Consider the following 57671-nt stretch of genomic DNA (forward strand, 5'->3'; position numbering starts at 1 on the left):
ATAATCCGCATCCTGCATGGATTGCAGATTGGTAATACCATCTAAATCGGAGCCTGGTATTGGAGGCATGTTTGCGGTTGCCCCTGTAGAAATTATCAACTTATCATAAGGTTGAGTACCCTTTTCACCTGTTACCAGATCCGTAAATTCAACTTGTTTATTTTTCCTATCGATCTTAGTTATTTCGGTATTCACCTTTGCCACGATACCTTTCGCATTCCAATAGAATTTTGGGTCCCGAACTACTCCTGTGGGCGTACATAAAAGCTTATTGCGATCATCGAAAAAACCACCAACAAAATAAGGGAACCCGCATGATGCCATTGAGAGATCCGGACCTTTTTGAAACATGGTTATTTCGGCAAACTCATCCATACGTCGGGCTTTTGCCGCCGCTTTCGGCCCTGCTGCGGAACCTCCTATTACAATTATCTTTTTACTCATTATTTCAACCTATTATTATTTTTACTTTAATCTTAATCGGTATTCCTTATCGTGTATTTACAGCATCAATACCATACCTGTTTTTAGTTGGGAAATGGAAAACTCTTTGGAAAAGGAACATAATGCCGGGAGTTCGGTACAATGGGAAGGGAAGATCGTCTCAATATCCAACTCCTTAAAACATTGAATCGCCTTTCGGGTCTGTTCATTATCATGCTTAAGATGAAAACCTCCGATTACCGTTTTTACCTTTTTGATTCCCGTGACCTTAATGGCATAATTCACAATGTTACAAATGCCGGCATGCGAACATCCCGTTACCACATGTAAAATACCATCCTCAATAATCGCCAAAGCCGAATCATCTGGCACAAAATCCGGCTCTCCTTTCTCGTTAATATGTTGGGTGGTTTTGGCCTCAAAATCGGTTAAACGAGGTATTTCCCCAAGAAATATGATATGTTCATTGATCTTATGTGGTTTTTTTGAAGTAATGACCTTAAACCTTTTTGACACTTCTTCCTTTGAAAATCCCAATCCGATCCTGGAATGGTCCTTTTTTCGGTATCGTTTCATAAAGGAATCTGGATGGGTTATCAATGTCTTGCCACTGATGAACCGGAGTCCGTCACCATGGTCCCAGTGCCCATGACTAAGTACGATCGTATTTACAACCTCAACTATATCTATACCCAGACGTTTACCATTTTCCAAATAAACATCGCTACTCCCTGTATCGAATAAAATGGTTTCCCCTTTTACCTCGATCAGATAAGATAGTCCGTGTTCTGCGAGAAAACCAGGTCCTGCAACATTCTCTGTTAATACGGTGAGTTTCATATTTACTATAAATTATATGGTCCTTTTACGGTATCCTTCTTCAATTTCTTTATTCAGCGGTCTTTAGATAATGTAGAAAATGGTTCATTCTTTCTTGTTTGGTAGTTAAATAATCCACATTGAATTTATTTTGTCTTATTTCCAATGGAATACGTTTTTTTACCTCGATACCAGCCAATTCCATTCCCAAAATCTTATCGGGATTATTGGTCATGAGCCTTACTTTCCGGATGTGCAATGCATCTAAAATTTGGGAGGCTATATTGTAATTTCTTTCATCGGCCCGAAACCCCAAATGCAAATTGGCATCAACCGTATCATAACCTTCTTCCTGTAGTTTATAGGCTTTTATTTTATTCATTAAACCAATTCCCCTACCTTCTTGTTGCAGATAAACCAAAAGCCCCTTACCCTCTTGTTCTATTAACTCCATGGCTTTTATTAACTGTTCGCCGCAATCACATCGCAACGAACCGAACAAATCTCCTGTAGCACAGGCTGAATGTATTCGGGTAAGTACTTCATCTTCAGGGCTGAAATCGCCTTTCACCAATGCAATATGCTCCAGCTTAGTTTCATTTTCCTGAAAAGGAATGATTTCGAAATCACCATATTTGGTAGGGAGACTCACCCTTTCACCTTGTTCTATATTCTTATCAACCTTCATTCGCTAACTAATTCTTCAAACTTCGGGTATCACCTATTCAGGCGATTACCGATTATTACTTATTATTATCAGGATGATTTTTTTAAAGGACTGCAACATCCTGATCTTCTTTGACCTTATTCCACATCCGATGTATTTGACCTGATATTATGGAAGCCGGGTTGTATTCAATAATGGTTTTACCCACGGTCATTGACTTTACCATTTCAACATCGAAAGGGATTTTAGCCAACAATGCAATATTCTTTGAGATAAGATATTGTTCAATTTTTTGGGTCATGGTCATATTGATATCAAATTTGTTGATTACCGCATATGTATGAATATTGAAGATCTTAATTAAATCTACCAAACGCTGAGCATCGTTCAGTCCAGACAATGTGGGCTCAATAATCACGATTACCGCATTACTGCCAGAAATGGAAGATATTGTTGCACAACCTATTCCCGGAGGCCCATCATTTATTATATATTCCGATTGGGTATTCTGTGCAATCTCCATCGCCTTTTTTCGTATCTGACTTACAAGTTTTCCGGAATTCTCTTCCCCTGGACCCATTTCCGCATGAACAAAATCACCAAACCGGGAGGTTGACACGAACCACTTATTGTTCTTACCCTTTACCGAACTTATGGCATTTTCAGGGCAAGTACGCTCACATAACCGGCATCCTTCACAATGATAGGGATCAATAACCAGATCACCTTCCTCATTATAGTCAATAGCATCAAAATGGCAATGATCAATGCAAATGCCACAGCTTGTACATTCCAATGTATTTATCGATGCTTTGAACCCACTACTAAAAGGATGAACTTCCTGTATTTCTGGTTGAAAAATCAAATGGAGGTCGGCTGCGTCCACATCATTATCACAAAAGACAGTTTTCTCGGCAACGGAAGCTATGGCAGCTGTAATCGAAGTCTTCCCTGTTCCCCCTTTACCACTTAAAATGGTGATTTCCTTCATGGTGCATCATTTTCAAATTCAACGTATCGAGTATTTCCGTATAGCTTTGGTGTATCATTTCGGGGATTTCCCCTGTTATCTCCCCTTCCGCATAAAGACTTGCATATTCCTTGCTAAAAGGTATTTCTCCCAACAATTCAATATGTTCATTTACCAAGTATTCATAAATATCATTATCTCCCAAACCAACCTTATTGATCACCACACCGAACTCCAATCCGATTTCCCGTACCAAGGCCACCATTAATTTTAGATCGTGCAGACCGAACAATGTGGGCTCGGCCACTAAAATCAAATAATCGGAATCATGAATGGTTTCGACCACAGGACAACTGGTGCCAGGTGGGGCATCATAAATAATAATATCGTTTTGATCCGAAATCTTTTTCTTTAACTCACGAATCAACTTGGTCTGCATGGTAGAACCTATTTCCAATTTACCCTCTGCCAACCCATTGTTTTCCTTCGTTTTATAATAATGTATCGCACCTATGGGTTTATAATGCTTTATAATGGCATCATCTTCACAGGCCACGGAACAGGCCCCGCATGAATGACATAATGTAGGGTTGATTTCAGCAAACGAAACAGATGGTAAAACCACAATGGCATTGAACTCACAATACTCTACGCACTTTCTGCAAAAAGTACATTTTTCACTATCTATCTCAGGGACTTTTTGCGATACTTCCTGAACATCGATGACCTCAGCATCGCAAAAGAAGATGATGTCATTGGGTTCTTCCACATCACAATCTACCAGTTGTACCCTTGTTCCCTGACGCTCATTCAATCTTTTAAACAGATTTACCGAAACTGTCGTTTTACCGGTACCTCCTTTACCACTTGCTATGGCGATTTTATAGGACATATTGATGTTTTTTGTACAGCTTTAACCATCCTTGACCTAAAGGTTGAGGTTCGTTTCATTCGAATTCAATGGCCAGTGCAACCTTCTTCATGTTCATGATCACAATAATTGGCTGTTAAGCTCAAAGAATCGCTCATGAAACCTTGTATTAGATCAAAAGATGAAACCTGTGGGGCACCAACAAAAGCATTTACACCCCTTTGATTGAATAGGTTCAAGGCCATTTGCCCCATTCCACCTGTAATTACATCGGTAACACCTTCTTCAGAAAGCCATTTGGGCAAGACCCCAGGTTCGTGCGGTGGAGGAACAATTCTGTCTTGGGCAATTATTTGGCCATTTTCCTCTGTAAAGACCATAAAGAATCTGCAGTGCCCAAAATGGGCATCCAACATCCCTGTTTCATCAACTGGTATCGCTATTTTTTTCATTTTTTACGTATTAATCCCTGAATTGTTTTCGGGGGTTGATTTATAGATTTATTTTTTTTGTGATGGATGCACCACATTGTTCAATTTCCAATATTCTTAACTGGATTCATCCTTCGTTATCAATGGGTTTTTCGTGTTGCGAACCACATCGTCTCCCCATTCCTTTTCTTCTTCCCAGCCCCCTTCCGGAACCTCTTAAACCATTTTCGGAATTGCATTTTCCCAATCCCCTGCCCGAGCGAGGACCTTGTCCTTCTGGGCCTTTTCTATTTAATCCAGGCATGATTATTATTTTACGTTTTGAGTTTTTCAATGATTTCCTGCACGGTAACATCATTATCCTGGACAATGACCATTTGTACATTGAATTTATCCAAGAGATCTTTGGCCTTGGGACCAAAATCACCGGAAATGACCTTTTGGACGTTCATGGCAACAATTCTTTCAGCTGCCTTTGTTCCTGCACCATTATTTGCATTCGTATTTGTGTTCTTTACAAAAATCGACTCCTTCGTTTCTTCATCGAAAACACAAAACCAAGCGGCCCTACCGAAACGTTTATCAAATTGAGCTGAATTATTCTCACCTGATGATGTTATTACCGTTTTCATAATCTTTTACTAAGTGTTTAATAGTTCTATTCGTTCAGATTTGCACAAAGGACATTCATGCTCCTCTATGGTTTTGGGTATGGTAAACCTTGTTTGGCAATCTTCACACACATACCAATGCTTTTCCAATAAAGCATCTCCATAAACGGTTTTTATTTCAATGGTCTCTACGAACGCCTTTGCAATTTTTCTTCGTGCCGTTTCATATATCCTCGCAAACGTAGGTCTAGAAATACCCATTAGCTTAGATGCCTCCAAATGATTCATTAAATCATAATCCGCAAGCTTAATGGCCTCATATTCTTCATACAACAATTCTATGGAGTCAGTGGGTTCCACATTCGTTCCATAAGGTCTGTACCCTTTGAAATTTGGTGGCGCTACTACTTTGCGTAATGTTTTTGGTCTTGACATATGGTCAAATGAAATATTGATTAAATATATTGACACAACAAAAGTAATGAGAATATTCTCATAATAAAATAAAATGTAATTTATTTTTAACCCAACAGACCATAAAACTTTGTCATTTACAATTTACGATTGACCAAATGGGGGTATAAGTATTCTGGGGAATAAAATATTGGGGGTTGACCAAAATGGCTATTTGATTGAAGCCTAATAAAATTGGGGTTAGCCTTATTTACGTATAAAAGAACATGTATGCACCGGAAAAGGGCTCCACTTTGACGCAACTATTATTTACTGAACAACCTTTTGCCCCAATTACCTATTGGGCTTTTAAAATTAAGGATACAACCTACTTTTTATAAGGCTTCAATTCCTCAAAAAAGAAATCATCATTAGGTACATCAAAATCAAAACCGAGCACCTCCAAATTATTGTCGGTCCTTAATTTAATGGTTCCAAAACTGAACCAAGCTTGTGGGTGTTCCCAATGTATTTCCCACACATCATAATGCCAATGCGTGAGTGATGCGGATAACAATGGGTGGTTTTCAAAAATCAATTTAAATACTCCATTTACCTCTTGGATAGTTATCTTACCACATAGGTCAGAAGTATATTCCCCTGCCATTTTTTCAGGTATTATGGAAGGTTTGGTACCAAGAACCCTTTTCGCCTTGCGATCCGCAATACGGGTATCGGAGGCTGCATAATTATTGGTCCTTTTCAGCAAGTCGGTAGACCAATCCTTACCGTTTTCAATTCCTAAAAAGGTATCCAAGGCATAATAGGATGCCGCCATAATAGGACTTTTTACTCCGTTGGTCAACACGACCACACCCAGATTCTCATCAGGAATCAAATTGATGGCAGTGATAAATCCGTCATATCCACCGGTATGGCCAACACGCATTCTACCATGGTAATCACTGAGTCCCCAACCTAGTCCGTAAGCACTAAAATGCCTATCAAAATCATTCTGTTTCGTATGGTCTACCTTAAAATTATTATGGGGTGTCCACACCATATTCCGCGTATCCTTGGTCAAAAGGGTATCACTGTTATGAATACCATTGTTCAAATTGAAAATCATCCATTTGGAAATATCCTCAACACTTGAAACAAGTCCGCCCGTTGCACCGACATATTCCCAATCTACCCACGGGATCACATAGTTTTCATCATTCTTTCGTGCATGTGGTTGGGCATAATTGCCCATATTGTCCAAATCTTTCAATGAATAGATACTACGATCCATACCCAACGGTCCTAAAATGCGTTCTTTTACATTTTGTCCCCAACTTTTACCGGTAATGGTCTTGATGATTTCACCTGCGGTAATGTACATAAGGTTAGAATACCCATAACCCGACCTAAATTCATAAGCCTGGGGCACGTATTGAATCCTCTCTATGATTTCTTTTGCCGTAAGGTTTGATTTATACCATATATTATCCCCACTAAATGTGCCCAAACCTACTCGATGACTTAAAATATCACTAATCGTCATATGTTCGGCCACCCATTCATCATACATAGCGAAATATGGCAAATACTTTTTCACCTTATCGTTCCAATCCAATTTACCTTCCTGAACCAACATGCCCATAATGGCCGAAGTAAATGCTTTGGAATTTGAAGCGATGGCGTACAAGGTCCGGGCATTGGGCTTTCCTTTTTTCCCTTTTTCCAATACACCATAATTTCCCGTAAAAACCAGTTCACCATCCTTAACGACACCTATTGATGCACCCGGAACATCCCAATCTTTTACCATTTTAGCAAAATAGTTGTCCAACGCCTTTAGATCCACTTTCTTTTCAACTTGGGCATGAATACTTCCCGAAATGAACAGGGAAAAAACAAAGAGATATATTAACTTATTCATAGTTTAAAATTAAAGTATTGCCCAATCAAGGCAAGCAAACAGTTTACTTGATTATGTGAATATTTTAGAAAGTTTTAAAGTTAACTTATTAGAATGAAACCGGAAACAGTACAATAAAATGTATAAATAGAATTGACTTATAGCGTTTCTAATCCGCATAGTTTTTACAAATACCTAGATAATCAATTATGATGACCTGAGTAACCAAGGTTACACATAATACTTAGGCATGGAAGTACTTTTACACTTATAAAACAAATACAAATGGAAACACTAGAAGTAACATCAGTAAAAACAGAAGATTATAACATCTCTATTTCAAAAGAACTAAATGCATTTTTATCCGATGTACAAATTTACAATATGAACCTAAGGGGATTGCATTGGAACATAAAAGGAAGAAACTTCTTCTTATTGCACGAAAAGTATGAGGAATTGTACAACGAGGCCGATGAAATGGTCGATGAAATCGCGGAACGCATCTTAGCCATTGGCTCCAGTCCCTTACATACATTTGAGGACTATTTAGCCAATAAAAACCTTGAAGTTGCTAAACAGGTCTCTAAGGGTGAAGAGGGTGTTGCCCTTGTTTTAGGGAATTTAAAGCACTTATTGCGCAAAGAGCGTGAGATTTTGGAAAAAGCAGGTGAAAATTCGGATGAAGCAACTGCCAACTTGGTGAGCGATTTCATATCTAACCAAGAAAAACACATTTGGATGCTCGAGTCATTCTTAAGCTAGGAAAGCGAACATTTTTCATAAAAAAAAGCAAGAACGGAACGCTCTTGCTTTTTTTATTGTTTGCCAGTTGATCCTTGAAAAAAGGGGCTTAATTCATTCTTCCTCTTCATAAACAATTTTCACGATTATCATTCTAAGCCCCCATATTCAAAACCGTTCTTCCTTTTAATTTTCCTGCAAGCATTAGGTCTATCTTTTCATTCAATTCATTTAACGTTATTTCAGTACAGGTATCCGCCAATGTTTCGGGTTTCCAATCCTTGGCCAGTTTTTTCCATACCTGTTCCCTATAGGCCATCGGATAATCCTGTGAATCTATCCCTATTAAGGTTACCCCTCTTAAAATAAAAGGGAATACCGTCAATTCCAATTTCGGTGATGCAACATTACCACAGGAAGTTACCACTCCCATTGGTTGGGTCGCTTTGATGATATTCTCTAGAATAACCCCACCAACTGTATCTATACCACCTGCAAATAATGGCTTTAATAATGGTTTCTTATCAAAATTTTCAATTTCACTACGCAATAGTATTTCTTTTGCCCCTAATTTATAGAGGTATTCACTTTCTGTTTCCTTTCCGGTTATCGCTACCACAGTATATCCCAATTTACTTAAGATGGATACACTTAAGGCACCAACCCCACCTGTAGCCCCTGAAACAACGATTTTACCATCTTCTGGTTTAACCAATTGCGAAAGTCTTAGAATCGACATTCCGGCCGTTAATCCTGCAGTACCAATGATCATTGCTTCTTTCATATCAAGGGTTTCCGGCAATTTAACCACCCACTCTTTAGGCACTCTAATGTATTCACCAAAGCCACCATCGGTATTCATACCCAAATCATAACTGGTAACGATGACCTTATCATCCGGACTAAAAGTATCGGAATTGGAATCGACCACCACACCTACCGCATCAATACCCGGTGTATGCGGATAATTTCTCGTTACCCCTTTATTACCACTGGCCGACAAGGCATCTTTATAATTAAGGGCAGAATAATGAACTTTAACCAATACATCCCCTTCCGGTAAATCACCTATTGTTCTTGTTTTTATATCGCGCATATAAACTCCATCTTTTTCTTCAACTACAAATGCTTTGAACATAGTGTTATGTAACTTCATCTTCATTATATTTAAAAACTCTTATATTTGGCAAATATCAATATAAAAGCATTAATTATCAATAACTTACAAATTATACCCTTACGAACATTTAGTTCCGAATTAAACCTTTTCAGCACATTAGAGACTAAAAAAAAATGAAAAAAAGTTATTGTCCGATCGATACGTTTATAAATGTGGTCAAGGGAAAACGAAAAGCCACTATAATACTACACCTTTTCCAAGGCGATAAGAGGTATAATGAATTGGCTAAATTATTGCCCGATATTAGCGAACGTATGCTTACTAAACAGCTCAAGGAATTGGAAGAGGATGGCATAATAGATCGTAAAGCATATCCTGAAGTTCCACCAAGGGTAGAATATAGCCTAACCGATCTTGGGAAAGAAATACACCCTTATCTAAAGGGAATGTTCAGGGGCGGAATCCTTTTTGAAAAAAGGATAGATGAGTCTTTGTAACGGTTTTACCTGTTCTTTTTTGAACGATTCAAAATTAATGGATAATGTATATCAACGAAAACGTTGAAATAAAAACCCATAGACATATCGCCAAAAGCATGGGTTTTATTCCCGTAGACCTTAAATCTTTAATTGAAATCGTTGAGCCTACCAAAAACAAGGTCAGGACCAATAACCTTTTGGAACAAAGTACAATCATATTTGTTGCCGATGTGGGCAAAATATGGTAACTATTAATAGCTATCGCCAGTATAAATAGGATAATGAAATATGGAATTTTAATCTTCTCTCCTTTGGTCTTAAATATAAACATTGAGAAAATAGATAAAGGAACGATCCATAATGTCCTTGACAATTTTACCGTTGTGGCTATGCTTAAGGCTTCCTCACCATACTCCAATGCAGCACCAACGACCGAGCTGGTATCATGTATGGCAACGGCACACCACAATCCAAACTGTTCTTGGGTCAAATGCAGTAAATGACCGATAGAAGGAAAAACAAAAAGGGCTATCGAATTCAATAAGAAAACCACGCCCAAAGCTATACTTATCGATTTACCGTTTGCCCTTATCACAGGTGATATAGCCGCTATGGCACTACCACCACAAATAGATGTACCCGAGGTAATTAAGTGCCCCAACTTCAAATCTATCTTCAATGCTCTAGACAAAAGTAATCCTAAACTTATGGTAAGGAGAATGGAGAAAAACGTTAAGCTGAAACCCGCCTTACCAGCAGCCAACGTTTCTTTGATGAACATACCGAAACCCAGACCTACAACAGCAATTTTCAAAAAATATTGAATGGCCTTATGGCTGTATGCCTTAAACGGGTTATTGAAAACAAGCGTATATGCGAATCCGAGCAATAGAGCTGTCGGACTATTGATTACCCCAAAAACCGCAGTAATGGCGATAATAATGTAAATTATTTTTGATGTAATGTCTTTCATATCGTAAAAACCAACGATACAAAAGTAAGTTCTTCAAATAACTATTCTGCAAGTTAAATTAGCATATAACATAACTAAAAGTTATAGTTATCGAATATATACTTTTCAAAAAAGTCCATATGGCTCGACTGAAACCCTGTTCGGGAAACAAAATAGAACCACCGTTCAATGGCCAAATCCTTAACATCGATGATTTTAAGTTTGTTGTTCATTAATTCCTCAGTAATAGCATGGATAGATACAAAGGCATAATTATCAGAATGAAGCAGGTAATTCTTGATGGCTTCGGTACTGTTCAACGTAACTACGGTATTCAGCTTACCAATAATATGTTTCTTCAAATATTCGTGCAATATTTCTTTGGTGCCCGAACCCATTTCCCGCTCAATAATGGGTACTTGTTTTAGAACGTTTATATCAATTGTATCCTTTTTGCCCGTAATGTTCTTTGCATTGGTCACCAGTACAATTTCGTCTTTCACGAATTTTTTAAAATGCAATTTTGGATTTGTATTCTTGCCTTCCGTAATCCCGAAATTCAATTCTTGGTTCAATATCAGTGCTTCAATTTCTTCTGAATTTCCACTCGTGATCTTAAAATGTGTTTTCGGGAATTGGGTCCTGAACTTTGCAATTACCTTGGGAATAATATAATTGGCCAAGGTTGTACTAACCCCCAAGTTTATCATATCCGGAAATTCCTCATTTTTATGTAGAAACTGATTTTCCATTTGGGAATATATTTCCAGAATTTTATTGACGTAAATCAGAAAAGCCTTACCGTCATTGGTCAACTCAATAGAATTTCTTTTCCTAATAAATAAAGTCACATGATACTCTTCCTCTAGATTCCGAATAGACTTGGATACCGCTGGTTGGGAAATGAACAACTGTTCGGCCGCCTTGGTAAAGCTCAAATGGTTGGCAACGACCTTAAATATGTGTAACTTGGTTTTCATTGGCTTTTTTACAAAATTACATGAAAAAGAACCTTAATCAACAAGGCAACAATGCGGTTGACCCTAATGTTTCACCTCCTAAAACCCTAGAATTCGGTATAAAAGCCACTCACTCATTTGACCAACACTATGAATCCTTTTTCACCAATCTATATGCTCGTCTATAAATTGAACAAGACTTTCTGACATATCTTCCTGCTCCGATATACTCGGGTGCCCAGGAGTACCTTTGTACGGAACAAAATGGGTGTACATTCTGGAATCATTCAATCTGGAAACAGCCTGCTCTATATATGAAGGCCATTTAGAGCCTTCCTGAGTGGCATCCATATTACCAAGCATACAAATAATATGTGCTTTGGGGTACTTATTTCTAATCGATTTTACAAACTGTGAATATGTATTTATGATATAGTCTTCAGTAGGAGGTTGTGTGCCGAATTTAGCAATGAACTGCTCAAAATCAGGTTTTTCAACCAACCAGGAATCGTTCTGAAATAAATTGACCACAACAATATCGGGTGTATATAGTGAGAAATCCCATTTACTATCTGCATTTTCTGGATCTAGCCTATCATAAAGTTCCGGCATCGTCATAGGAAACCAACTGACCGTAATCCCAATTCCACTTTTACAGATACATCGATAATCGGCCTTGAAATGTTTTGCCGTTAAACGGGCATAACTGCGGTAATTGTTCGTGTACGTACTATCGGGACTGTCCGCTCCCGAAAAATCCTCTACTGCATAACCTGCAGTAATGGAATTGCCATAAAACTCCATTCTGCGATTATAGGATTCGGGTTTGGGCAGTATGTTCGCATGCCCAGCTATCTTAAAACCATGGAATATTGTTTTTCCCCTATCCCATTCCGTTCTTTTAAAAAGTTCAATGCTATGATTCCCTTTTGATAAACCAGATGCCAAAAGATAGGTCTTTTTAATCGTATCGGGACGTAAAATAAAAGGCTCCTCATTATCAACGATCACGTTAAAATAATTATCACCTTTTTCATCTTCCAATACTGTGGATATAGCTTTGCCCTCAAAATTCATTTTTATCGAGGTCCCCGACCAATACAACCCTACCGCCTTACTTTTTAAGGTATCGATCCTCCCGGAATAACCCAATTTAGGACTTGAATAATCAACGTATAAACTATTTTTTGTTGTTGAACATGCGGCTATCACCAGTAGTCCCAATACTATGAAAAAACTTCTTTTACCTGCTAGCATCCTATTGTAAATTGGAAAGTAATTTTTATGATCAATCCTTAAAACCGGTTACGATCTTAATTACATAGCAAGTTACTCCAAAGAAGCCAAATGGTCAATTGCTTTTTGTAATAATGTTTTCAATTTTGTAGGCTTTGTAACGTTCAGCTGAATGGTCTTACAATCATTAAAGTGCATAAAGCATTCCAACTCCTTACTAAAGGACTCAACGAAAGCATCTATCTTCGTTAGTGATGGTTCCAGAAAAACCGAATGAACTTGTAAAATGGAAGTCTTCCTATCTGCCTTACAATCCATACGGGCGACCAATGTACCGTTCCATAATATCGGAAGTACAAAATACCCGAATTGCCGTTTTGCCTTAGGCACATAACATTCGAGCAAATAATCGAACCCGAACAGCTCTCTTGTACGTTTGCGTTGTATAAGAAGATTATCGAATGGAGATAGTATTTTAAGTTTACCACGCCCCAATGAATTATTCAACAACTCTAATGATTCCGGTAAAACATAATACAAAACCCCGTTGACCTCAACCTGTTTCAACTCGCCACTGAATAACATTTCCTTCAGGGCAACAACTACTTGTTTTTTGGTGTTCTTAAGCAAATAAGTTATCTCAGAAGCCAGCCCCAAACCGTTTGCCCTGAGATATTTTGCGATTAAATACCTCATGTATTCCCCTTCATTGGGCATGGTTGTGTCTACATGCCCGGGCAATACCCGCTCGGTAAGATCATAAACCTTATGAAAATTTTTGCGGGACGAAACCATAAGCTCCCCTTGCATGTACAAATTTTCCAAAGCCTGTTTGGTAGTTTTTGTTTCCCAAGCCCCCAATTTCTTGCCTTTATGCCCAAAATCCTTGGCCATTAACGGCCCTTCCGATTCTATCCTTCGAAGTACCGACTTCATCAATTGCTTATCACGCGAATACCAATGGCTTTCCTTTCCAATAGCTATAACCTGTTTTCGTGGCAAACTAAATCGATAATCCTTCATCGGTAAATATGCTGCTGCGTGGGACCAATATTCAAATATTCGTCTTTTACCCATCAAGGTTTCAAGGTGGGTCTTTTTATATCGAGGGTTACGACTGTACAGTGTATGGTGGTGCGCTCGTTGAACGGCTGATATCGTGTCGATCTGTATATACCCAAGATGCTCAATGGTATGCAAAGTTGCATCCAGGGCACTCCCTTTATGTTTTATTGGCGGAACCCTTTGGGACAATAAAACCAATTTTTGTGCTTGCTGAATCGTTAGTGCTTCCAAACTCTTTGTCATTAATACTTCTTGTATTGGCAAGATAATAATTGTTTCTGCTACCCACTACGATTCCAGATGTTTAAACACTGTTCTAATCCAAGTCAAAAAAACATTGCCCCCCAGGTACAAGCTCAACGGTAGTCTCGTTTTTTTTGTTTTTCTTTATAGAGCCATTACCTTTTTCCAGACTGTAGTGTTGACAGAGATTCCCTCTTTCAAATTCCTTAATCGGGTCATTGCACTCCGTTCTCCGGGGTAATACGTTTTATCCCCTGTATTCATAAGTTCAACATCATGGGTATATGCTATGATTTCTTCAAGGAGTTTTTCCTGTATGTCCCTATCACCAAAAACCGCTGGGTAAATACATAGGAACACTTGGGAAATTCCTGTTTCAAATTCCCTTGTTCCAATTTTACACGTAGAGTCACCGGCTGATAATAAAGTGGCCAACATATCCAAAATCATTGAAAGTGCGGAACCTTTCCAGTAGCCAATGGGCAATCCTCTTTCTTTTATCAAAATCTTTTCAGGATCATTGGAAAGTTCATTATTGGCATCCCAACCTCCAGGAAAAGGCAATTTTTCACCCCTTAACCTATACTCGTTGATCTTTCCGAATGCAAATTGGGAAATTGACATATCCAAAATCACATGCCCCTGTTCCCGTGGTATTGATATCACAAGGGGATTATTGCCTATACGGCTGTCTTTACCTCCCCAAGGTGGCATGTTCGGTTGCGTATTCGTAAAAAGGATTGAAATGCAATCGGCATCTGCCGCCTGTTTTCCGTATGTACCACCCCTCATCCAGTGATTCGTGTTGCGTAATGCCACCAATCCCATCCCGTGTGATTTTGCCAGCTCTATTGCCCTATTCGTACACTTTGTTGCATTGATAATGCCTGCACCAAAATTGCCGTCCCATCTTTCCAAACTTCCAAAAGTTGCCACTTTTTCCGCTTCGGCCTCAATTTTAACCAACCCTTTTTCGACATATTCAATAAAAAGGGGCAACCGGTTGATACCATGGGAATTTACACCGACCAAAGTACTCTCTGTGAAGACCTTGGCCAATAATTCTGCTTTCCCTTCCGCAAATTTATATTTTACAAACAGTTTGTAAAACACATCTTGCATTTGTTCAGGCTTAATTCGCATGGCTTCCTCGGTCATCCTTAAATAGTTTACAACGTATTGGTATAAAAATAGTTTGTCAATTGATCAAATGAATCAAATCGTAAATTATAATCCATCGTGTCCCCAAAGCCATAGCTTACAAAACCAAAGGGAATATCCAATAATTCACATTGCTTTCTGTCCGAATCGGTATCACCGATATATACCGGTGATTGTAAATGATATTTATCGATCAGATATTTTATATTTTCATGCTTTGGCCTATAATTCATACCATGGGCCATGGTATCGGTAAAATATGCTCCGATATGGGCCCAATCCATAAAGTATTGGATTGTAAATTCCGGGCAATTACTCACTATGAACAGTTTGTACTTTTCCGCCAATTTTGATAAACCCTCTTTTACACCTTCATACAATACACCACCGTCAGTTTCAATACGTTTATATTGTAACTCGATTATTTCCCTGTAGACTGTTTTTCTTTCAACGGCCGTGAATTCTGGAAGGATCAACGCTAAAAAAGGTTCTTCTTCCATCCCCATATATTTGAACAAATCCTTTTTTGTAACACTTCGTTTAATCCCATGGGCCTTGAAAAAATCATTGAATCCTTGGGCATAAGCATTTACCCCATCCCATAATGTACCATCCATATCGAACAGCAAAGCATCAGGTTTCAAAATTGTTACCTGTTTATCCATTCCTTTTATTCATTACGAACACCCAACTAAGATTACGCACTGCGTATAATATCGGTACGTCTTTTATCCACTTTTCAAATAAAGTCGTAATACAAAGTACGCACAGTGCTTCGAATAAACAATATATCAGCAACAATTTTATCCGCTATTGTGGCCCGTGCAATTTTCATGTCATAGGTTGGGATTACTAATGCCCAATCAAACGATTCCTTTTCCTTATTTAACACGAAAATCAGTTTATATATCCTCTTTTATGATGTTTAGGAGAAAGAAGAGAACGCTAACTAATCAGGAGCATTAAAAAATAAAAGCCCCTTAAAAAGAGGCTTTATACGAAACGATGATCAATTCATCAGTTATTTTGACCGGTGTGTTATTTAAACAAAGCTAATTCCATGTTTTCCACAAATTTCAGATACCTTTTCAAAGTCCGGAGGACCGGCAGGTAGTTTTGCCAATTCGGCAAACATAAACTCTATTCCCGAAGGGAAAGCGGAAGTAATCATCTTGGCCTTTTCAGTCCCCACAACTTTCCAAGAGTGCGATAAGTTCCTAGGTGCATAAGCAATATCCCCTTCATTTAAAATAGTGGTTTCCCCATTTACCATAATCTCGACCTGCCCTTTGACAACCCTGAATATCTCATCTTCATTGGTGTGGATATGCAGGGGAATACCAACCCCTGGTTCTACATCAGAGACCCATTCAACAATTTGGTTCCCCGTTTCAGCGCCTATTAGCTTATGGGATTGTATATCCCCGATCACATTGAATGTTTCGCCTTCACCATCCTTAACGATCTTAGGACCAATATTCCCTGAAAGTTCGCTATTCCCGCCAGTATCTTGGCATTGTACCATAATAGGAAACAAAGTAAGTCCCAAACCTAATCCCGAAGTCTTTATAAAATTTTTCCTGTCCATAATACTATTAGTTTATGGCAAATTAGAATTTAGCCCTTTGGCAAGCAATGTGAAAACCACGGTAAAACAGTGGATTTTAGGAACTCTTACAACTTTCTCAATACCGAAGGTGTAATTCCGGTGTGTGATTTGAAAAAGTAACTAAAATAATCCGGGGAAGAAAAACCCAATTCAAAGCTGATTTCCTTTATACTTTTATCGGAAAACTTTAACTCGTGTCTTGATCTCATAAGCAACTGTTCAACGATAACATGCTTTGAACTTACCGACAAAATCTCTTTGACACATTCATTCAAGTATTTCGGTGAAATATTAAGAAGGCGGGCATAATGGCCAACATCATGGTATTCCAATACAAGTTTGTCTACCAAGTTCTTGAACTTATAGACAATATTCGTTTTGGCATTTGTATCAGTGATCACCGTTTTTATATTGCATTGCCCATCGCAATAAATAAAAAAAGTATTCAGTAGGGAAAGAAGGGCGTCTTCCCTGTGGTTCAATTGGGAACCCAAGAGTTCATCGATCATTTCCAGTATCGATTGTGTTCTTTTTTCTATACCTGGACTTAATTTGAACAAGGGAATTTCACCTGAGTTGAACAACCTTACCGTATTAATATGTAAGTTGTTCAACAAGGGATCATTAAGGATTTCCTTTGATAGGTATAAAATATATCCCGCTGCCGACACTCCATCCTTTTTTACGATTTTCATAGAATATTTAGGATCAATAAAGAAAATTGAATTTGAGACATTCTTATATATTCTCTTATCTATTTCCAATATTTTGACCTTTTCCTTGATCCAACAAACGGCATAATGTTCGCCCATTGGTTTCAAGGTTGTCCCTTTCAATATTTGTGATATGTTGATAGAATCAGCTTTCATTTTTTAGCATTTGCCCTGTATAATTTGTGACACAAAACGAAATCACTCTTAAGAACCAGAACAGGAAACTGCTTAAAGTTAATGATTTATGGATTACAAATCCGAACAACCTCCCAGATTACCATCATTCGGTAATGAAAGGCAACTACCTATCTGACCAAACCGCCAATACATTACCAGAAGGGTCCTTGAAATGAAATCTACGTCCGCCGGGAAAAGAAAAAACATCCTGTGTTATCTCGCCCCCAAGCTCTACGATCTTACTTTTTATGCTTTCTAAATCATGATGGTACAAAACAACCAATGCCCCGTTTATTATTTCATTTTCAGTTTTTTCAAATCCACCTTCAAGACCACTATCAGAAAAAGCGATATAAGTTTCCCCGTAATCTACAAATGTCCATTCAAACGAATCTTTATAAAACCTCTTTATTTCCTGTAGGTCCTTAGCTTTGAATTCAATATAATTTATTTGATTGTCCTTGGCTTCCATGTTCACAGATTTTATGTAATTCTTTTTACCAATTTGATTAAAAAACAGCTTTGACATGCAGATGCACATAAAACTATTTATAAATACCCTTAGTTCAATAAATTTTGTGATTATTTATATTTCAACGCCATTCCAGATAAGACTTTTGTATAAAAACACATGTTTCATGGGTTATTTTTGTATTTTTAAAAATTGGTTAACCAATTTAATTTTTATTCTAAAAGATAAGGATAGTCGTGCCTATTCTTATTTTGACTATAAGTGTAGTGCACAGTAAAATTCTTAACAAAATGAGTATAAAAGGTACATTAGATCTTGATCGGACCAAACAAAGTAGAAAAGATACGATCCAATATATAAATCTGCAATTATCGGCGCTTGGCCAACCGATTTACCAGGATGATGAGAACGCGGAAGAAAAGTTCTGCAATCCGAAATTCCAAGAATTGACGAACGGATTGATCCAGAATTTCCGCGAAAAATCAAGATTATTATCAACCCATCTTTCTCCTGCCGATTCCAGGATACAACAATTCTTGAATGAATATTTAAAAGAAGAATTGAAAGGCGACTTTATAAATTTACCAAACGATACATTGGTCTTGAACCAAAAAGGCCATGCCAGGGAAGTTAGCCTTCCGCCGAACGGTAATACCTTCATTAGTGACGATATTTCTTCTTACCGTATAAAACAAGGTATTTTAAACAATCCTATTCACGATAAGAGGACCACAAAAGGTACCTTTCATATCGTAGAAGGTTCATTACCTGTTCCCTTGGATAAAAAAGAAGTACCGAAAATAGCCTTCAAACATTTTTTGAAGGCTGCCTTTAACCCGTCTGACAAATTAAAGGTATTACCCTTTACCGCAAACCAGGAAGAACAGGCCAAAATAATGGTATCTTTCTTAATGCGCCCCATGGTCTGCCCTGAGGTCAAGGGCGTTATTTCCAAAAAGAGTTTAGAGGTTCGTTTTTTTGCCCCAGGAAGCCTAGTAAGTAATTTGGATTTTGTGGAATCCATTTTCGGAAATGCAGGCGACCCTTATTTGGCAGAAAACGATGCCGCCTTGGATACAGAACATTGGACGGGACATACAGGCTGCATCATTCTTGCGCCACAGCTTAAAACGTTGACCAAAAAAGAAGTTGGCCTACCCCATTTCGATGATGCCACGGAGCGACAAAGAAATGACGGCATGTGTTGGAAAAATGAAAAAGAATTATACAATGAAGGTAGTGCCTTCAAAATAACATGCAGGGATGACAAAGGGGTAGTCGTAACCCTTATCGCAGACAATTATTTCGGTTATTCAAAAAAAGAAATAAAAACACAGATCAGTTATTCCGCTAATTTATTCGGTCTGGTCGAAGAAGAACACTCCGGTGGGGCAATTGCCTACCCGAGGGGTGTTATGGGCGATATAGTTGATGGTAGTGCCTTTTCCGCAAAATTCGGGAATAGGTTCACATTCGAAGATGTAAAAGAACTGCTGGGAGATAGGATAGAAATACAACCATCAAATTATGCCATAGATAAAAAGTACCCCAATTTGGTCTATATTCCTGAGGATGCATACATTAATACGAATACCAATAGTATTACATGGACCTATGACAACGAACCCCAAAAACTCATATTATCCCCACTTAAAACCTACATACACCCTACAGGCAATAAGTTTAAATTGGAAAAACATAAAGCGATTTCGTTATGGCGAATCGTGAACACCTCTCCCGAGGGTGTTTTTTGCCACAAACCTTGTACGGTTTCCGGTGGAGGAAAATCAGAGATATCAAAATCCATGTTGAACGCCATCACCTATAATTCGTTCAACGTAATAGATATAGATGAAGACTTTAAAAAGGCCGATGAAATCATTGAGTACAATTACTCAACACGTTGGAAAAATTACGACCCCTCCCTACCCCCTTCCCGTTCTTTTTTAGATAAGGGAAGAACTTTAGGGTCGGCCGTTAAATTACTGACACCATCGGATAAGAACAATGACGCGTACAATGAATTTATTTCGAATATTCCAGTACATATCAGATCATTGGTACTTTTCGTAAAAAGGTTATACAGACAGGATCACGGGGAGTTGAACTGGAAAGACTGCATGTCCGTTCAAATCATAAACGGCCAAAAAGGAACGGAATTATGGTATTTCGACAATCCTGTGGTAGGTAGTTACGTTCGTATAGGATTTAACCAAGAAGGAAGCTGGATGTTGAATAAACTACGATCTGACTTCTCCGCTTCGACAAAAATCCAAATGGAGGATGATATTTCGGCATCGATTACGATACCAAGAAATCAGCTTAAAAATTTAAATCCGTTATACCCCAACAAAAGTTTAAAGGTAGTGGCCAATTGTGAGTCCCATTTATTCCAAAGACCTGATGAAGCTATTGTTCGTGGATATGATGAAGGCGCGGAACGCGACTTGGTTTCTAACAATGTATTTTTGACCAATTACGAATTATTGACCAAAAAGGATGCGTTCGCGATTTATGAGGATACCATCAATTTTGATAAGTATACCCAACCGGTAAAAGACCTGATCTTAAGTGTGATCTCGAGTCCCAATGATGAAGAATACTTTGCTTTACCCTCACATACTAGGATCGTAGATGGTGAACCTACCAAAAACCCACGTTATTTAGAGCGTAATCTATTCATTAATGAGACCGAAGCAAGTTACCTTGGGGAAATAGGCGTTCGTTTATATAGAAAAGTAAAATCAGAAGACCCCGTAATCGATGTAGTAAATGCGGTATTGCCGGGAAGAAGGAACAATCCCGTGGATAAAAAAGCGGGCATACGGCCATTAGCCGTATATAACCCGATACATTATCAGGAAACACCGGAATTGTTCATGGATTTCATCTGTAGCCTTACCGGTAAATCCCCTTCTACTACTGGTGCAGGTTCCGAAGGTGCATTGACCAAAGGTCCTTTTAATATGTTGACCCCGACAACGGACTTGAACAATGCCCTGCTGTCCCATATTTTAACCGAATCCAATGCATTCAGTACGGCTGCGGGCTATGTTGGTGCCGATAATAAGGTAGACCATGATATTAGCCTTCTGATCCCTGAAATCTGGGCACGCATGGAATCTAAGGATAGAGACCCAAAAGCTTTGATAGCCAATGGTTCGTTGGAAAAAATCGATGATTTTGAGTATAATGGCAAAAAAATATTGGCCAGTAGATTGGGTTACCGTATTACGAGTACCTTCTCTTTACGTTGTTTAAACCGTTTGTTCGATGAACCAAATGCCGTATTCAACGAAAAGATGTTGAAACCCGAATTACAGGGCATGGAAGATTATGTCGATGGTATCAACAACATCGTAGAAGCACAACAAAAAGTGGCCCTACGCTATTTTGAGGACGGCAGTATCGATGCTGCGATTCCGCCTTTGAAAATACTATTGCATATGATGGCCTATGGCCATTATGAAGGAAAGGAAATGAGCGACCCTGAATTACGGGGATATTTTGAAAGGGAATATGTCATAAACAGTGATTGGTACAAAGAAAGGTTGAAATTGAAACAACAGAAGGATATTCAATTCTATACCAAACAAAAAAACTACCTTGACGAATTTATCACTGATCCGAACAATGGATTATTGGTAGATAAAATGGACTTGAAAACCCGTTTAATGAATGTAGAAAATTCGCTTAAGGATGTTAGTTCCCCTGCCTATATTGATAGTTTGGAAGGCACTATTGGCGCCGACCCTTTATGTAGGAAATAGGTCTTTGACCATCAAGACCAATGTATAAAAATACCACCTCAAGATTTTCATGTTTTGAGGTGGTTTTTTTAGCTTTAACCCTGAATAATAAATTGTTAGAAGGGTGATCTCATTATTTTTAAAAATCTTATAAAAATTGATTTTAAGAATGTTAATTAAAAAAATCAGTTGTCTGTGGAGCAAGACCAAAAAATACATTCGACTTACCTTCGAACTTATGTAAATCCATAAGCAATTCGAATCCGTACTTTGTTTTTTCAAAAATGAATTTTCGAAAATTGTCAGTTTCTCTTATTAGTTCTTAATATGCTTTACAACGGTAGGGTTCGCATGTTTGATTATTGATTCGAAGAATAGATATTATAGTTTGACTTGGGGAAATTTCAAGAAGGGATGGAATGTTCACCGCAAGAAAAAATACCCGAAGTTCACCCAAAAACGTTCGCAAAGTGTGGTAAACGAACCCACTTTGTCCGCATTTACAAAACTGGTCTTGACAGCCTTATTCGATAAAACAAGCTAAAGGAATACTTAAATCAGGTTTAGCTAATGATTGGCATTTTGGCTTTGCATTATGCCTATTTGTTTTTTAGCACAGTTTTTTTAAATTGATTTTATTTCGAAAACATATAACAAACCTATGCTATAGATAACGTTGAATTATTCCAAAAGTTAAAGAAAAAGCATTCCCATTAAACAACTTAACTCAATTAAGATAAATTTTTCAAAGCCTCGATAATTTCATCGGGCTCTGAACGAGTCCTATAGTCAACATTGACATAGCGCCATGTAACCAAACCGTCCTGTCCTAATATAAAAGTTGCGGGTATAGGCAAAACATTACCGTTACCATTATTTATTTTATCCAAATCAAGCTTACGATCTACTCGCATATGTTCGGCCAAAAACTCTGGCACCTCCCATGCAACACCATATTGCATGGCAACTTTTGCATCTTGGTCAGACAAGACAATAAAGTCCATCTTACTAATCTCATCCTTTGTCAAAGACCCATCCGGTACTTGAGGACTAATAGCAACCAATGTAGCACCTAAAGCATGGATTTCATCTAATCTAGCTTGTAAGGCCCTAAGTTGTAAGTTACAGTATGGGCACCAATTACCTCTGTAAAAAGTAATGACAACTGGACCTTTCTTTAATAAAAAATCTAATGAAATTGATTTCCCTTCAGGATTAGGCAACTCAAAATCAGGAGCTTTCTGTCCTATTTTGATGGCATCTTTACCTTGTTCAAAAGCTTTTTCTTGTTTAATAATATCATCAACACCCCTCATGAACTCTGGATTAGCTTGTCGTCCTGATTCAATTTTAGCCTCTGTCAGTTCTTTTAATTTCTTCATTTAATTATTATAGTTGTAAATACGTTATTCAGTTATAATGCTTTGTCCTCTACCACAACAAAAATCCAACCTTTTTTTGTTTACCTGTAACTTATCCATATGACAATAAATCAATCCCTTATATCCGCGATGGGATTACAAAGGTTTATTGACAATACTTTTACATCTCACAAAAAACTCTGAATGGCAAGATCATAACTCTGTAGGCCAAACCCTAAAATAACCCCCTTGGCCGCCGGTGAAATATAGGATACATGACGAAATTCCTCTCGCCCGAAGGTATTGGAAATATGCACCTCGATCACCGGGGTGGTAACGCCCCGAATGGCATCACCAATACCTATCGAGGTATGTGTATAGGCCCCTGCATTCAAAATAATACCATCATATGAAAAACCTACTTCCTGGATCTTGTTAATAAGCTCCCCCTCGATATTAGATTGGTAATAACCCAATTCCACCGATTTAAACTTGGCCTGCAACTGCCCAAAATACTCCTCAAAAGTGGTACTCCCGTATACTTCAGGTTCCCTTTTACCCAAAAGATTCAGATTGGGCCCATTAATGATCATTATTTTCATTGTAAATTCTTTTTGCCTCGATACTACTACGGCACGTGTAACAGCACCCCCAGCACACCACTCGAAGTCCGTTCGTGGTTTTACAGCATAAATGTATCGATTTATATGTAATAAAAAAAGGGGAGCCATCTAGCTTCCCCTTCCTCTATTTAATTTTATTCGGTTATAACTTTTTTTATCTACTGCGTTTTGATTTGAACGTATAAAGTACCCCAAGGTTCAAAGTGTTCCAAATGGGGCCATCCAATTCTACCGTGGAATATGAAAAATTGACCTCGGTACTGGGGCCCATAAGATACCCGATAATGGGTCTATAAAACAATCCTCCATCATTACCGTCATTGATACCTACGGCATACCCACCTTCAACCCCAAAGGAGAATGAATTTGAGGTCCATATGCGAACCGCGGCGGCCAATGGTAAAAATTGTACATCGGGAAAATCGGCCTCAATAGCCTCTGAACTGAAACTTTCGGCGAAACCATTGATAAATCCCGTAGAAATTCCAACATCTATCGTTTCGTTCACGGCATACATATAACCGACATCCAACCCGAGGGTCAGGGTTACGGCATCATTAAAGTCGTTGATGGGCAAGCCCCCGTGGAATCCTAGTTTAAAGCCTTCTTGGGCGAAAATTCCGCTCCCCAATAAAAGGAACATCAGGGCAATTAGGTTTTTCTGCATTGGTCTGGTTTTTTTTGGTTTTGGTTTTTTCTACCTACCAAAACGCTTTCAATTGCCTTTTGTTGCAGCTAACCACGGAAAATTCAACTAGAACAATAGACTTAGTAAACGGAACCGAAATTAATTGTTTACAAAGTAATAGGACAGACATAAAAAAACGACCCGTTCCGGGGTCGTTATAATGCAATAATCAGTGCTTCTTTAGATGTAATAGCAAGCAGTATTAGACTTTCGTTAAAGATTCAAGCAGCTTATGCTGACTATTTTGGGGGTAAGGCTAAATATAACAATGATATACTAACTGAACAATTTGGAAAAGAAGGTATAGTATACGCAGAAGGGGATTACTATTCTTGGACAGGAACACCTAGTGGACCAACAACAATGACCATAACATTGTCATATAAAATAATGGACTGGGACACTACTTTTATAAAGAATGGGCGTGATTGGCAACAGTCAGGTTCTTATGTTCAGTATGTAGTTTCAGCTATTACAGTTATGGGAGCTGTTCCAATAGGAGTTGGAATTAATAGATTTAGTGCTGCAATTGGAATAGCTGGCGCCGGAATGGAATCGTATGGTTCGGGTAATTATTGTATAGTAGCAAAATCAAGTATAAGTTTTGGAGCAAGCCTTTTTGTTAATAAATTAGGTGATACAAATAAACATATGAGTGAATGGCAAGCTGCAGTTAATGGCGATATGTGGGGTTATATGACAGGAACTACATTATCAAGAATTGATTAACTTTAATTATTAAGTATAAAAAAAACCATAATAAAGCTAATATTTTTAAAATTGTCCCATATGCTAGGTTTAGTAATTGTCTCCTTTTCAATGTTTTCTTTAGTAATTGTCCATTTAATAGTGAGGCATATTAGAGGTTATGGAGTGTATGGCAAATATTATGAAGAGAATCACGCTAAGATTCCGGCATGGATTGGGAATTTTGGTATAATCATGTTATTCTTATTTACATGTTTTTTATTGATTTTTGAGGAATCTGCGAGAGAGGAACTGGTTGAATCTTTAAAAAAGATCTTCGAATGAAAAATAGCTAAAAATAAAAATCCAATTAACATCAATAATACACTTTATGCAAAAAATAATCATTATTAGGTTTATGAAAAAATCTAAATCTGCCTTAACCATGCTGTTCGTTGTATGCTCGATTTCAGTTTTATTTTCACAAAAAAGAAACTCAAATCAAAATTTAGTAAATAAAGGTTTTCAATTAGTAGCTCTTGCGGGCTACGGACAACGTTTGGCCAAAATCCCTGACGGTTTCGATAGCGATGTCAATGATTATCCAAAATCGCTGCGCAAGGGGTTTACCTTAAATGCAGAAGGCAACTATTATTTTAACGATACTTGCGAAACGGGTTTAAAATATAGCTTTTTCAGTTCCAATAAGGATTTTTCAAGCTCAGGATTTGGACCTTTTATTCGGGATGAAATTCAAATTCATAATGTTGCCCTCAAGTACTTCTACGCAGGGTTATATAATCTCAGAACATAAAGGCCACGCCCACTTGCAATGCAGACCCCTTAATATCGAGCACCCCTCCTGCCGGGCCATTATATCTATCGGTAAGTTCAAAGGAATAACGCGCCTGGATCGTAAAATTTTCGGTAACATCGAAACCGGCACCCACGCCTAAATCTACCCCGACAGTACGTAGCACATCATCAACATCGCCATTGGTGCCCAAAAGTTCCTCGGCATCGCGAATGGTATTTTTAATATCGTCGAGATTAGAAGAAAAATTCAATTGCGGACCTGCTTGTATATGAAATTTGGGAGCTACATAATATTTGGCCATGATGGGCAAATAGACAAAAGAAAGGTCTTCGGACTTACCATAAGTCAATTCTGGCTGTACATGGAATTTATCAGTAGCTGCGATATCCAATAGCGCCCCAACATAAAAACCGGTATTGTTGATGTTCCCGTATTTTTCTACCCCGACAAGGTTCAACAAAGAATTGCCGGTCTTAAAATCAACATTGGTATTCAAAAGTCCACCCGTAACCCCGAATCGAATCGGTTCTTGGGCCTGGGTCGTAGAAAAGGCCAAAAAAGCAATAAACGAAAGAAAGAGTAATTTTTTCATAATATAGTGTTTAGTTCATAAAACATGAATAGTGTACACTATGGTATGCAAATACGATGCCTAAAATAATATAGGGTAAAAAAAAAGCGAAAACATTATATGTTTTCGCTTTTAAAATGGATGAAAATTTTATTTATAAACTGAAAAGTACGCCTAAGTTGATTGTAGACCAAGTACCACCATCTGCACTTATTCCTGTGTAAGAGGCATTGATTTCCACCCCTTCACTAACCGCATAGCCAACGGTAGGTCTGTAATAAAAACCACCATCGTTACCATCGTTGATACCTAAGGCATACCCTAAATCGGTACCGATAGACAACTCTTCGCTAGCTTTGTACCTGGCGACTCCTGCCAATGGCAAAAATTGCACATCATCGATTTCAAACGTAAATCCGCCTTCTTCAATTTCCTTACCAAAAGAATTGGTAAAACCGGTTGCGACCCCTAAATCGAAATCACCTGCAGTTTCGAACATGTATTGGACATCCAAACCAATACTGAAACCTGAAACATCGCCGGCATCACCAGTAGGCAAACCTAAATTGGCCCCTAGTCTAAAACCATCTTGGGCATTCATTGAAAATCCGATTAGCGCAAAGGCCAATACTGCTACTACTTTTTTCATAATTGATTGTTTTAATTTATGGAGCAAACTTATATCGACTTTAAATGCTCGACTAATATTCGTTGTGTAATAATCCAAATATGTTGTGTAATATTGTTTTTCTGCTTTTAAGATTATTTGATCTTATAATTAAAACATTTGCAGCATGAAATGGAAACAGGCTTTGGAAGATTATGAACACTACCTTAAGTTAGAGCGTGGTTTATCCGAAAATTCCATTAAAAACTATATTCTGGATGTAACCAAATTAATCGGATTTATTGAGTCAAACGAACTCAATTTAAACCCTTTACAAATAAATAAAGAAACCGTTCAACGTTTTGTCTATGAAATAGCCACAAGTGTGAACCCACGTTCCCAGGCCCGAATTATCTCCGGTTTAAAAAGTTTTTTCAACTATTTGAATTTTGAGGATTACCGTACCGACAACCCTATGGATCTGCTCGAATCGCCTAAAATCGGAAGAAAACTGCCAGACACGCTTTCTATAGATGAAATTAATGATATCATCGCTGCCGTAGATCTTTCAAAACCCGAAGGAGAACGTAACCGGGCCATGCTTGAGACCTTGTACGGTTGTGGACTTCGGGTTTCCGAACTCATAAACCTACGCATATCGGACCTTTTTTTCGAGGAGGATTTTATAAAGGTTACCGGGAAAGGGGACAAACAGCGCTTTGTGCCCATTAGCGATTTTAATAAAAAATACATCAATATTTATAGGAAAGAAGTACGGGTACACCAGAACATTCAAAAAGGATTCGAAGATATCCTTTTCTTGAACCGAAGAGGTAAGCAACTTACACGTGCCATGGTATTTACGATCATTAAACAATTGGCTACCAAAATAGATTTGGGTAAAAATATAAGTCCGCACACCTTTCGGCATTCCTTTGCCACACATTTATTGAAAAATGGGGCCGACCTACGGGCCATTCAACAGATGTTGGGCCATGAAAGTATTACAACGACCGAGGTTTATGTACATTTGGACCGGTCCCACTTAACCGAAGTCATGGATAAGTACCATCCGAGAAAATAGTTCGGTATTGTCAATTGGTCTTATTTTAGAATTTGTCCCTTGCATCTTGACTTAATTCTTACCTCTTGATTGGTATGATTTCATTATATTTAAACATCGTTTACCAACTCAAACGATAATGTAAAAAACCAAGCCCCACTATTAAGAAAAACCAATAAAAAACAATAGTTTATTATGATTTCCGTATTCAAAAAACCAATCTCCCTAGTTGCTTTATACTTATTTACTTTAACGGCTTTGACCGCCCAGAAAAAAAGCGGGGATGTTTTAACACAATTGGACCAAAAGAGTGAAGCTTATGGCGAAATAGCCCAAACCATTTGGGATTTGGCAGAAATGGGTTACCAAGAGGAAAAAAGTAGTGCCCTATTACAAAAAACGCTGAGTGATAGTGGTTTTACCATACAAAAGGGCGTAGCAGGTATTCCTACGGCTTTTATTGCGGAATACGGCAGCGGTTCACCCATTATAGCCATTATGGGCGAGTATGATGCCTTACCGGGACTATCACAAGAACGACTAGCTGAGAAAAAATCGGCCGGGAAAGCAGCAGGCCATGCTTGTGGCCATCATTTGTTCGGTACGGCCTCAACAGCAGCAGCTATTGCCGTAAAGGACTGGATGACCGCAACGGGAACAACAGGCACCATTCGTTTTTATGGTACTCCGGCCGAGGAAGGTGGTTCTGGAAAAGTGTATATGGTTCGCGAAGGACTTTTCAATGATGTTGATGTAGCGTTACATTGGCACCCCAGTTCACAGAACGCGGCCAGTGCTGGCGCTGCACTTGCTAATAAATCGGCCAAATTTCGTTTCTATGGTGTTTCTGCCCATGCCGCCGCATCCCCTGAAAAAGGTCGCTCTGCCTTAGATGGAGTTGAAGCCATGAATTATATGGTGAACATGATGCGCGAACATGTTCCGGAAAAAGCAAGAATACATTATGTAATAACCCAAGGTGGTAAGGCGCCCAATGTGGTTCCTGATTTTGCCGAGGTCTATTATTATGCCCGTCATAATAACAGGGATGTGGTCATAGATATTTTTGACCGTATGGTAAAAGCGGCCGAAGGTGCCGCATTGGGAACAGGAACAACGATGGACTATGAGATGATCGGTGGTACGCACGAATTGCTACCCAACCTTACCCTACAAAAATTGATGCACGACAAACTTTCTATGGTCGGTGGTATGGAATATACTCCGGAAGAAAAGGAATTTGCCGATAAGATCGCAAAAACTTTGGGTTATAAAGAAGCTAATTTGGCCATGGCCAAAGACATACAACCTTATAAAACGGAAGCCAAGGCATTTGGTTCTACCGATGTTGGGGACGTTAGTTTTACCGTACCCACGGTGGGTATGGGTTCCGCAACCTGGGTACCGGGAACTCCTGCGCATAGTTGGCAAGCCGTTGCTGCAGGAGGCACAAGTATTGGCAACAAGGGCATGATGATAGCTGCAAAAACCATTACTTTAACGGCAATTGACCTTTTAAAAAACCCAAAAATCGTAGAAGCTGCCAAAAAAGAATTCCTTGAACGAAGAGGGCCAGACTTTAAATATATTCCGTTATTGGGAGACAGGGCCCCTGCCTTGGATTATAGGAAGTAATTTTGGCTATTGGCTAATGGCTAATGGCTAATGGCTAATGGCTAATGGCTAATGGCTAATGGCTAATGGCTATTAAAAATATTTTTTTTATTCCAAGTGTAACATTATCACAAAAACTACTACTTATTAGGTAACAACTACCAACCAAGCGTGAACAAAAAACTGGAGCATCAATTTGTGACCGAACTTGAGAACAATCAGAACATTGTTCATAAGGTCTGTACATTGTACACCAATGACAAGCATTCGCACAATGACCTGTTCCAAGAAATAACGATACAGCTATGGAAGGCCTATCCAAAATTCAGGGGAGAATCGAAATTCAGTACATGGATGTACAGGGTTGCCCTGAACACGGCCATAACGCTATACCGAAAATCAAAAAAAAGAATACGTACACAGGATTATGACTCGGTCATTTACAAAATAACGGCCAATGAATATGATCCACGTGAAGAAGAGCAACTAAAGCTCATGTATGCCGCGGTAAAACAACTGGGTGATATTGAAAAAGCTTTAGTTTTCCTTTATCTGGAAGATAAGGATTATCGGGAAATTGCCGAAACACTGGGAATTTCCGAAGTAAATGCAAGAGTGAAGATGAACCGGATAAAAAAGAAATTAAGAACCATATTGAATCCTTGACGATATATGATTGACGAACTAGATTTATTAAAAAAAGATTGGCAGAAAAGGGACGAACACCTTCCTAAATTGTCATTTGATCAAATACATAATATGATTTGGAAGAAATCTTCCTCAATCGTTCGTTGGATTTTGATCATCAGTATATTGGAATTTACACTACCCCATTTACTATACCTGATACCATCGTTCAACAAGAATATGGAGATTTACGATAAATTGGGATTGCACAATTGGATCATTGGGATTACCATATTTTCCTATGGCGTGGCTTTTTATTTCCTTTTTCAATTCTATAGAAGGTACAAGGAAATATGCGTGTTGGACAGTGCCAAAAGTTTAATGAAAAAGATTATACGAACACGAAGAACCGTAAAACACTACATCATCTACTCTTTGTCCATGATAATGGTTATCGTTATTCTTATGATTATCGGGGTTTATTTAAATGACGACATATTTTCAACCTTCAGTGGGTTAAAGGATAAGGCCCAAAATGTGTCCATTGAAAAAATTAAAATAAGCCTCATGATCGGAATGGGCATTATGGGAATCGTTCTAACAGCAGTGATGGGCGGAATCTACTTTTTACTCTACGGGTTGTTATTACGCAAGCTCAAAAGAAATTATAACGAACTGAAACAATTGGAAGTTTAGATTTTCTTACTATTTCGAAACCTACGGAGTTCATTTTCCTCTTCCAAGGCCAATAGGTCTTTTTGGGAAATCACTTTTAAGAATGAAGGATGTTGCTCTATGGCGTATTCCAGCTTTTCAATAATCGCATCGAACGATTCGTTTTCATAATCAATATCCAACGGTTCTTTGATAACCATATTCTGAAGAATACCTTTTTTCTTTACCCGAAGTCCTTTTTTATCAAAAGATCGCCTAAAACCATCAATGACAACAGGCACAACTACCGGTTTGTATTTTTTAATGATATGGGCCGTACCTTTTCGAAGCGGTTTCCAAGGTGTAGTGGTGCCTTGGGGAAAGGTAATTACCCAGCCATCGTTCAAAGCCTTACCTATATTTGAGATATCGCTCATCTTAACCTGGCGTTTCACATCTTTTCCTTCGGAACGCCAAGTACGCTCAACACTGATCGATCCCGCATAGGCGAAAATCTTGGTCAAAAGACTTTTCTTCATGGTCTCGGCAGCGGCCACATAATAAACGTTCAGTTTAGGATTCCACAGATAGCCAACATTTTTAAGGGTGTCTTCACGACCACTTAAACTCGCATTGAATACATGGAACATGGCAACCACATCGGCAAAATAGGTTTGATGGTTACTTACAAAAAGTACATTTTTATCCGGTAGATTTCGGATAATTTCAGAGCCCTCAATCTCTAAAGTATTAAAGCCCTTATAACGTTGGTGGGTGAATACACCCAAAATACGGATTAGCCATCTTTTTATAAAAAGAATATGGCCAAAAGGATTTTTTTTGAATATACCCATAACTACAAAACTACAAAATAAGCATTATAAAACCTGCCTCAAAAGCTCCTTGATTTCGTTCAGCATCATTGCTGTTGCCCCCCAAACGGTGTAACCATTTAATTTAAAGGCGGGTACATCCATGTTTTTTGCATAAGATGTCGATAATTTTTGGGTGAATACCTTGGAATCATCCATAAAATCGATCAAAGGCACCTCTACCAATGCTTCTACCTCGGACTCCTGCAGGATAAAGGGACAGGGATTCGACATGAGTCCCATAAACGGTTTTACCTCAAAATTACTGGGCGGAATATAGATTTCACTCAATGATTTAATTATCGATACCTTTTCGGGAGGCACGCCTACTTCCTCATATGTTTCCCGCAATGCGGTATGCAAAATATCAGTATCCTCTTTTTCGGACTTCCCCCCGGGGAATCCTATTTGGTTTGAATGTACACCCTCATAGGTCTTACGAAGGATCAACAGTAAATGGGTAAGACTTCGCTGATCCGGGTAGAACAAGGCCAATACAGCGGCTTTTCTTGCATTTTGTTTTTTAATTTCACCGGCTTCCAACTCCTTTAATCGAATTGAAGGGGCCATTTTATAGTGGGAAGCGCTACCCGGTAAGGGCAGATTTTTTATTTTTGAACTACGTAAGGCAAAATCATCAAAATTCATGATATCCAAAAAATTCTATTCCACTACAATATTACTACTTATATTTTTGGTTGCCTGTAAGGAAGAACCTAAACCTACCACTGAAAAAGTAACAATTGTAACACAGGATTCCGTAGCACCAAAAGAAGAAATACAAAAAGAGGAAGAACCTTTTAAACTCACGGAAGAGAATGCCATTGACTTCTTTTATAATTACAATAAGACATTGAAAGATGATAAGGTGAAAATAACCACTAGTTTGGGAAGTTTCACCGTTCAATTCTATGACAATGTTCCTTACCATAAGGCCAACTTTATTTACTTGACCAAAAAAGGTTATTTCAACAATACCCAGTTTCACCGGGTGGTCAAGAATTTCATTATTCAAGGTGGTAACTCGGACGATAAAGCCACGGCCGATAAACGAGGTGCTATCGGTAGGTACTTATTACCTCCGGATGCAAAAAAAGGATACAAACATCATCGTGGAACTATTTCCATGCCCAGTAGTGAAGTTGATAACCCACATATGTTGGCCTCTCCTTATGAATTCTTTATCGTGGTCACCAAACCGGGATCCTATCATTTAGATGGAGAATATACTCCGTTCGGGAAAGTTATCGAGGGTATGGATGTCGTTGACAAGATAAATGTGCAACGCGTGGGTAAAGGCGATTGGCCATTTCAGAACATTTATATTACCAAGGCGGAAGTCGTTAAGTAGGCTTTTGGCTCTTGGCTTTTGGCTCTTGGCTTTTGGCTTTTGGCTTTTGGCTTTTGGCTTTTGGCTTTTAAGAAATAACAAAAACTAGTACTTCCTCTTTGGTTTTTAGAATTTGTTTCTTCACAATTTATTGTTCACTGCCTACTGCCTACTGATTACTGTCTACTTCTTCACCTTATAAATATTCGGCAAGGCAATATGGAACTTTACGGCCAATAGACGAAAAACGATTACTATCAAAATAGCAACGATATAGGAATAAGCCGAATTAATGGGCGTCATGGCCAATAAAAAATAGGACACTCCCCCTAAAATACAGGCAGTAGCGTAAATCTCCTTTTGGAATATTACGGGGATCTCATTACAAAGGATATCCCGGATCACCCCACCGAACGATGCGGTTATAGTACCAAGTACAATACATATAGGAGGAGCCAATTCCGCTTCAAGCCCCTTTTCTATGCCTACCATAGTAAAAAGCCCTATCCCGATGGTATCGAACAAAAAAAGTGTTTTCCTGAGATATTTCAATTGATTTACGAACAATATCGCTAAAATAACTGCCCCTAATATCGTAAAGAGATAAACGGGATTCAGCATCCAGAAAACCGGTTTATTCCCTATCAACACATCACGTAGGGTTCCTCCTCCGGTTGCCGTTACAAAGGCAATGATAAGTACCCCGAACAAATCGAGTTTCTTTTCCATGGCAACCAATACGCCGGAAATTGCGAAAGCTGCCGCTCCTAATATATCAATAATCAAATAAAGCATCGAAAAATTATTTGGTGCGCAAAAGTATATAATTGCACTGAACTATTTTAAAAAAATTTCAGGTGTGAAAACGATAACTTTTTGAAGGAAAAACAAGGATTGATCAATTGCTCTTTTAACCCCTAAAGTCGCTGTGTATAATAACTATAATCCTTAATCACCTTGTCCACAAAATCAAATGGTTTTTCATCCGTGGTTATATGGGTGACTTTTTTGATCTGCTCACTTAAAGACAAGATAATCTGGTGATTGCCATTACGACGAGCCTGTTCGTACAAATCCTTAATGGTCTGCATTTCCCGGTCCTTGAAAACGGTTACCTGTGCGTACTTGGGTGTATAATCTTCTGGCAGTTCCCTTAACAAGGTATCCTTAATCCCAACGCGTATTTTCTCGCTTATTACGGTTGTGCCGGCAGCGATATCACCAATACGCTGGCCCTTTCCACGTATTAAAATCGTTAAGACCGCCAATCCGCCGGAAGTAAGTGCCACATCAATGATACGAAGTATCCAACGAATGAAATAACTTGAAAAACCAGGTTTGGACCCATCCAACTTTACCACACGAATCTTCATTAAACCCTTACCGATGGTCTTTCCGTCCATAAAGGTTTCCATCAATACATAGTATAAAAATGCCGGCAACCCCAAAAGCATATAAATGGCCCACATATCCTCGAGATCAATATCCATCGAAATCAATAACCAAATCATTAAGATGGTATACGCCAAGATTACAAAACTATCGATGAGGTAGGCCAACATACGATCACCTAAGTGAGCGGTATTTTGACTGATGCTTATATTTTGGGCAGTTTCTATTTGAAATTGTTCCATATTTTAGTTTCTTTGGGTAAAACCCGGTATAAATGCGCGAGGCCGCCTTTGTTAAGCAAAATAAAGATAAATGGGTAACTTTTGAAAATGCCCTTTCGAACAAAACGAAGATAGCACCCGATGTATTGTCCGATCTATATATTGAAATTACCGATCACCTGAGTTACGCCAAAACTTTTTATGCAGGAAGTAATACGGAGTTTTATCTAAACACCTTGGCATCACAGGCCCACCAAAAAATCTATAAAACCAAAAAAGAGCCTAAAAACCGAATTGTGGAATTTTGGAAGACCGAATTCCCTACCCTGTTCTATTACCACCAAAGAGAACTTCTGATCGCTTTCCTTGTCTTTACCTTCTTTTGTTTGGTCGGAGCTTTTTCCGCCGCCAATGAGGGCGATTTTGTACGTTCGATCCTCGGGGACAGTTATGTGAACATGACCCTCAATAATATTGACAAGGGCGACCCCATGGCCGTATACAAACAAATGGGGGAATTCAATATGTTCATGGGTATTACCATAAACAATATCAAAGTGGCCTTAATGGCATTTGTCTATGGCATTATGTTGGGCATAGGAACATTATGGATCATGATGCAAAACGGGATAATGCTGGGTAGTTTTCAATATTTCTTTTATGAAAAAGGATTGCTTTGGGAATCTGCCCGTACCATTTGGATTCACGGAACCATTGAAATCTCGGTCATCATCATTGCCGGTTGTGCCGGATTGGTACTCGCCAACGGTATGCTTTTCCCTGGTACGTACACCCGATTGGAATCGTTTAAAAGAGGAGTGAAGAACGGACTTAAAATAATGCTCAGTACCATTCCCTTTTTTATCATCGCAGGATTTCTGGAAGGTTTCGTGACCCGCCATACCGAAATGCCCGATTGGTTGGCCATTATTATTATTACGGCTTCCTTAGCACTAATTTTATTTTATTACGTTATATACCCATATCAATTACATTCAAAACCAAACCAAAAATGAACCAATACATCCAATTTAAAAAACAACGTGAATTAGGAGAAATTTTATCCGATACCTTTGCTTTTCTTCGTACAGAGTTCAAGCCTTTTATGACAACTTATTTCAAGATTGTCGCACCTTATTTGATCATACTTTTGATAGCCTTGGGTTTTTATCTCTATTCGTTTTCATCCATATTGGATTTTAACTCCACAAGTTCCAATGAATTATTTAGTGGAATTAGCATGATGGTAAGTGCTCTCGTTTTTATCGTCGCCATGATTTTGGTATATGCCGTTTCCCAATCCACGGTATTGCACTATATAAAATCCTATACCGAACTTCAGGGACAAACTGACTTTGACAAAATAAAAAAAGAGGTATATGATACCCTCTGGAGCTTTATTGGCCTAGGAATTATAGTGGTATTATCGATAATGGTCGGGTTCATATTCTGCTTTATACCCGGAATTTATCTGGCCGTTCCACTTTCACTTTCATTCAGCATCATGATTTTCATGAACAAAAGTGTGGGAGAATCGTACAACTATGGTTTTACCCTAGTAAAGGATGAATGGTGGATCACCTTTGCTACACTTTTCATAATTGGTATTATTGTCGGTATCGCAGGATATGCCTTTAATTTACCTGCGGTTATTTATCAATATGCAAGTATGGGGATATTTTCGGGTGAAATGGACGCTACCTCCCTATCCGGCAATTTTGTGGATCCGGTTTATCTTATCCTCAATATGATAGGTACATTGGCGCAGATGCTTTTGAATATTATTTCTATAGTCGCTGGGGCATTTATCTTTTTCAATCTGAACGAGAAGAAAAACTTTACCGGCACTTTTGAACGTATTCAAAACCTAGGGAAAACCACGGAAGAATAATTAAAAGGGGCAACCCGACACTATGATCTTTAAAAGGCTTTTCCTTTCATTACTTGCCATTCTAACGATATGCTCGCTCTACGCCCAGCAAGATTCGACCATGGTAAGGTACGATACGGAAAAGCTACAGGTACAACAAATTACCGATGAAGACCTTCAGACGTACAAGGACAATCCTGATTTTAATTATGAAGTCGTTGAGGCCGACCTAACCTGGTGGAACAATTTCACCTCATGGATCGGCAATCTTTTACTCCGTTTTTTCGAATGGTTGTTCGGGGCTGAAAAAGCGGTTGGTTTTTTCTCTATATTCCTGCGGTTATTACCCTATATTTTAATAGGCATCCTTCTTTTCCTTCTGATAAAATTCTTCCTGAACGTAAATGCCAGGTCCTTATTCTATTCAAAAAACAATGAGGCCACCGTTGCTCTATCCGAAGAAGAACATATCATCAAAAACGAGGACATTGACCAACTGATACAGAAGGCCTTGGAAGTGAAAAATTACCGCTTGGCCATTCGCTATTACTATTTACTCATTCTTAGACAGATGAGCGATAAGGAACTGATAGCCTGGGAGCCCCAAAAAACCAATGACGACTATATCAGTGAACTGAAGAAGAAAGAGTTACAACAACCCTTCGGCCATATCACATGGCTGTACGACTATATCTGGTATGGCGATTTTCCTATAGATGGGGAGCAATACCTAAAGGCCGAGAATAAGTTCGTCTCGCTTAGAAAAACCTTGGATGCAAATGGGTAAGAAAGGAGCATCATATATAATCATCGCATTGGTCACTTTAGCCGTTCTCATGCTATTTCAATATAGCAAACCTAAAGAAATCAATTGGTACCCTTCCTATGTATCCCAACATAAGATACCATATGGTACCTACGTCCTGAATGATATTATGGAAAACCTTTATAAGAACGATCTAAAACACATCAGCAGGCCGCCCTTCGAAATGCTTCAATCCTCAGATACCCTTCAAGGCACTTATTTCTTTGTGAACAATGATGTTTCTTTCGGAGAGGCCGAACTGAACGGTTTGTTGGATTGGACCTCTGAAGGCAATACCCTTTTTATAGCATCCAACAACTTTGACGAACAATTAAAGGACACTTTGAATTTAAGTACCTCTGGATTGTATCCCGACTTGGATGATAATCGGGAACAAAGGCATAAATTATTGAATCCCTACCTAAAGAACCATACGACCTACACCTTTGAAAAGGATAATAGTGCAAGGTATTTCAGTCAATTGGACACCTTACGAACCACGGTACTGGCCGCAGTGGATTATGTTTTGGACAATGAATCGGAAAAGTCCAAACATTTCAATGTAATCAAACAAGATTTCGGTAAAGGGGAAATAATACTCAGTGCGTTCCCGAAGGCATTTACGAACTATTTCATCCTAAAGAACGAGAATAAAGATTATACGGCAGGAGTCCTTTCTTATATCGACGGAAATAGACCTGTTTATATCGATGAGCATCATAAATCGGGAAAATCATTCTACACTTCCCCCATGTACATATTCCTAAACAACAAAGCTCTAAAATGGGCCTATTACATTGTGTTGATAGGGGTCGTCATCTATATTATTTTTGAAGGAAAACGCAAACAAAGGGCCATTCCCGTGTTAGAACCTTTAAAAAACCAGACTTTGGCGTTTACACGTACCATTGCCGATATGTATTATGAAAAAGGGGAACGGCTACCGATTATTCAACATAAGATCGCATATTTCTTGGAGTATATTCGCTCCCGTTTTTATTTGAATATCATTAAACAAGACGATGTGTTCTTTCGCAACCTTGCCGCCCGAAGTAACCATACCTTTGATGAAGTGAAAGACCTGTTTACCTTTATGCAAAAACTTAAGATACGCTCGGAGATCAACAATGCCGAACTCATAAAATTGAATGAACGAATTGAACAATTTAAATCGAAAGCCGATGGAAAATAACGAACAACCTACCAACGACCTTAATTTTGACAATAGGATTCCACTCGAGGATCTTAAAAAAGCAGTCAATGATATCAAAACCGAACTGGCAAAGGTCATCATTGGGCAAGAAAATTTTATAGAGCTGTTGATCGTTTCCCTTTTGGTTGATGGGCATGTACTTATTGAAGGAGTTCCCGGTATAGCAAAAACAATTACGGCCAAACTTTTTGCCAAAACCCTGAAAACCGATTTTAGCCGTATACAGTTTACCCCGGATTTAATGCCCAGTGATATATTAGGAACTTCGATCTTCAATGTAAAATCATCGGAGTTCGAGTTCAAAAAAGGTCCTATTTTTTCTAACATCATCCTAATCGATGAGATCAACCGTGCCCCGGCCAAGACCCAGGCTGCTATGTTCGAAACCATGGAAGAACGCCAAGTAACCATGGATGGCACCACCTATGGTATGGAAACCCCTTTTATGGTGCTGGCCACCCAAAACCCCATTGAACAAGAAGGCACCTATGCCCTACCCGAAGCCCAATTAGATCGGTTTATTTTTAAGATAAAGGTAGATTACCCTTCGGTAGAAGAAGAAATAAAGATCATACAAACCCATCATGAACGCAAAGGACAAAAACCACAAGAACAGATATCCGGTATATTGACCCCTGAGCAATTGGACGATTTTAAATCGAAGATCCAAGATGTTGTGGTTGAGGAAAAAATCATTAAATATATTGCTGACATCATAACCAAGACCAGAAATCATCCTCATTTATATTTAGGGGGATCCCCCAGGGCCTCCATCGCAACTTTAAATGCTGCCAAGGCCTTCGCCGCCATTCAAGGTAGGGATTTTGTAATACCTGAAGATATTAAAAAAGCCCTCGTCCCCGTATTGAACCATAGGGTAATCCTGACCCCTGAACGCGAAATGGAAGGTATGACCACCGATAGCGTGGTGAACATGATCATGGAGTCTGTAGAAATTCCTAGATAATTCTATGCAGTTCCTTAAATCGTTCTACATTCACAATACCTTTTTTAGGTATATCGCAGTTCTGGCAGCTTGCTTTATGCTTAGTTTTTGGATACACGCCCTCTATCCTATTGCCTGGGTATTCACATGGGTGTTAATAGGACTGTTCTTATTCGACATATATCTGCTTTTCACAAATGCCAAAGGGGTGGATGCCAAACGTCGGTTACCCCAAAAATTATCGAACAGCGATTTAAATCCTGTAAGCGTCATATTTCAATCGTTCTACCCATTTAAAGCCTACATCTCATTGATAGATGAATTGCCACAGCAATTCCAGAAACGCGACTTTGAACATAAAACCTTTTTGTTGAAAAACGAAAAAAAAGAATTTGAGTACACCGTAAGACCGGTTGATCGTGGTGAGTATGTTTTTGGCAACCTCAACGTTTACGTTTCTTCCCCCCTGAAAATCGTCAAAAGACGTTTTGTTTTTCAAAAAGACCAAATGGTACCCGTTTACCCAAGCATTATTCAAATGCAGCAGTACGACTTTTTGGCCATCAGCAATAACTTAACCCAGTTTGGACTCAAAAAAATTAGACGTATTGGGCATACCCAGGAATTTGAGCAAATCAAGGAATATGTTGCGGGTGATGACCTAAGAACCGTGAATTGGAAAGCAACGGCAAAGCAAAACCAATTAATGGTAAACCAATACCAAGATGAAAAATCACAACCCATATACTCGATTATTGACACGGGCAGGGTCATGAAAATGCCGTTTAACGGACTTAAATTATTGGATTATGCGATAAATTCAACCTTGGCCTTTTCGAATGTTGCCCTTAAACGAAATGACAAAACGGGTATGATCACCTTTTCAAAAAATGTTGAAACTTTTGTACCTGCCGTTCAAAAAATAACGCATCTGAATACCATTCTAGAAAAACTGTACAATGTTTCCACTGCATTTACTGACTCTGACTATGGAATGCTTTATGCCCATGTGAAACGAAAGGTAACACATAGAAGTTTATTGCTTTTATACACCAATTTTGAACATATATCCGCCCTAAAAAGACAACTTCCGTTCTTATTGGCAATAGCCAAGAAACATGTACTGGTGGTCATCTTTTTTGAAAACACAGAATTGGAAGCGTTAATTGATACCCATGCTGAAGACCTACAGACCATATACCATAAAACCATTGCCGAAAAATTCTCGCTGGAAAAAAGATTGATGCAAAAAGAATTACAGCAGTATGGAATTCAGACTATTCTAACCAAACCGGAGCAATTGACCATCAATACCATAAACAAGTACCTTGAAATCAAGGCTCGCGGATTACTCTAATAGACTATTCACGGAAGTTGAAGAATACGCTCTGCTTGCAGTGCAGAGGTAATATCATGGGATTCGGAAAGGGTGATATCAAAAAAATCCAGGTTCATGTTTCCCTTGGGTTTGTATGATTCCGCATAACAATTACAAGGTCTGTATTTACGTCTTTTCTTACTCTTTTTCAGAAAAAGATCCAACACCACGGCCGAAGCGACCCCTCCAAGTACGGTATATACAATATCATTATTGTCCCACCCACCATAATCTGCATAATCCATAGATTCTTTAACCACCCCTGCCGCTAGACTGCTTCCCACGGCACCTGCCCACATCCAATAAGGATTTCCATCGAACATATGATGAGCCGTATAGCCGCCAACAGACCCAATAACGAATCCCGCACCAAAATGTTTCGGTTTGTCTTCACTAATCGTTAGCTGGGCATTCATGGCCGTACTAAAACCGATGCACACTAAGATAAAAAGATACTTTTTCATAAGATAGTATTCAATCCGATAATGAATAAGTCCTATTCACTTCGGAAGTTCGCAAAATACCGGATTTAATATACAAACCCATATGGATTCCCAGTTATTCGATATAAGACCATTTTTTCATTACAACTGACTAATCCTCAATTTTTATATTGATTTTTTATTCCATTCTAAAAAAATCATACAAAGGCACGCTATTCAAGATTGTGAAAACAACAAAATCAAATCAAATTTCTATCTTCAAAAACATTAAACAGCCAAACATATGAATTCATACATTAGAACACTCCCCTATTTATTATTGTTTTTATTTTCGATAAACCTAATTTCCGCACAGACCTATGCAAAAAATGGCATGGTGGTTTCCTCGAACATGGAATCTAGTAAGGTAGGCCGGGCCATTCTTCAAAAAGGAGGCAATGCCATTGATGCCGCGGTCGCTACTGCTTTCTCACTAGCGGTAACCCTTCCGTCTGCCGGTAATATCGGTGGTGGTGGTTTTATTGTTTATATGGATTCAAAGGGAAAAGCAACCACAATAGATTTTCGGGAAAAAGCGCCATTGGCAGCAACTAATGATATGTATCTTGACAAAGAAGGGGAACTTATCAAGGGAATCAACCACAATACCGTAAAAGCAATCGGGGTTCCCGGCACGGTTGCCGGACTATACCTTGCCCACCAAAAATATGGTAAACTCCCTTGGAAGGATCTGGTACAACCCGCTATCGATCAAGCAACAAACGGATTTACCTTCAATTGGTCACTTTTCAAGGCTGCAGAGTATTTTACAAAAGAGGGTAATGACAATCGGTTTATGGATAACTATTTTAGAAATGAAAATGGCACCGTATTGCAACCTACCGAAAATTGGAAACAACCTCAACTGGCCAACACGTTGTCAATTATTCGGGAAAAAGGGAAAGATGGTTTCTATAAAGGGGAAGTTGCCAAGAAAATAGCACAATGGATGAAAGAGAACGAGGGTATCATTACAAAAAAGGACCTTAAAAAATATGAAGCCATAGAACGAAAGCCCATGGAAGGCAGCTATAAGGGATATAAAATATATTCAATGCCACCACCTAGCTCCGGTGGGGTAGCCTTAATCGAAATGATGAATTTAATGGAACAAGCCGATTTCAAGGAGATTGAATTCAACTCAACCGCCTACGTTCATTTGCTTACCGAAGCCATGCGACGTACTTTCGCAGATCGGGCCGAACATTTAGGAGACCCCGATTTTAACCTTGACATGCCCTTGGAAAAACTCACCTCAAAAGAATTCGCAAAACAACGTTTTAATGGTATCGATATGACAAAGGCCTCAGTTAGTGATTCTACTAAATTCGGTCAATTATATGATGGTGAAAGCACCACCCACCTTTCGGTTTTGGATAAACACGGAAATGCAGTTTCCTTAACGTACACCTTAGAATATAGCTACGGATCAAAAATGGGTTCCGAAGAGCTGGGCTTTATCTTCAACAATGAAATGGGTGATTTTAACCCCCAAGCCGGGATTACAAAAAGTAACGGTCAAATCGGTACGGCTCCAAATCTAGTAGAACCGGAAAAGAGAATGCTATCCAGTATGACCCCAACCATCGTAGCCAAAAACGACAAACCCTATTTGGTGATCGGCAGCCCCGGTGGGCGCACCATAATCAACACAGTTTTCCAAACCGTGTTCAATGTACTGGAGTACAATATGCCTGTAAACAAAGCCATTGAAGCCCTTAAAATACATCATCAGTGGTTGCCCGATGTAATCCGTTATGAAAAACACCTGCTTTCCCCCGATACCAAAAAGGCCCTTGAAAACATGGGACACACTTTAGAGCCCAGAGAAAACCTAGGAGCTTTAATGGGCATTACTTGGGACGATGAAAAAAAAGTGATGACCGGTGCCGCGGATTCTTCCCGCCCTGATGGTGGAGCTGCAGGATATTGACCTAAAAAACTGACAATATCCCTAATCGAAACTTATGTTCTACCAAAAAGGTAAAACACTCTAAAACGGAATATTACATACCTTTAAAACAAATTTTAACTTATGAGGAAAATTGGAATGATCGGGGGTATTAGTTGGGAGTCAACGCAAGTCTATTACCAAATCATCAATACGAAAGTGAAAGAAGCCTTGGGGGGCTACCATTCTGCCAAGTGCCTACTGGAATCGTTGGATTTTGCTGAAATTGAAAAGCTTCAAATGGAAGATGATTGGGAAGCTTTGGATCAATTTATGGTCAATGCGGCCCAGAATCTGGAAAATGGCAAAGCTGAACTTATCCTCATTTGTGCCAATACCATGCATTTGTGTAGTGATGCCATCATAAAGAACACAACCATTCCACTTTTACATATAGCAAGGGAAACAGGTAAAGCCATAAAGGCATCGGGCCAAAAAAAAGTGTTGTTATTGGGAACGAGGTTCACAATGGAAAAAGATTTTTTTAAAAACATACTAACCGATGAATTCGGAATCGAGGTAGTGATTCCCAGCAAAGAAGATATTACCACCGTACATTCCGTAATTTATAAAGAACTTGTACATGGCCTGCTGTTACCCGAATCCAAATCGGCTTACCAAAACATAATCAAAAAGGCAGCAAAAGAAGGTGCGGAAGGTGTTATTTTGGGCTGCACGGAAATTCCTTTATTAATCGGCCGCAATGATGTTGAAATCCCGGTTTTCGACACGACAAGCATACATGCCGAAGCTGCCGTGGCGTTTGCCTTAAAAGCTTAGGAAAAATTACAGCTTGTATTTACTTAAAAAAATAACTTGATGTTAGATTGATTTCGGATTACTGAACACTGAATACGTTTCATTATTCACTATCATTATTTAACCGGCTTAATTTTGCTGGCATTCAGCATCCAGCATCCTTCAACAACCTACTAACAATCTACTTCTGGTATCGATCATCATGATCTGATAATCAATCAGGAATATTCATTTGTGCTAAGCAAAAGCCAAAACCAAACACTAAAACCTATCAACCACTAAAAGTCTATGGAACTCTAAATCCAAAAACCCTTTAGTCTGATTTTGGCTTTGCCACAATTGATTTAAAATCATGCCTCATCATAAAGACAAACAAAATTGCGGATATTGCAAAAACAAATTTTCCTATGGTACAAAAAGTACATTCAAAATAGGTGGTTGTGCATCCCGCATAATTGCTTATACAACCAACGAGAATCATAATAAAGTAATCGACCATCACGAAAACCGATAATAAGAACAACGATTTTAAAGCTAAATCTTTCATGGCTATACTTTTTTAAGTTTAATGCAACTCCTTTAATAAAGGTAGTACACAATAAACCAATGGAAAAGAGATCATAACCATCATATCTTCTGGCATTTAATGGTATTTTTAACACACAATGATGTAATTTTACATCATATGCCAAAAAAATAAAAAGCTAGAATATCCAATTTATACCGATGCCAGATTTTTTAACCCAAAAAAGTAATCTTAACAATGAATTCCTAAATGCCCAAGAGTGTTTAAACGCTTTATCGGAGAACGAAAAACAAGAATTGATAAGTAGTAAGACCGATATTGATTTTGAAGCTGGAGAGCATATCGTTAAAAGAGGTCTTTTGGCCAATAACGTACTCTATTTAACAGAAGGCCTTGTAAAACTGGAACTCTTCAATGATTCCAAACCTTCTACCATAGCCATTTTAGAACCACATTCATTTATTGGGATCGTCTGTTGTTTCGCTTTTAAAAAAATAGATTTTACAGCGACGGCCCTAACAGATGCCAAAGTCAGTTTCATTGGTATGGATGTTTTTGAACGTTTCATTAAAAGTAATGGCGACTTTGCCTTGAACCTCATTAAACATATGTCGGGCATCAGCAATCAATTATTGCATCGCCTTACCATTTTATCCCAAAAAAATGTTGATGGCGCCCTTTCTTTCATTTTGTTGGATTTTAGGTCCATTTTCAGAAGCGATGAATTTGAACTGCCCATGTCTAGGATTGAATTGGCAAATATGCTGGATTATTCCAAGGAAAGTGTGATCAACACCCTTTCAAAATTTAACAAAGAAGGAATCGTCAAGGTAAATGGCAGAAAGGTCAAAATCATAAAACGAAAGAATTTAGCACAGATTTGCAAATTGGGATAAGCCCTTTTTAAAACTATCATCTCTAAAAACATCCCATTTTATCAATAACCTCTGTAACGTGACCAATGTTACAAAACAGTTCAGCTTTTGATTTTATCTTGCAGTATATTAATCATAGCTGCATATAAAAATCTAAAAAACCGAACTATGGAAGCACATTATTTTAATGTAGACGTAAATTGGAAGAAGGAACGTTTGGGAGAAATGTGTTCCCCAGAATTGAACCTTGAAACGAATAACTGTGTTGAAGTGGCCACCCCGCCCGAATTCCCTAAAGGTATACCGGGCAAATGGTCTCCGGAACATTTATTTACGGCAGCGGTGAACAGTTGTTTAATGACGACCTTTTTGGCTATCGCTGAAAATTCCAAATTAGAATTTTTAGATTTTAAGTGTAAGTCAAAAGGAAAATTGGACCGGATCGAAGGTAAGTTTTTAATGACCGAAATCATCTTGGAACCCACCTTGACCATCTCCGATGGAAAATATAAAGAAAAGGCTGAAAAAATCTTACTAAAATCGGAAGCGGCCTGTTTGATCTCCAATTCCATAAAATCAAAAATAACAATGGTTCCCACGATTCTGGTTCAGCAAAGCCATCCAATAGGATAAAGGGCTTCAAATGAAATAAGAAATCATAACAGGGTCGCGCAAAGACAAAACACCGACCCTACCGAACCATCACGTCAGAAAGTACATCTAGGATACTAAAAAGAGGTAATTAACCATAATTGTGGTTTTCTGCATATTCCAAAAATAGAGAGGTCGGCACCTTTAAATTTCCCCTATTAAATTAGTTATTGATAACGTTGCCTTACGGTACCAAATTTCGTAACTTCCTGTTTAATTTTTACTGACTTAAACTAATCAATTTTAAACCCTTGGAATACCATGAAAAACAAGACAAAAAACTTGGCGATCGTATGTAGCGCAATCTTTCTGTTTTCAACAACTTTTGGATGTAAAGACAAAGAAACCAAACCAACTGAGGCGAACGCCACAGAAGTGCAGGCCGAACCCGAGCCCGACTTTAAAATTTCCTTGGCCCAATGGTCATTGCACAGAACTTTTTTTGGAACTGAAAACATTGACTGGAAAAATTTCACTAAAACCTTGATGGAATCACCAGATGATTTATTGAAAGGTAAAGACCCAATGGAATTTCCTGCTATAGCAGCAAGTTATGGTATAAATTCGATTGAATTGGTCAACACCTTTTATTTTAGCAAGGTAGATGACATGGCTTATTGGACAGAGTTTAAGAAAAAATGTAATGAAGCCGGCGTAAGTGTTGGGTTGATCATGTGTGATGCCTTGGGTAATCTGGGAGATGACGATCCCGAAAAGCTTTTGGCGGCAGTAGAAAAGCACTATAAATGGATAGATATCGCCAAGTTCTTGGGAGCACACTCCATCCGGGTTAATGCAGCTGGTGAGGGTACCCCCGAAGAAGTGGCAAAAAGTGCTGTGAACGGATTAACGGCTTTAGCTAAATATGCCGCTACCAAAGACATCAATGTTATTGTTGAAAACCATGGTGGCCATTCTTCCAATGGGGCATGGTTAAGTGGTATCATGAAAACAATAAATATGGATAATGTGGGTACTTTACCCGATTTCGGTAATTTCTGTATTGAACGCGGCCCAGAAGGTTGTGCTAAAGAATATGACCGTTTTGTAGGTATCAAAGAACTTATGCCATACGCCAAAGGTGTAAGCGCAAAATCGCATGAATTTGATGAGGATGGCAATGAAATTCATTCCGATTTTCTTAAAATCATGAAAATCGTAAAAGAATCCGGATTCAAAGGCTACGTAGGCATAGAATATGAAGGATCTAAACTTTCAGAAGATGAAGGAATAAAAGCCACAAAAGCCCTTCTCGAAAAAGTTTTTGCACAATTGTAAAATTGCTTCGGACAACACGACATTTTTGGCATTCATTTCTAAGTGAAGGCTATGGATGAAAAAAAAGGAGGACATAAAAATGTCCTCCTTTTTTTTACCCTTGACAATATCTGTCACAATCACCTCTATCTTTACGCCATAGACAACCTTTAAAATCACAAAAAATGAAAAATGCAATCAATTGGTTTGAGATTCCCGTAACAGATTATGACAGGGCCAAAAAATTCTACACTACAGTACTCGCAATCGATATTACCGACATGCACATGCCAGAGGTAAAATATGGTATGTTTCCGTACGATAATGACAATAATGGTGTGGGCGGAGGCCTTGTTCAGATGGCAGGGGCAACCCCTTCAGCTAACGGTATCACCATTTATCTAAATGGCGGTGACGATTTAAGCGATCCTTTGTCTCGTGTAGAAGCGGCTGGTGGCAAAGTGATCATGCCCAAGACCGATATCGGCGAAAACGGATATATGGCGCAATTGCTGGATACCGAAGGGAATAGAGTGGCCTTCCACTCGTGGAATTAACCAGTAAAAAGTGGATAGTGGATTTTATACAGGTTCACTATCTTTACTTTTGTGACCCAACTATCAAGACTTATCAGTATTCTCACCCTATTAAAATCCAGAAGGGTTTTAACAGCTACCGAATTGTCCAAAAAGTTCGATATTAGCGTAAGAACCGTCTATAGGGACATTCAAAAACTAATAGCTGCGGGTATTCCGGTAATAACTTTAGAAGGCAGGGGATATACCCTTATGGAGGGTTATACGATAGCACCCGTACAATTCACCGAAAAACAGGCCAATGCCCTCATAACGGCCCAACATCTGGTTAAAAACAGTAACGACTCTTCGTTTATCAACGAATTTGAAGAAGCGTTGACCAAAATCAAATCGGTCTTTAGATCTTCGGTCTTAGAGAAGAGTGAATTACTCCACAATAAAATCCATGTATTCAATAATCAACATGAAAATGTATCGAGTAATGCACTGTCTGAAATTCAATTGGCAATTACCCACCTTAATTATATTGAAATCAATTATCGAAAAGCCGATGACCCCACTATTACTTTTAGAAAAATTGAACCTTACGCTCTTTTTTCTACTTACCAAAAATGGATTTTAATTGCATGGTGTCATCTACGAAAAGATTTTAGGGCCTTTCGGGTAGACCGTATTCAACACTTCAAAATACTTCATGGGCAATTTGAAGACCGTAAGTTCAGTATTCAAGATTATTTTGCTTCTTGCCCTTATGATATGTGATTTTTTTTAATTGACATCGTATCTTTATAATTAAAATTGACATATGAACAAACCGTTAGAATATTTTAAATCGAACCTTGGCAAAGACTCCTCACAATCCCCTTCTCCCTTAATGCAATGGTTGAATCCTACTTTGATAAGTGCTGATGCCGGAGAGCTTGAGTTTTCATATAAGGTACGAAAGGAAATGACCAACCCAATAGGAATAATCCATGGAGGCACTACGGCGGCCATCATTGATGATGCCATTGGTGCTGCTGTTTTCTCTTTAGGGGTTACCCATGTGTATACGACCGTAAGCCTATCAGTAGATTATTTTAGTCGGGCCAAAGCAGGTGATACGATTATATCCAAAACCAAGATCATTAAAAAAGGCCAACAGATCATAAATGCGGAATGTGAAGTTTGGAATGCAGATAAAACCAGAATGATCGCTAAGGGTCATTCAAACCTGATAAAAACCAAAATAGAGATATAAATATACCGTACCTAACATTGACATGACCCGTTTCTAACTCCTTCCCTCATTTATAGCTTTTCATAAAGCCGAAAAAACACCCATTATTTAATAAATTTCAAACAAAAGACACCTTTTCCTATCGTTCGCCTAGCAAAAAAGTCCTGTTTGTAATTTTTTTGTAATTTTAAGTGCTATTATTTAAGTATTTACAAATACTATATAGCGAAAAAGAACGTTTATCCCAGAAGTAAGCTTATTCTTACGTTGAAAAGTATACATCATAATAACATACCGATCCCCCAATGATACAACCAGAAGACCATTCCAAAGAAAAAGAACGATTGGCCTCCCTAGAATCTTATTCCATTTTGGATACCTTACCTGAAGAGGATTATGATAACTTAACGGCAATTGCCGCAGAAATTTGTGGCACTCCCATTAGTTTGGTTAGTTTATTGGACAACAAAAGGCAATGGTTTAAATCGCATCATGGTATTGATGCATCTGAGACCCCAAAAGAATATGCTTTCTGCGCACATGCCATAAATTCGGAAGAAGATATTCTCATAGTCCAAGATTCAAGAACCGATGAGCGTTTTCATGACAATCCTTTGGTTACCGGAGATCCTAGGGTGATTTTTTATGCAGGTATACCCCTTTCTACCGAGAATGGACTTCCTTTGGGAACCCTGTGTGTCATAGATCACAAACCAAAATTACTGAGTCAAAGTCAAATCGCCTCGCTCAAAGCACTTGCAAAACAAGTGATGAACCTCCTTAAATTAAGGAAAAGTAAAATACAATTGAACAAGACCATTGCCTCGCTCGAAGAAAAGAATATCGAATTGGAACGTTTTGCCTATATCGCGGCCCATGATTTAAAATCCCCTTTAAATGCCATAAACTCCACCGCTGAAATCTTCTCGGAATACTACCATTCGAGTTTTGATGAAGATGGTAAAAAAATGTTGGGATTCATTAAATCGTCAACAAAAAAACTGAAAGGTCTTATAGATGGACTATTGGATTACAGTAAAAGTGATTCGGTCCTCAAAGAAGAACAGACAACTTTTGAAATCGAGGCACTACAGGAAGATATCAGCGGACTTTTTTCTTTTGACAATTCGCTAAAATTAAAAATAGAAACCCCTCTAGAACGTATTAATACCAATAGAACAGCTTTGAACCAGATTCTGATAAATCTTGTTTCCAATGCCATCAAATACAATGATAAAAACGAAGTAGAAATCAATATTAAAATTGATAAGAATCAAGATTTTTATGAATTTTCAGTAAAGGACAATGGCCCAGGAATTCCAATAAAAAACCAGGAGAAGGTATTTGAAATATATAAAATATTGACCCCAACAGATAAATTCGGTGAAAAGGGAAATGGCATAGGACTGGCAACCGTGAAAAAAATCGTTGAGAAAATGGGCGGATCCATATATCTTGAATCGGACCCGGGAACAGGTGCAACCTTTCATTTTAAACTTAAAAGTGTGGAAAACGAAGCAGGGAAATTAAAAATGGCCTAGTTTACAAAAACCTAAAAATCAATAAAAACCATAACGAAACCGTTATGGTTTTTTGTTTCCAAAATTGCTTTATTCTCTTTTTTTCCCCAGTGACGCCCTCTTTTACTATTTACGTAAAAGAATTGAAAAAGATAGAAATTAGTGGTATCTTCAAAGTACTTAATTCCATTGCCATGAAAACAGATTATAAAAAAATTTACACCGGGGAATCCTTTGTTGCACAACAAATTGTAAGTCAATTACACGGTATGGGAATAGAGGCCATCTTAAAAGACGAAGCTGAATCTGCAAGGTTGGCCGGTTTTGCATCCTCTATGTTGGGGCAAGTTGATGTCTATGTTCATAAGGATGAAGTTGAAAAAGCAAATGCAGTTGTTCAAACAACATAATATAACTACCAAAACATTATTTAAATAGAATTGCTCTTTTAAATCATAATCGTATTGAATGTTATAGGGGATAGAAATATTATTGTTTCATATTCTATGCATTTAAACATTAAATAACATCTATTTATAAGAGAAATGTACCACTCTTGCTTTCTCTATTATCCCTATAAAGTACATAAAAACCTAGAATAATTGATACGTATAAATTTTTAGGTAGTTCCGATTCTTCAATTCTATAAATCATCATGAATTATTTCAATGAAATTGAATAAATAGTAAGAAAAGCGAGAACTAATTTCTTTATTTGCCACTTACCATTCACACAGAAAATATTACGATTCAAATTAGGTTTAATCCAAACTACACAAATTAACAGTCATCAATAAACCAGAGTGTTAAATTAGTCTCTATGCTAATTATTTCCGCAATCCCGTGCTTTCACGACTTATTCGAATCCAATCACCAACTTATAAATGGAGAAAAGTAAAAATTCAAGAGTGTTTTACTTCAAAAGTCAAGTTGGACAATTGTTACTTCTACTCCTTTTTACGATTAGTAGTATTACGGATGTAATATCACAGGATAAACAAATCTCCAAATCAAAATTCACACCAAATCAAATCTGGGAAGAGGGCCTACCATATATAAAAAACTATACCTCAGATGACTACAAAAGCAGTCCCCAAAATTGGGGCTTTACAGAAGGTAGCAACGGTTTCATTTATACGGGAAACACATCAGGCATACTCCAGTTTGATGGGAGCACTTGGGATAGCTATAAGTTGAAAAACGGGAGTCTTGTAAGGTCGCTGGCACAAGGAGAAAAAGAAAAGATATATTATGGTGGGGTTCATGAACTTGGTTATTTACAACCCAATGACATTGGAGAAATGCAAGTTCATTCACTCGTGGAAAACATCCCCCAAGAATATCAAAACTTTGAGGATGTTTGGACCACCTTGGTATTTAACGGTAATACATATTTCACAAGCGATAAGTATCTTTTCAGATGGAATGGTGAAAAGTTTAAAATTTGGGAATCTAAAGAAAAATTCGGGTTTGCCTTTAATATTAATAACACATTATATATAGAAAGTAAAGGAGTTGGAATCCATAAGATTAATGGGGAATCACTGGAATTGATTTCAAACGGGGATATCCTTAAAAACAATACATCCAAAATTGATGTAATGCTACCAAATGACGCAAACAATATTCTTTTTGCTACCGCTAGTGATGGTCTTCTTTTATTTAATGGGAATAATTTAATTCCATTTAACAAAGAAAGCAATGAAGTCTTTTCTAAACATAGAATCTATAAGGCATTTACCTTATCTAACGGAGATTACGCCTTTGCTACCACAACTTCGGGACTGTATATAGTTGATAAAAACGATGGAGTAATCAAGAAAAGATTAGGAAAAAAAGAAGGATTAATCAGTGATGTCTTATTCTCGATATTTCAAGATAGTTCTGGAGCTATTTGGGTTGGAAGTGACAACGGGTTATCTAGAATTGATTGGTCTTCTCCTTTTCGAAGTTTCAACTCATTTAACGGATTGAATGAAAGAGTTAGATCGGTAAGCTACCATAACAACAAGTTTTTAGTCGATAGTAAGGGGCTCCATCAATTGGTGCTGGCCGGAAATAACAATGAACCTCATTTTAAAAAAATCGATGGGTTTAAGAGGAGCATTAAGTATATCGTTCCCTATAATAATGAATTACTGGCTTTTGATTCAGAACATATATATACCTTAGACGGTAAAGGTAAGGCGCATCTCTTAAAATTGCAGGACTGGGCCCTAACCTCATTAGTTCTTTCCCAGGTTGACCCAACAAAGATGTATGCAGGTACGCTTCAAGGTAAACTATTTGAATGTACTTTTTTAAATAAGAAATGGTCAGTAAAACCAATTCTTGAAATTGACGGCGGAATAGAAGGAATTGTTGAAGAAAAAAATGGCAACCTTTGGCTACAAACCTATTTTAAAGGCCTTTATCATGCAAAGTTAAAGCACGAAGAAAGTGTTACGGAATTCTATTTAAAAAAATATGATACCCTCTCTGGTCTTCCAACTTTGACCTATAACTTTCCATATCAATTCAATGATAAAACTTTTGTTACAACACAGGAGGGAATGTATTTTTTCAATAAAGAAAATCAATCTTTTGAAATGGATTCTTTGCTAACCAAACAATATCATAGTAGTGTTGATGCCTTTGGTTTTATGGGGTTAGACAAAAGAGGTGCTATTTGGCAGACCGTTAGGGCCGGATTTGAAAATAAAATATATAAACTTTCTGAAAACCAGTTAATAGAATTAAATGAGTACAAAATATTCAAGGACTTTTCAACTTACAGTATGGAGTTTTTGGAAGATATTGTGCTTTTTACGGGGCCAAAAGGAGTTCTGCTCTATAACCAAAATAAAGAAAGAACATACAAAAAAAACCTAAGTACCAAATTGCGAAAGATATGGATAAACAACGATTCTTTGATTTACGCCGGTACAAACCTCAATAAAAACAAAGAAATTGAAATTCCTTTTAAAAACAACAACCTTAAGTTTGAATACGCCCTTCCTTTCTTTGTTAAATCTGAAACCAATTCCTATCAAACAATTCTTGAAGGTTTCGATAATGAGTGGTCAGCTTGGACCTCACAAACCAAAAAAGATTACACCAATTTACCTGAAGGAAACTTCACCTTTAGAGTAAGGTCAAAAAACATATTTGATAAAATAGGTAATGAAGACACCTATTCATTTACCGTTTTACCTCCTTGGCACCGAAGCTGGTGGGCTTATTTAATCTATGGTCTTGGGGCAATTGCATTGGTATCGTTGCTTATAAATTGGCGATCTAAGGAATTGCAGCGGCAAAATGAAAATCTGGAAAATTTGGTCGCAGCACGTACTACCGAGATACGACATAAAAATGAATTGTTAAACCACCAAACGGAGCAATTAGTTGAGTTAAACGAATCAAAGACCAAACTTTATTCCAATATTACCCATGAGTTTAGAACACCATTGACGGTAATCCTTGGTATGGCGGAAACCCTTAGAACCAACGTTCAGAATCAAAGTTTTGAAGGCGCAAATACCTCTTTAGAAATGATACGCCGCAATGGTAAAAACTTACTGCAATTGGTAAACGAATTGTTGGATCTCGCAAAAGTTGAGAGTGGGGCGATGGAGTTGAATTTGGTGCAGACCGATGCTATACCTTTTGTAAAATATTTAAGTGAAAGTTTTCATTCTCTGGCAGAATCTAAAAAAATAAATCTTACCGTATATTCTGAAATTGATACTTTAGAAATGGATATCGATGTGAATAAAATGGCATCTATTATTGCTAATTTACTTTCCAATGCCATAAAATATACATTAGAGAACGGTAAAATAATTGTTCATCTGAATAAAATTACAACTGGCGACAAAGACCTATTTTCAATAAAGGTACAAGACAATGGAGTTGGTCTTGCCGAAGAAGATATTAATCATCTTTTTGACCGTTTTTATCAGGTTGACAATGAATCATCCCCTAAACAGCCTGGCACAGGTATTGGGCTTTCATTGGTCAAAGAATTTGCTGAATTAATGAATGGCACCATCGCTGTTGAGAGTACCTTGGAAAAAGGAAGCACTTTCAAAGTACTAATACCGATAACGAATAAAGCTGCTAAGACAGTTGATGCCAAAATTACGGTTGAATCTACAACCAAGGCCATTACCCCTACCCTGAAAAAAGAACTATCACCAATCAAAGAAAAGGAATCAAATTTACCATTAGTCCTAATTATTGAGGACAATGAGGATGTTGCACACTATTTAAAAACCTGCCTAAAGGATAAATACAAAACCTTACATGCATTAAACGGTAACGTAGGTATACAAATGGCCTATGAGAATATTCCAGATATTATAATTTCTGATGTAATGATGCCGGGTAAAGATGGTTTTGAAGTTTGTGCAACATTAAAATCTGATGAACGCACCGATCACATACCAATTATATTACTTACCGCTAAAGTTACCACTCAAGATAGACTTACCGGACTAACCCATGGAGCAGACGCATATCTGGCAAAACCCTTTATTAAAGAGGAGTTATTTACACGCTTGGATCAATTGATTCTGGTACGTAAAAAATTAATCGGCAAACTGGAGAAAAATGGATTGGCTTCTTTGTTAAAAGAAAAAGTTGAAAACCCACAGACCAAATTTTTAAAGGAGGCCATCAAAGTAATTCACAATAATTTGGACGATGGCCAATTTGGCCCAACACAATTGGCCAAAGAACTGCATTTTAGTGAATCTCAAATCTACAGGAAACTAAAATCGATTACGGATAAATCCACCGCGATATTCATTCGTTCTGTTCGTCTACAGAAAGCGAAAGAGCTCATCCAAACTACACAAAAAACAATCTCTGAAATTGCTTATGAAGTAGGTTTTAACGATCCTTCCTGGTTCAGTCGTGCCTTTAAGGAAGAATTTGGCTTCCCACCCAGCGACATTTATAAATGATTGATTTTTAATTTTTTACGACTCCACTTCGCATCCTTTTGCAAGTATAGTACAAGGTTTTTCTTTCAAATTCATAATTACTACATGTGATTGAAAAAATGGTTCAAGCCTTATAAACCATACCACAATACATTAGCCCTAACATTAAAACTGGGGTTATGAAAACAATCATTTTATTTTGGAAACGTACGTACAAAACCAACGTATTCATTTATTGTCTATTGGTACTTTTAATGGCTGGCTGCAGTAAAGATGATGCGCCTGCAACTCAAGAAATTATAAAAAGTGCAGAGAATGAACTCATAAGCTTTACATTTTTAGCCAGTCAAAATACCGATATAGAAACCGATGTTAGTGCCAACATCAATATAACATCTAACACCATTACGGTTAACTTACCTAGTGATACTCCGGTAACCGCTTTGACACCGTCTATTATAGTTTCTCCAAAAGCAACTATCAATCCAAAAGGAATACAGGATTTTACAGATGCCGTTACTTATACGGTTACGGCTGAAGACGGTACAACAAGAAGTTATTCCATCAGCACTAGCAGTAAGAGTAGTGCGAAACAGATAACCAGCTTTGTATTTCTCTTGACCAATAACCCAATTGACGTGAATGTAGTGGCCACCATAGATGAAGAAAACAAGACCATCACCGCAGCAATGCCACCGAGCACCGACCTCTCTGGCCTCTTACCCGAAGTGCAACTATCAGAGCTGGCAACCATAGACCTTACCGCTGCACAAAATTTCACTGGGCCTCTTGAATACACAGTAACTGCTGAAGATGGTAGTACCACGGTATACAATGTAACCATAACCGCACTTTTAACCCAACGACAAATATTACAGGCCATTTTAGATACCAACCCTGGCAATACATTGTCCTGGAATCTACAAAACACGGCAGATTTAGATGCTTTGAATGGTGTTACCACAAATACGGAAGGGAAAATTATAAAACTCAGATTGGACGCTAACCTAATTTCAATACCCCCAGAAATAGGGCAATTGATAGATTTAGAAGATTTGAATATAGCAGAAAACCAACTTACTTCAATTCCAAAAGAAATAGGACAATTGACCAATTTAACACGCCTTCATTTAGGTGATAATCTACTTACGGCAATACCTGCAGAAATCGGGCAATTGATAGATTTATCATCTTTGGTTTTAAATCAAAACGAACTTACTGAACTGCCTCCTGAACTGGCACAATTGACCAACTTAAAAGACCTGGGATTAGGTGATAACCAATTTACTTCGGTACCTCCAGAAATATGGAAATTAATAGGATTAGTAAGTTTAGATTTATCGAAAAATCAACTTACTTCTCTGCCTAAGGAGATTGGGCTACTGACCAATTTAGCATGGTTAACTTTAAGAGATAACCAGCTTTCAGAACTGCCATCTGAGATCGGCTTTCTTATTAATTTGGAAATTTTAAATATTGTAAGAAACAACTTAAGGACAATTCCAATTGCAATACTCAATTTATTGACCTGGAACAATACCAGTATGGAGCTTTCACTTGATGCCGGTATTGAACTGGGAAATTCCCAAAAAGACGCCCTTATCAGTATATATAGCGCTAACCCTGGTAATACTTTAGGTTGGGGGGTAGATAATTTTCCTGAAGTCTCGTTCCATTCTAATGGCGATATAAAGGGTATTACCATGAATAATAAAAAACTTACTAGAATACCAGAAAATATTTCGGCTTTATCAAGATTAGAAAACTTTAATGTAAATAGTAACAATTTAGACAATCTACCTGCTGAACTAGGCGCTATAAGTTCCTTAGTAGTTATAACTGCTGCC

At 38.1% G+C, this 57671-nt stretch carries 58 protein-coding genes (2 of these 58 only partly in view); 28 read left to right on the top strand and 30 right to left on the bottom strand.

Going from position 1 to position 57671, the window contains the following annotated elements:
• The 10 genes from R3X28_RS10540 to R3X28_RS10585 all read right to left on the bottom strand — a co-directional run.
• A protein-coding gene (locus tag R3X28_RS10540) for an FAD-dependent oxidoreductase (RefSeq protein ID WP_317664218.1) crosses the window boundary here: on the bottom strand, positions 1–444 show its beginning. 1245 nt of this gene lie to the left of the window's left edge; only the first 444 of its 1689 coding nucleotides appear in the window; it begins with the start codon at positions 442–444; the stop codon falls past the left edge of the window.
• A 57-nt stretch (positions 445–501) separates the two neighbouring features.
• Positions 502–1284, bottom strand: a complete 783-nt coding sequence (locus tag R3X28_RS10545; RefSeq protein WP_317664219.1) for an MBL fold metallo-hydrolase — start codon at positions 1282–1284, stop codon at positions 502–504.
• Positions 1285–1333: 49 nt separating this feature from the next.
• Positions 1334–1951 carry a GTP cyclohydrolase II gene (gene ribA, locus R3X28_RS10550; protein WP_317664220.1) on the bottom strand — a complete coding sequence of 206 codons (618 nt, stop codon included), beginning with the start codon at positions 1949–1951 and terminating at the stop codon, positions 1334–1336.
• Positions 1952–2033: 82 nt separating this feature from the next.
• Entirely contained in the window at positions 2034–2921 is an 888-nt protein-coding gene (locus R3X28_RS10555) for an ATP-binding protein (RefSeq protein ID WP_317664221.1), read from the bottom strand.
• Positions 2893–3792, bottom strand: coding sequence for an ATP-binding protein (locus R3X28_RS10560; RefSeq protein ID WP_317664222.1), 900 nt, complete (start codon positions 3790–3792; stop codon positions 2893–2895). The genes R3X28_RS10555 and R3X28_RS10560 overlap by 29 nt, the downstream gene beginning before the upstream one ends.
• 65 nt (positions 3793–3857) lie before the next feature.
• A complete protein-coding gene (locus tag R3X28_RS10565; protein ID WP_317664223.1) occupies positions 3858–4223 on the bottom strand; it encodes a NifB/NifX family molybdenum-iron cluster-binding protein in 366 nt (121 codons plus the stop codon).
• A 106-nt stretch (positions 4224–4329) separates the two neighbouring features.
• On the bottom strand, positions 4330–4506 hold the full coding sequence (locus tag R3X28_RS10570) for a DUF5320 domain-containing protein (RefSeq protein ID WP_179955137.1): 177 nt from the start codon (positions 4504–4506) through the stop codon (positions 4330–4332).
• Positions 4507–4516: 10 nt separating this feature from the next.
• Positions 4517–4834 (bottom strand): NifB/NifX family molybdenum-iron cluster-binding protein, encoded by a 318-nt coding sequence (locus tag R3X28_RS10575; RefSeq protein ID WP_317664224.1) that lies wholly within the window; start codon positions 4832–4834, stop codon positions 4517–4519.
• A 9-nt stretch (positions 4835–4843) separates the two neighbouring features.
• The gene (locus R3X28_RS10580; protein ID WP_317664225.1) at positions 4844–5248 is read right to left on the bottom strand and encodes a DUF134 domain-containing protein; all 405 of its coding nucleotides are present in this window, start codon (positions 5246–5248) and stop codon (positions 4844–4846) included.
• A 346-nt stretch (positions 5249–5594) separates the two neighbouring features.
• Positions 5595–7130 carry a serine hydrolase gene (locus R3X28_RS10585; RefSeq protein WP_317664226.1) on the bottom strand — a complete coding sequence of 512 codons (1536 nt, stop codon included), beginning with the start codon at positions 7128–7130 and terminating at the stop codon, positions 5595–5597.
• Positions 7131–7394: 264 nt separating this feature from the next.
• On the opposite strand from R3X28_RS10585, the gene R3X28_RS10590 reads away from it, so the two are divergent.
• Positions 7395–7871, top strand: coding sequence for a Dps family protein (locus R3X28_RS10590; protein ID WP_154368364.1), 477 nt, complete (start codon positions 7395–7397; stop codon positions 7869–7871).
• A gap of 133 nt (positions 7872–8004) precedes the next feature.
• Here R3X28_RS10590 and R3X28_RS10595 read toward each other — a convergent pair whose 3' ends face one another.
• On the bottom strand, positions 8005–9006 hold the full coding sequence (locus R3X28_RS10595; RefSeq protein ID WP_317664227.1) for a YhdH/YhfP family quinone oxidoreductase: 1002 nt from the start codon (positions 9004–9006) through the stop codon (positions 8005–8007).
• Positions 9007–9143: 137 nt separating this feature from the next.
• On the opposite strand from R3X28_RS10595, the gene R3X28_RS10600 reads away from it, so the two are divergent.
• A complete protein-coding gene (locus R3X28_RS10600; protein WP_154368367.1) occupies positions 9144–9467 on the top strand; it encodes a winged helix-turn-helix transcriptional regulator in 324 nt (107 codons plus the stop codon).
• Positions 9468–9501: 34 nt separating this feature from the next.
• Here the strand turns inward: R3X28_RS10600 and R3X28_RS10605 are convergent, their stop codons facing one another.
• From R3X28_RS10605 to R3X28_RS10645, 9 genes are all read right to left on the bottom strand, one after another.
• On the bottom strand, positions 9502–10422 hold the full coding sequence (locus tag R3X28_RS10605) for a YeiH family protein (RefSeq protein ID WP_317664228.1): 921 nt from the start codon (positions 10420–10422) through the stop codon (positions 9502–9504).
• Positions 10423–10496: 74 nt separating this feature from the next.
• On the bottom strand, positions 10497–11381 hold the full coding sequence (locus tag R3X28_RS10610; protein ID WP_317664229.1) for a LysR substrate-binding domain-containing protein: 885 nt from the start codon (positions 11379–11381) through the stop codon (positions 10497–10499).
• A gap of 141 nt (positions 11382–11522) precedes the next feature.
• On the bottom strand, positions 11523–12617 hold the full coding sequence (locus R3X28_RS10615; protein ID WP_317664230.1) for an SGNH/GDSL hydrolase family protein: 1095 nt from the start codon (positions 12615–12617) through the stop codon (positions 11523–11525).
• Between the two features lie 72 nt (positions 12618–12689).
• A complete protein-coding gene (locus tag R3X28_RS10620) occupies positions 12690–13904 on the bottom strand; it encodes a winged helix-turn-helix domain-containing protein (protein ID WP_317664231.1) in 1215 nt (404 codons plus the stop codon).
• Positions 13905–14048: 144 nt separating this feature from the next.
• A complete protein-coding gene (gene yiaK, locus R3X28_RS10625) occupies positions 14049–15062 on the bottom strand; it encodes a 3-dehydro-L-gulonate 2-dehydrogenase (protein ID WP_317664232.1) in 1014 nt (337 codons plus the stop codon).
• 11 nt (positions 15063–15073) lie between these two features.
• Positions 15074–15730, bottom strand: a complete 657-nt coding sequence (locus R3X28_RS10630; protein ID WP_282056199.1) for an HAD family hydrolase — start codon at positions 15728–15730, stop codon at positions 15074–15076.
• Positions 15731–16107: 377 nt separating this feature from the next.
• Positions 16108–16653, bottom strand: a complete 546-nt coding sequence (locus tag R3X28_RS10635; RefSeq protein ID WP_317664233.1) for a cupin domain-containing protein — start codon at positions 16651–16653, stop codon at positions 16108–16110.
• Between the two features lie 86 nt (positions 16654–16739).
• A complete protein-coding gene (locus R3X28_RS10640; RefSeq protein ID WP_317664234.1) occupies positions 16740–17543 on the bottom strand; it encodes a helix-turn-helix domain-containing protein in 804 nt (267 codons plus the stop codon).
• Between the two features lie 145 nt (positions 17544–17688).
• Positions 17689–18036 carry a VOC family protein gene (locus R3X28_RS10645; protein WP_317664235.1) on the bottom strand — a complete coding sequence of 116 codons (348 nt, stop codon included), beginning with the start codon at positions 18034–18036 and terminating at the stop codon, positions 17689–17691.
• Between the two features lie 290 nt (positions 18037–18326).
• On the opposite strand from R3X28_RS10645, the gene R3X28_RS10650 reads away from it, so the two are divergent.
• Entirely contained in the window at positions 18327–21806 is a 3480-nt protein-coding gene (locus R3X28_RS10650) for a hypothetical protein (protein WP_317664236.1), read from the top strand.
• Between the two features lie 710 nt (positions 21807–22516).
• Here R3X28_RS10650 and R3X28_RS10655 read toward each other — a convergent pair.
• The 3 genes from R3X28_RS10655 to R3X28_RS10665 all read right to left on the bottom strand — a co-directional run bounded on the left by R3X28_RS10655 (position 22517) and on the right by R3X28_RS10665 (position 24436).
• Entirely contained in the window at positions 22517–23167 is a 651-nt protein-coding gene (locus R3X28_RS10655) for a peroxiredoxin-like family protein (protein WP_154368392.1), read from the bottom strand.
• A 167-nt stretch (positions 23168–23334) separates the two neighbouring features.
• Positions 23335–23748: a type II 3-dehydroquinate dehydratase gene (aroQ, locus tag R3X28_RS10660; protein ID WP_154368394.1), complete on the bottom strand. Its 414-nt coding sequence runs from the start codon at positions 23746–23748 to the stop codon at positions 23335–23337.
• A 175-nt stretch (positions 23749–23923) separates the two neighbouring features.
• Positions 23924–24436, bottom strand: a complete 513-nt coding sequence (locus tag R3X28_RS10665) for a hypothetical protein (protein WP_317664237.1) — start codon at positions 24434–24436, stop codon at positions 23924–23926.
• Between the two features lie 411 nt (positions 24437–24847).
• Between R3X28_RS10665 and R3X28_RS10670 the strand changes: the two genes are divergently transcribed.
• Together R3X28_RS10670 and R3X28_RS10675 are read left to right on the top strand one after the other, a co-directional pair.
• Entirely contained in the window at positions 24848–25186 is a 339-nt protein-coding gene (locus R3X28_RS10670; protein ID WP_282056191.1) for a hypothetical protein, read from the top strand.
• Between the two features lie 349 nt (positions 25187–25535).
• The gene (locus tag R3X28_RS10675; RefSeq protein ID WP_317664238.1) at positions 25536–25958 is read left to right on the top strand and encodes a hypothetical protein; all 423 of its coding nucleotides are present in this window, start codon (positions 25536–25538) and stop codon (positions 25956–25958) included.
• Here R3X28_RS10675 and R3X28_RS10680 read toward each other — a convergent pair.
• On the bottom strand, positions 25948–26553 hold the full coding sequence (locus R3X28_RS10680; RefSeq protein ID WP_282056189.1) for a porin family protein: 606 nt from the start codon (positions 26551–26553) through the stop codon (positions 25948–25950). The two genes, R3X28_RS10675 and R3X28_RS10680, sit on opposite strands and share 11 nt — an antisense overlap.
• 133 nt (positions 26554–26686) lie before the next feature.
• On the bottom strand, positions 26687–27181 hold the full coding sequence (locus R3X28_RS10685; RefSeq protein ID WP_179955138.1) for an outer membrane beta-barrel protein: 495 nt from the start codon (positions 27179–27181) through the stop codon (positions 26687–26689).
• 145 nt (positions 27182–27326) lie between these two features.
• On the opposite strand from R3X28_RS10685, the gene xerD reads away from it, so the two are divergent.
• From xerD to R3X28_RS10705, 4 genes are all read left to right on the top strand, one after another.
• Positions 27327–28223 carry a site-specific tyrosine recombinase XerD gene (gene xerD / locus R3X28_RS10690; protein WP_317664239.1) on the top strand — a complete coding sequence of 299 codons (897 nt, stop codon included), beginning with the start codon at positions 27327–27329 and terminating at the stop codon, positions 28221–28223.
• 174 nt (positions 28224–28397) lie between these two features.
• Complete coding sequence (locus tag R3X28_RS10695) at positions 28398–29837, top strand: amidohydrolase (RefSeq protein ID WP_317664240.1); 1440 nt, start codon at positions 28398–28400, stop codon at positions 29835–29837.
• Positions 29838–29987: 150 nt separating this feature from the next.
• Positions 29988–30482 (top strand): RNA polymerase sigma factor, encoded by a 495-nt coding sequence (locus tag R3X28_RS10700; RefSeq protein ID WP_179955139.1) that lies wholly within the window; start codon positions 29988–29990, stop codon positions 30480–30482.
• A 6-nt stretch (positions 30483–30488) separates the two neighbouring features.
• Entirely contained in the window at positions 30489–31139 is a 651-nt protein-coding gene (locus R3X28_RS10705) for a hypothetical protein (RefSeq protein ID WP_317664241.1), read from the top strand.
• Here the strand turns inward: R3X28_RS10705 and R3X28_RS10710 are convergent.
• Positions 31136–31951: a lysophospholipid acyltransferase family protein gene (locus tag R3X28_RS10710; RefSeq protein ID WP_317664242.1), complete on the bottom strand. Its 816-nt coding sequence runs from the start codon at positions 31949–31951 to the stop codon at positions 31136–31138. The two genes, R3X28_RS10705 and R3X28_RS10710, sit on opposite strands and share 4 nt — an antisense overlap.
• Positions 31952–31975: 24 nt before the next feature.
• Positions 31976–32617: an NUDIX hydrolase gene (locus tag R3X28_RS10715; RefSeq protein ID WP_273277635.1), complete on the bottom strand. Its 642-nt coding sequence runs from the start codon at positions 32615–32617 to the stop codon at positions 31976–31978.
• On the opposite strand from R3X28_RS10715, the gene R3X28_RS10720 reads away from it, so the two are divergent.
• Entirely contained in the window at positions 32616–33320 is a 705-nt protein-coding gene (locus R3X28_RS10720; protein WP_317664243.1) for a peptidylprolyl isomerase, read from the top strand. The two genes, R3X28_RS10715 and R3X28_RS10720, sit on opposite strands and share 2 nt — an antisense overlap.
• A gap of 162 nt (positions 33321–33482) precedes the next feature.
• Here the strand turns inward: R3X28_RS10720 and R3X28_RS10725 are convergent, their stop codons facing one another.
• A complete protein-coding gene (locus R3X28_RS10725) occupies positions 33483–34094 on the bottom strand; it encodes a trimeric intracellular cation channel family protein (RefSeq protein WP_154368413.1) in 612 nt (203 codons plus the stop codon).
• A gap of 122 nt (positions 34095–34216) precedes the next feature.
• Positions 34217–34933, bottom strand: coding sequence for an RDD family protein (locus R3X28_RS10730; RefSeq protein ID WP_317664244.1), 717 nt, complete (start codon positions 34931–34933; stop codon positions 34217–34219).
• 32 nt (positions 34934–34965) lie between these two features.
• Between R3X28_RS10730 and R3X28_RS10735 the strand changes: the two genes are divergently transcribed.
• Genes R3X28_RS10735 through R3X28_RS10760 form a run of 6 tightly spaced genes read left to right on the top strand, consistent with a single transcriptional unit; the run spans position 34966 to position 41103 of the window.
• A complete protein-coding gene (locus tag R3X28_RS10735) occupies positions 34966–35928 on the top strand; it encodes a stage II sporulation protein M (protein ID WP_154368417.1) in 963 nt (320 codons plus the stop codon).
• Positions 35925–36803, top strand: coding sequence for a hypothetical protein (locus R3X28_RS10740; protein WP_154368419.1), 879 nt, complete (start codon positions 35925–35927; stop codon positions 36801–36803). The genes R3X28_RS10735 and R3X28_RS10740 overlap by 4 nt, the downstream gene beginning before the upstream one ends.
• A 22-nt stretch (positions 36804–36825) precedes the next feature.
• Positions 36826–37569, top strand: coding sequence for a DUF4129 domain-containing protein (locus R3X28_RS10745; protein WP_317664245.1), 744 nt, complete (start codon positions 36826–36828; stop codon positions 37567–37569).
• The gene (locus R3X28_RS10750) at positions 37562–38779 is read left to right on the top strand and encodes a DUF4350 domain-containing protein (protein WP_317664246.1); all 1218 of its coding nucleotides are present in this window, start codon (positions 37562–37564) and stop codon (positions 38777–38779) included. The genes R3X28_RS10745 and R3X28_RS10750 overlap by 8 nt, the downstream gene beginning before the upstream one ends.
• Positions 38769–39767 carry a MoxR family ATPase gene (locus R3X28_RS10755; RefSeq protein WP_317664247.1) on the top strand — a complete coding sequence of 333 codons (999 nt, stop codon included), beginning with the start codon at positions 38769–38771 and terminating at the stop codon, positions 39765–39767. The genes R3X28_RS10750 and R3X28_RS10755 overlap by 11 nt, the downstream gene beginning before the upstream one ends.
• A 4-nt stretch (positions 39768–39771) precedes the next feature.
• The gene (locus R3X28_RS10760; RefSeq protein ID WP_317664248.1) at positions 39772–41103 is read left to right on the top strand and encodes a DUF58 domain-containing protein; all 1332 of its coding nucleotides are present in this window, start codon (positions 39772–39774) and stop codon (positions 41101–41103) included.
• A gap of 8 nt (positions 41104–41111) precedes the next feature.
• Here R3X28_RS10760 and R3X28_RS10765 read toward each other — a convergent pair whose 3' ends face one another.
• Positions 41112–41588, bottom strand: coding sequence for a hypothetical protein (locus tag R3X28_RS10765; protein WP_317664249.1), 477 nt, complete (start codon positions 41586–41588; stop codon positions 41112–41114).
• A gap of 262 nt (positions 41589–41850) precedes the next feature.
• Between R3X28_RS10765 and ggt the strand changes: the two genes are divergently transcribed.
• The 12 genes from ggt to R3X28_RS10825 all read left to right on the top strand — a co-directional run.
• Positions 41851–43539 (top strand): gamma-glutamyltransferase, encoded by a 1689-nt coding sequence (ggt, locus tag R3X28_RS10770; protein WP_317664250.1) that lies wholly within the window; start codon positions 41851–41853, stop codon positions 43537–43539.
• A 102-nt stretch (positions 43540–43641) separates the two neighbouring features.
• Positions 43642–44337, top strand: coding sequence for an aspartate/glutamate racemase family protein (locus R3X28_RS10775; RefSeq protein ID WP_317664251.1), 696 nt, complete (start codon positions 43642–43644; stop codon positions 44335–44337).
• Positions 44338–45042: 705 nt separating this feature from the next.
• Positions 45043–45738, top strand: coding sequence for a Crp/Fnr family transcriptional regulator (locus R3X28_RS10780; protein WP_154368434.1), 696 nt, complete (start codon positions 45043–45045; stop codon positions 45736–45738).
• Positions 45739–45885: 147 nt separating this feature from the next.
• Entirely contained in the window at positions 45886–46350 is a 465-nt protein-coding gene (locus R3X28_RS10785) for an OsmC family protein (protein WP_317664252.1), read from the top strand.
• 279 nt (positions 46351–46629) lie between these two features.
• The gene (locus tag R3X28_RS10790) at positions 46630–47646 is read left to right on the top strand and encodes a sugar phosphate isomerase/epimerase family protein (protein WP_317664253.1); all 1017 of its coding nucleotides are present in this window, start codon (positions 46630–46632) and stop codon (positions 47644–47646) included.
• A 164-nt stretch (positions 47647–47810) separates the two neighbouring features.
• On the top strand, positions 47811–48182 hold the full coding sequence (locus tag R3X28_RS10795) for a VOC family protein (protein ID WP_154368440.1): 372 nt from the start codon (positions 47811–47813) through the stop codon (positions 48180–48182).
• Positions 48183–48233: 51 nt separating this feature from the next.
• Positions 48234–48923 (top strand): helix-turn-helix transcriptional regulator, encoded by a 690-nt coding sequence (locus R3X28_RS10800; RefSeq protein WP_154368442.1) that lies wholly within the window; start codon positions 48234–48236, stop codon positions 48921–48923.
• A 43-nt stretch (positions 48924–48966) separates the two neighbouring features.
• A complete protein-coding gene (locus tag R3X28_RS10805; RefSeq protein ID WP_154368444.1) occupies positions 48967–49401 on the top strand; it encodes a PaaI family thioesterase in 435 nt (144 codons plus the stop codon).
• A 284-nt stretch (positions 49402–49685) separates the two neighbouring features.
• On the top strand, positions 49686–50921 hold the full coding sequence (locus R3X28_RS10810; protein ID WP_317664254.1) for a sensor histidine kinase: 1236 nt from the start codon (positions 49686–49688) through the stop codon (positions 50919–50921).
• A 122-nt stretch (positions 50922–51043) separates the two neighbouring features.
• Positions 51044–51310, top strand: a complete 267-nt coding sequence (locus R3X28_RS10815; protein ID WP_317664255.1) for a putative signal transducing protein — start codon at positions 51044–51046, stop codon at positions 51308–51310.
• A gap of 473 nt (positions 51311–51783) precedes the next feature.
• Positions 51784–55845: an ATP-binding protein gene (locus R3X28_RS10820; RefSeq protein ID WP_317664256.1), complete on the top strand. Its 4062-nt coding sequence runs from the start codon at positions 51784–51786 to the stop codon at positions 55843–55845.
• A 158-nt stretch (positions 55846–56003) separates the two neighbouring features.
• Positions 56004–57671, top strand: partial view of a hypothetical protein gene (locus tag R3X28_RS10825; RefSeq protein ID WP_317664257.1) — the 5' portion only. It continues 171 nt past the right edge of the window; the window shows 1668 of its 1839 coding nt (coding positions 1–1668); its start codon is at positions 56004–56006; the stop codon falls past the right edge of the window.

Source organism: Maribacter sp. TH_r10, from assembly GCF_033101095.1.
Taxonomy (GTDB): domain Bacteria; phylum Bacteroidota; class Bacteroidia; order Flavobacteriales; family Flavobacteriaceae; genus Maribacter_A; species Maribacter_A luteus.

Bases quoted from the DNA above. Each gene is read 5' to 3' on its own strand.
- R3X28_RS10545 (WP_317664219.1), bottom strand. From the start codon at position 1,284: ATGAAACTCACCGTATTAACAGAGAATGTTGCAGGACCTGGTTTTCTC.
- ribA (WP_317664220.1), bottom strand. From the start codon at position 1,951: ATGAAGGTTGATAAGAATATAGAACAAGGTGAAAGGGTGAGTCTCCCT.
- R3X28_RS10555 (WP_317664221.1), bottom strand. From the start codon at position 2,921: ATGAAGGAAATCACCATTTTAAGTGGTAAAGGGGGAACAGGGAAGACT.
- R3X28_RS10560 (WP_317664222.1), bottom strand. From the start codon at position 3,792: ATGTCCTATAAAATCGCCATAGCAAGTGGTAAAGGAGGTACCGGTAAA.
- R3X28_RS10565 (WP_317664223.1), bottom strand. From the start codon at position 4,223: ATGAAAAAAATAGCGATACCAGTTGATGAAACAGGGATGTTGGATGCC.
- R3X28_RS10570 (WP_179955137.1), bottom strand. From the start codon at position 4,506: ATGCCTGGATTAAATAGAAAAGGCCCAGAAGGACAAGGTCCTCGCTCG.
- R3X28_RS10575 (WP_317664224.1), bottom strand. From the start codon at position 4,834: ATGAAAACGGTAATAACATCATCAGGTGAGAATAATTCAGCTCAATTT.
- R3X28_RS10580 (WP_317664225.1), bottom strand. From the start codon at position 5,248: ATGTCAAGACCAAAAACATTACGCAAAGTAGTAGCGCCACCAAATTTC.
- R3X28_RS10585 (WP_317664226.1), bottom strand. From the start codon at position 7,130: ATGAATAAGTTAATATATCTCTTTGTTTTTTCCCTGTTCATTTCGGGA.
- R3X28_RS10590 (WP_154368364.1), top strand. From the start codon at position 7,395: ATGGAAACACTAGAAGTAACATCAGTAAAAACAGAAGATTATAACATC.
- R3X28_RS10595 (WP_317664227.1), bottom strand. From the start codon at position 9,006: ATGAAGTTACATAACACTATGTTCAAAGCATTTGTAGTTGAAGAAAAA.
- R3X28_RS10600 (WP_154368367.1), top strand. From the start codon at position 9,144: ATGAAAAAAAGTTATTGTCCGATCGATACGTTTATAAATGTGGTCAAG.
- R3X28_RS10605 (WP_317664228.1), bottom strand. From the start codon at position 10,422: ATGAAAGACATTACATCAAAAATAATTTACATTATTATCGCCATTACT.
- R3X28_RS10610 (WP_317664229.1), bottom strand. From the start codon at position 11,381: ATGAAAACCAAGTTACACATATTTAAGGTCGTTGCCAACCATTTGAGC.
- R3X28_RS10615 (WP_317664230.1), bottom strand. From the start codon at position 12,617: ATGCTAGCAGGTAAAAGAAGTTTTTTCATAGTATTGGGACTACTGGTG.
- R3X28_RS10620 (WP_317664231.1), bottom strand. From the start codon at position 13,904: ATGACAAAGAGTTTGGAAGCACTAACGATTCAGCAAGCACAAAAATTG.
- yiaK (WP_317664232.1), bottom strand. From the start codon at position 15,062: ATGACCGAGGAAGCCATGCGAATTAAGCCTGAACAAATGCAAGATGTG.
- R3X28_RS10630 (WP_282056199.1), bottom strand. From the start codon at position 15,730: ATGGATAAACAGGTAACAATTTTGAAACCTGATGCTTTGCTGTTCGAT.
- R3X28_RS10635 (WP_317664233.1), bottom strand. From the start codon at position 16,653: ATGGACAGGAAAAATTTTATAAAGACTTCGGGATTAGGTTTGGGACTT.
- R3X28_RS10640 (WP_317664234.1), bottom strand. From the start codon at position 17,543: ATGAAAGCTGATTCTATCAACATATCACAAATATTGAAAGGGACAACC.
- R3X28_RS10645 (WP_317664235.1), bottom strand. From the start codon at position 18,036: ATGGAAGCCAAGGACAATCAAATAAATTATATTGAATTCAAAGCTAAG.
- R3X28_RS10650 (WP_317664236.1), top strand. From the start codon at position 18,327: ATGAGTATAAAAGGTACATTAGATCTTGATCGGACCAAACAAAGTAGA.
- R3X28_RS10655 (WP_154368392.1), bottom strand. From the start codon at position 23,167: ATGAAGAAATTAAAAGAACTGACAGAGGCTAAAATTGAATCAGGACGA.
- aroQ (WP_154368394.1), bottom strand. From the start codon at position 23,748: ATGAAAATAATGATCATTAATGGGCCCAATCTGAATCTTTTGGGTAAA.
- R3X28_RS10665 (WP_317664237.1), bottom strand. From the start codon at position 24,436: ATGCAGAAAAACCTAATTGCCCTGATGTTCCTTTTATTGGGGAGCGGA.
- R3X28_RS10670 (WP_282056191.1), top strand. From the start codon at position 24,848: ATGGACTGGGACACTACTTTTATAAAGAATGGGCGTGATTGGCAACAG.
- R3X28_RS10675 (WP_317664238.1), top strand. From the start codon at position 25,536: ATGCAAAAAATAATCATTATTAGGTTTATGAAAAAATCTAAATCTGCC.
- R3X28_RS10680 (WP_282056189.1), bottom strand. From the start codon at position 26,553: ATGAAAAAATTACTCTTTCTTTCGTTTATTGCTTTTTTGGCCTTTTCT.
- R3X28_RS10685 (WP_179955138.1), bottom strand. From the start codon at position 27,181: ATGAAAAAAGTAGTAGCAGTATTGGCCTTTGCGCTAATCGGATTTTCA.
- xerD (WP_317664239.1), top strand. From the start codon at position 27,327: ATGAAATGGAAACAGGCTTTGGAAGATTATGAACACTACCTTAAGTTA.
- R3X28_RS10695 (WP_317664240.1), top strand. From the start codon at position 28,398: ATGATTTCCGTATTCAAAAAACCAATCTCCCTAGTTGCTTTATACTTA.
- R3X28_RS10705 (WP_317664241.1), top strand. From the start codon at position 30,489: ATGATTGACGAACTAGATTTATTAAAAAAAGATTGGCAGAAAAGGGAC.
- R3X28_RS10710 (WP_317664242.1), bottom strand. From the start codon at position 31,951: ATGGGTATATTCAAAAAAAATCCTTTTGGCCATATTCTTTTTATAAAA.
- R3X28_RS10720 (WP_317664243.1), top strand. From the start codon at position 32,616: ATGATATCCAAAAAATTCTATTCCACTACAATATTACTACTTATATTT.
- R3X28_RS10715 (WP_273277635.1), bottom strand. From the start codon at position 32,617: ATGAATTTTGATGATTTTGCCTTACGTAGTTCAAAAATAAAAAATCTG.
- R3X28_RS10725 (WP_154368413.1), bottom strand. From the start codon at position 34,094: ATGCTTTATTTGATTATTGATATATTAGGAGCGGCAGCTTTCGCAATT.
- R3X28_RS10730 (WP_317664244.1), bottom strand. From the start codon at position 34,933: ATGGAACAATTTCAAATAGAAACTGCCCAAAATATAAGCATCAGTCAA.
- R3X28_RS10735 (WP_154368417.1), top strand. From the start codon at position 34,966: ATGCGCGAGGCCGCCTTTGTTAAGCAAAATAAAGATAAATGGGTAACT.
- R3X28_RS10740 (WP_154368419.1), top strand. From the start codon at position 35,925: ATGAACCAATACATCCAATTTAAAAAACAACGTGAATTAGGAGAAATT.
- R3X28_RS10745 (WP_317664245.1), top strand. From the start codon at position 36,826: ATGATCTTTAAAAGGCTTTTCCTTTCATTACTTGCCATTCTAACGATA.
- R3X28_RS10750 (WP_317664246.1), top strand. From the start codon at position 37,562: ATGGGTAAGAAAGGAGCATCATATATAATCATCGCATTGGTCACTTTA.
- R3X28_RS10755 (WP_317664247.1), top strand. From the start codon at position 38,769: ATGGAAAATAACGAACAACCTACCAACGACCTTAATTTTGACAATAGG.
- R3X28_RS10760 (WP_317664248.1), top strand. From the start codon at position 39,772: ATGCAGTTCCTTAAATCGTTCTACATTCACAATACCTTTTTTAGGTAT.
- R3X28_RS10765 (WP_317664249.1), bottom strand. From the start codon at position 41,588: ATGAAAAAGTATCTTTTTATCTTAGTGTGCATCGGTTTTAGTACGGCC.
- ggt (WP_317664250.1), top strand. From the start codon at position 41,851: ATGAATTCATACATTAGAACACTCCCCTATTTATTATTGTTTTTATTT.
- R3X28_RS10775 (WP_317664251.1), top strand. From the start codon at position 43,642: ATGAGGAAAATTGGAATGATCGGGGGTATTAGTTGGGAGTCAACGCAA.
- R3X28_RS10780 (WP_154368434.1), top strand. From the start codon at position 45,043: ATGCCAGATTTTTTAACCCAAAAAAGTAATCTTAACAATGAATTCCTA.
- R3X28_RS10785 (WP_317664252.1), top strand. From the start codon at position 45,886: ATGGAAGCACATTATTTTAATGTAGACGTAAATTGGAAGAAGGAACGT.
- R3X28_RS10790 (WP_317664253.1), top strand. From the start codon at position 46,630: ATGAAAAACAAGACAAAAAACTTGGCGATCGTATGTAGCGCAATCTTT.
- R3X28_RS10795 (WP_154368440.1), top strand. From the start codon at position 47,811: ATGAAAAATGCAATCAATTGGTTTGAGATTCCCGTAACAGATTATGAC.
- R3X28_RS10805 (WP_154368444.1), top strand. From the start codon at position 48,967: ATGAACAAACCGTTAGAATATTTTAAATCGAACCTTGGCAAAGACTCC.
- R3X28_RS10810 (WP_317664254.1), top strand. From the start codon at position 49,686: ATGATACAACCAGAAGACCATTCCAAAGAAAAAGAACGATTGGCCTCC.
- R3X28_RS10820 (WP_317664256.1), top strand. From the start codon at position 51,784: ATGGAGAAAAGTAAAAATTCAAGAGTGTTTTACTTCAAAAGTCAAGTT.